Annotated in this window: 35 protein-coding genes and 1 pseudogene (1 of these 36 only partly in view); 2 read left to right on the forward strand and 34 right to left on the reverse strand. The window is 41.7% G+C overall.

The features are described 5' to 3' along the window. Positions 1–38 precede the first annotated feature (38 nt). The 8 genes from AC50Y3_RS22825 to AC50Y3_RS22860 form a co-directional block, all read right to left on the reverse strand. Positions 39–7,526 (reverse strand): immunoglobulin-like domain-containing protein, encoded by a 7,488-nt coding sequence (locus AC50Y3_RS22825; protein ID WP_494821029.1) that lies wholly within the window; start codon positions 7,524–7,526, stop codon positions 39–41. 610 nt (positions 7,527–8,136) lie between these two features. Then, complete coding sequence (locus AC50Y3_RS22830; RefSeq protein ID WP_494821030.1) at positions 8,137–11,055, reverse strand: DEAD/DEAH box helicase; 2,919 nt, start codon at positions 11,053–11,055, stop codon at positions 8,137–8,139. Positions 11,056–11,171: 116 nt separating this feature from the next. Then, entirely contained in the window at positions 11,172–11,579 is a 408-nt protein-coding gene (locus AC50Y3_RS22835; RefSeq protein ID WP_494821031.1) for a (deoxy)nucleoside triphosphate pyrophosphohydrolase, read from the reverse strand. A gap of 1,021 nt (positions 11,580–12,600) precedes the next feature. Beyond that, the gene (locus AC50Y3_RS22840; protein ID WP_494821032.1) at positions 12,601–12,852 is read right to left on the reverse strand and encodes a hypothetical protein; all 252 of its coding nucleotides are present in this window, start codon (positions 12,850–12,852) and stop codon (positions 12,601–12,603) included. A gap of 389 nt (positions 12,853–13,241) precedes the next feature. Then, positions 13,242–14,549 carry a hypothetical protein gene (locus tag AC50Y3_RS22845; RefSeq protein ID WP_494821033.1) on the reverse strand — a complete coding sequence of 436 codons (1,308 nt, stop codon included), beginning with the start codon at positions 14,547–14,549 and terminating at the stop codon, positions 13,242–13,244. Positions 14,550–14,846: 297 nt separating this feature from the next. Then, the gene (locus tag AC50Y3_RS22850) at positions 14,847–15,683 is read right to left on the reverse strand and encodes a hypothetical protein (protein WP_494821034.1); all 837 of its coding nucleotides are present in this window, start codon (positions 15,681–15,683) and stop codon (positions 14,847–14,849) included. Between the two features lie 216 nt (positions 15,684–15,899). Next, positions 15,900–16,235, reverse strand: a complete 336-nt coding sequence (locus AC50Y3_RS22855; RefSeq protein ID WP_494821035.1) for a hypothetical protein — start codon at positions 16,233–16,235, stop codon at positions 15,900–15,902. A gap of 22 nt (positions 16,236–16,257) precedes the next feature. Further along, positions 16,258–17,916 carry a DUF262 domain-containing protein gene (locus AC50Y3_RS22860; protein WP_494821036.1) on the reverse strand — a complete coding sequence of 553 codons (1,659 nt, stop codon included), beginning with the start codon at positions 17,914–17,916 and terminating at the stop codon, positions 16,258–16,260. 573 nt (positions 17,917–18,489) lie between these two features. Here AC50Y3_RS22860 and AC50Y3_RS22865 point away from each other — a divergent pair. After that, positions 18,490–19,644, forward strand: a complete 1,155-nt coding sequence (locus AC50Y3_RS22865) for a sigma-70 family RNA polymerase sigma factor (protein ID WP_494821037.1) — start codon at positions 18,490–18,492, stop codon at positions 19,642–19,644. Positions 19,645–19,749: 105 nt separating this feature from the next. Here AC50Y3_RS22865 and AC50Y3_RS22870 read toward each other — a convergent pair whose 3' ends face one another. From AC50Y3_RS22870 to AC50Y3_RS22965, 20 genes and pseudogenes are all read right to left on the reverse strand, one after another. Next, positions 19,750–23,025, reverse strand: coding sequence for a DEAD/DEAH box helicase (locus AC50Y3_RS22870; protein ID WP_494821038.1), 3,276 nt, complete (start codon positions 23,023–23,025; stop codon positions 19,750–19,752). Then, a complete protein-coding gene (locus AC50Y3_RS22875; protein WP_494821039.1) occupies positions 23,018–24,217 on the reverse strand; it encodes a sigma-70 family RNA polymerase sigma factor in 1,200 nt (399 codons plus the stop codon). Before AC50Y3_RS22875 ends, AC50Y3_RS22870 begins: the two co-directional genes overlap by 8 nt. Before the next feature lie 312 nt (positions 24,218–24,529). Further along, positions 24,530–26,974 carry a DEAD/DEAH box helicase family protein gene (locus AC50Y3_RS22880; protein WP_494821040.1) on the reverse strand — a complete coding sequence of 815 codons (2,445 nt, stop codon included), beginning with the start codon at positions 26,972–26,974 and terminating at the stop codon, positions 24,530–24,532. Next, complete coding sequence (locus AC50Y3_RS22885) at positions 26,967–27,293, reverse strand: pyrophosphohydrolase domain-containing protein (RefSeq protein WP_494821041.1); 327 nt, start codon at positions 27,291–27,293, stop codon at positions 26,967–26,969. Before AC50Y3_RS22885 ends, AC50Y3_RS22880 begins: the two co-directional genes overlap by 8 nt. Before the next feature lie 15 nt (positions 27,294–27,308). Further along, positions 27,309–27,743: a DUF6884 domain-containing protein gene (locus AC50Y3_RS22890; RefSeq protein ID WP_494821042.1), complete on the reverse strand. Its 435-nt coding sequence runs from the start codon at positions 27,741–27,743 to the stop codon at positions 27,309–27,311. Beyond that, the gene (locus AC50Y3_RS22895) at positions 27,740–28,372 is read right to left on the reverse strand and encodes a hypothetical protein (protein WP_494821043.1); all 633 of its coding nucleotides are present in this window, start codon (positions 28,370–28,372) and stop codon (positions 27,740–27,742) included. The genes AC50Y3_RS22890 and AC50Y3_RS22895 overlap by 4 nt, the downstream gene beginning before the upstream one ends. Next, positions 28,369–28,839 (reverse strand): GIY-YIG nuclease family protein, encoded by a 471-nt coding sequence (locus AC50Y3_RS22900; RefSeq protein ID WP_494821044.1) that lies wholly within the window; start codon positions 28,837–28,839, stop codon positions 28,369–28,371. Before AC50Y3_RS22900 ends, AC50Y3_RS22895 begins: the two co-directional genes overlap by 4 nt. 30 nt (positions 28,840–28,869) lie before the next feature. Further along, on the reverse strand, positions 28,870–29,259 hold the full coding sequence (mutT, locus tag AC50Y3_RS22905; protein WP_494821045.1) for an 8-oxo-dGTP diphosphatase MutT: 390 nt from the start codon (positions 29,257–29,259) through the stop codon (positions 28,870–28,872). Between the two features lie 13 nt (positions 29,260–29,272). Continuing rightward, complete coding sequence (locus AC50Y3_RS22910) at positions 29,273–32,422, reverse strand: DUF3427 domain-containing protein (RefSeq protein ID WP_494821046.1); 3,150 nt, start codon at positions 32,420–32,422, stop codon at positions 29,273–29,275. A gap of 223 nt (positions 32,423–32,645) precedes the next feature. After that, complete coding sequence (locus AC50Y3_RS22915) at positions 32,646–32,819, reverse strand: hypothetical protein (RefSeq protein WP_494821047.1); 174 nt, start codon at positions 32,817–32,819, stop codon at positions 32,646–32,648. A gap of 4 nt (positions 32,820–32,823) precedes the next feature. Beyond that, positions 32,824–33,342: a hypothetical protein gene (locus AC50Y3_RS22920; RefSeq protein WP_494821048.1), complete on the reverse strand. Its 519-nt coding sequence runs from the start codon at positions 33,340–33,342 to the stop codon at positions 32,824–32,826. 135 nt (positions 33,343–33,477) lie between these two features. Continuing rightward, complete coding sequence (lexA, locus tag AC50Y3_RS22925) at positions 33,478–35,910, reverse strand: transcriptional repressor LexA (RefSeq protein WP_494821049.1); 2,433 nt, start codon at positions 35,908–35,910, stop codon at positions 33,478–33,480. A gap of 413 nt (positions 35,911–36,323) precedes the next feature. After that, positions 36,324–37,388, reverse strand: coding sequence for a 5-methylcytosine-specific restriction endonuclease system specificity protein McrC (gene mcrC / locus AC50Y3_RS22930; protein ID WP_494821050.1), 1,065 nt, complete (start codon positions 37,386–37,388; stop codon positions 36,324–36,326). Continuing rightward, positions 37,381–39,786: an AAA family ATPase gene (locus tag AC50Y3_RS22935; RefSeq protein WP_494821051.1), complete on the reverse strand. Its 2,406-nt coding sequence runs from the start codon at positions 39,784–39,786 to the stop codon at positions 37,381–37,383. Before AC50Y3_RS22935 ends, mcrC begins: the two co-directional genes overlap by 8 nt. A gap of 159 nt (positions 39,787–39,945) precedes the next feature. Further along, positions 39,946–40,152, reverse strand: coding sequence for a hypothetical protein (locus AC50Y3_RS22940; protein ID WP_494821256.1), 207 nt, complete (start codon positions 40,150–40,152; stop codon positions 39,946–39,948). 68 nt (positions 40,153–40,220) lie between these two features. Beyond that, a pseudogene (locus AC50Y3_RS22945) lies at positions 40,221–40,469 on the reverse strand (HD domain-containing protein); the annotation flags it as partial. A 70-nt stretch (positions 40,470–40,539) separates the two neighbouring features. Continuing rightward, positions 40,540–43,758 (reverse strand): UvrD-helicase domain-containing protein, encoded by a 3,219-nt coding sequence (locus AC50Y3_RS22950; RefSeq protein ID WP_494821052.1) that lies wholly within the window; start codon positions 43,756–43,758, stop codon positions 40,540–40,542. Then, on the reverse strand, positions 43,751–46,642 hold the full coding sequence (locus AC50Y3_RS22955) for a PD-(D/E)XK nuclease family protein (protein WP_494821053.1): 2,892 nt from the start codon (positions 46,640–46,642) through the stop codon (positions 43,751–43,753). The genes AC50Y3_RS22950 and AC50Y3_RS22955 overlap by 8 nt, the downstream gene beginning before the upstream one ends. Positions 46,643–46,881: 239 nt before the next feature. Beyond that, positions 46,882–48,126, reverse strand: a complete 1,245-nt coding sequence (locus AC50Y3_RS22960) for a vWA domain-containing protein (RefSeq protein ID WP_494821054.1) — start codon at positions 48,124–48,126, stop codon at positions 46,882–46,884. 125 nt (positions 48,127–48,251) lie between these two features. Next, a complete protein-coding gene (locus AC50Y3_RS22965; RefSeq protein WP_494821055.1) occupies positions 48,252–49,205 on the reverse strand; it encodes a helix-turn-helix transcriptional regulator in 954 nt (317 codons plus the stop codon). A 467-nt stretch (positions 49,206–49,672) separates the two neighbouring features. Between AC50Y3_RS22965 and AC50Y3_RS22970 the strand changes: the two genes are divergently transcribed. Further along, a complete protein-coding gene (locus tag AC50Y3_RS22970) occupies positions 49,673–50,335 on the forward strand; it encodes a 3'-5' exonuclease (RefSeq protein WP_494821056.1) in 663 nt (220 codons plus the stop codon). Positions 50,336–50,394: 59 nt separating this feature from the next. Here AC50Y3_RS22970 and AC50Y3_RS22975 read toward each other — a convergent pair whose 3' ends face one another. The 6 genes from AC50Y3_RS22975 to AC50Y3_RS23000 all read right to left on the reverse strand — a co-directional run. Next, positions 50,395–51,696, reverse strand: a complete 1,302-nt coding sequence (locus AC50Y3_RS22975) for a DNA recombination protein RmuC (RefSeq protein WP_494821057.1) — start codon at positions 51,694–51,696, stop codon at positions 50,395–50,397. A gap of 20 nt (positions 51,697–51,716) precedes the next feature. After that, positions 51,717–52,064 (reverse strand): hypothetical protein, encoded by a 348-nt coding sequence (locus tag AC50Y3_RS22980; protein ID WP_494821058.1) that lies wholly within the window; start codon positions 52,062–52,064, stop codon positions 51,717–51,719. Between the two features lie 967 nt (positions 52,065–53,031). Next, complete coding sequence (locus tag AC50Y3_RS22985) at positions 53,032–53,520, reverse strand: hypothetical protein (protein WP_494821059.1); 489 nt, start codon at positions 53,518–53,520, stop codon at positions 53,032–53,034. 148 nt (positions 53,521–53,668) lie between these two features. After that, positions 53,669–56,299, reverse strand: a complete 2,631-nt coding sequence (locus AC50Y3_RS22990) for a DEAD/DEAH box helicase (protein WP_494821060.1) — start codon at positions 56,297–56,299, stop codon at positions 53,669–53,671. Continuing rightward, positions 56,271–57,515: an EH signature domain-containing protein gene (locus AC50Y3_RS22995; RefSeq protein WP_494821061.1), complete on the reverse strand. Its 1,245-nt coding sequence runs from the start codon at positions 57,513–57,515 to the stop codon at positions 56,271–56,273. Before AC50Y3_RS22995 ends, AC50Y3_RS22990 begins: the two co-directional genes overlap by 29 nt. A 17-nt stretch (positions 57,516–57,532) precedes the next feature. Beyond that, positions 57,533–57,671, reverse strand: partial view of an OmpA/MotB family protein gene (locus AC50Y3_RS23000; protein WP_494821062.1) — the end only. Its footprint extends 608 nt past the window's final position; only the last 139 of its 747 coding nucleotides appear in the window; its start codon lies beyond the right edge, outside the window — the gene reads right to left on this strand; it ends in the stop codon at positions 57,533–57,535.

Here is a 57,671-nt window from a genome sequence, read left to right on the forward strand (position 1 = left end):
AAATGCAGCCCCAACATGATGGGGCTGCTTCGTTTAAATCAAATCTGGTTCGGTTTTGGAGACACGATATAGATTTCTCGGATTTGCGTGTTTCCTTTTGTGTCCACATAGACTTTATATTGGCCTACTTCGTACGTCCCTTTCGCGTTGTTTTGGATAGAGAACGTTTTTTTGATATCAATAAACGAACCGTCGGAATACTTTTCTCTAACCGTGATAGTCAAGTTATTTTTATTACCGTTAAGTTTTTCTACGTAAGCCGTTGGTGTCGCGTCTATAACCGTGACAGGAGGCGCAAGTAACGCCATTAGCTCTGCTTTAACTTGACCGTCTGCCAGAATAGCGACAAAGTTGAGAGCTAAAGCGATATCGGCAGCAGATCCAGACTCGAGCGCCTTTGAAACGGCAGCCTCTGCTGATGTTTCAAGCATTTCATTGTATCCGCCTGCGCTTAACAGATATAAATTTGTAAATAAATCCGAACTCTTTAATTGCCCGCTTTCAACTTCAAATGTGCCTCTGGTGCTGTCAGATTCATTCGGGCCGTCAGATTCATTGAGCATTACCGATACCCCGATTCTTCCGTTCGCGAGTAGTGATGCAGGATTATTATGAACGGTATTAAACGGAATTTTGAGACTGTAAATCGTCTGTTTAGTTGCTTCATCTCTCGTAATCACTGCCACAATATCCGTGATTGGAGCAGTCGGTGCATTGGCGCCTGCAGGACGAGTCCAAGCCCATTTGATTACTTCGTTGTCATTGGTGAGCGTGAATCCCAATTCATTCCGCGTCGTACTGTTGGTTGCAGGATTGCGTAAATCAATGCCTAACTGCAAATTGTCCTCTCTCCATATATTTCCTCCAGACTGACTATTGAAGTGTACGTCATCTGTAACGACAATGTATGCATATAAATTGCTGTCATCCCATGCGAAATGCGATTCTACGCCAAGGTCTTGGGGACCATCCCACGTTCCCGCAGTTACATAATCTTTTGTGTTCATTACATATGCTGGAGTTGCGGCACTTCTGGCCGGATTTTCCGCGCCGGCGGAGCTTACCTTTTCAGCGTAAGCTGCGTCTAATTTTGCCGTATATTTGTATGTCTTTCCGTCTTCAAGTTGAAGCTCGAATGTGATCAGACCTGCAACATAATACGGTAAATCTACGGTTACGGATTCGCCTGCCGCAAGCGCGTTAAATGGGATTGGAGTGAAATCTTCAGCATAAGCCGCCGGGGAACCAATTGTCAGTGTCCCTGGTGCAGAGGTTTTTCCTCCGACATTATACTTAAAGTTAAATTGTTGCTCAGCTCCGTTACTGGTAAGGCTAAACACAAACGGTTCCGCCAATAGATCCGAGCCGTAAATGCCATATGGATTGTCGACTGGCGTGCTGTTTCTCAAACCGGATGCGTAATAGTTGTTGCTAAGTTCGATCGATGTGCCGCCCGTGCGCAGCATGGCATACACATTATTATTCTGACCGTTCTTAGACGGTTGGAAGTAAGAGGAGTATACATTCGCTTTTCCGCCGTAGACGTCTATACCCGGGTTGTTAGCTGGCAGCTGAGTAAAGTTTCCTTGCTGGATACGAACGATACCGTTATTGACTACCGCTCCCGCTACGCTTGGGCTTCCCCAGAACGCGCTGTTGTACAGAACAAGTTCAGCGTCGGGGTGAATTTTGGCGGTATTCGGTACATCGCCCATTCGGATATACGCTCTGTTTGGCTCCGTTGCGATGTTCGTATTCACCAATTCCGAGTTGATCGCGATGATTTGGGTGTGTTCGTCCGCGTCTTCCACATACAAGGAGTATGCGCATCCGTCCGAGCCATGACCGATCATCGTCAATTTTCCCGGGTATGCGAATTGGCCGTTCCCCAAGTCTCTCTTCAGGAAGTGGACGCCGTATACCGAACCATAAACGAAATTGTTAAAAATCGTCTCGTCTTCCACATCGGAGAATTTGAGCGCACTGAGGTATCTTTGTACGAATCCGTACACATCGCCTGAAGGTGCCGTATAGCCTTGACCTCCCGGAAGTCTCAAAGCGTAATGCGGATTGAGTTGCATATTTCTGATAAATCCGCCTTCCCCGCCTCCGCCGACCCAGATGCCTGCTCTTAAGAGCGTGCCGCCTAAATAATCGACATAGTGACCGTCGGTTTTATAGGAAGCAAGGTCAATGCCTTTATCCCCGATTGGAATCGTTAAATTGATTGCATATACGCCTGCGCCTTGCCCTTGTACCAAGAACGGAGTTTTTAGCGTTTGATTAGGATCGTCGAGGTTGACGCTGGTTAGATTCGCTTGCGTAATGTTAAGTCCTCTGAGACCTGCGTTTGCCTTAAGTTGAATGAGAGAGCTTCCATTTTCCCCTTGGGCACCGCCGGTGTAAGTCGTAAAGATCGCCGTACCGCCGCCTTGTGTATGGTGCTGTACGTCCCATGTTCCTCTGAGTTCAACACCTTCGGGAATGATTATAGGATTATCCAGTCTATATCTTCCACCTGGTAAATATACAGTGCCACCGCCTTGATTAGCTTTAATATAGTTAAGAGCATCTTGCAATTCTGCAGCTATATCCACGGTTGGTACGTTGCTTGTTAACGAGCGCGGCAAGTCAAGTCTGAGCACTGCGTTTGATGTCGGTCTAGGATGTACATCAATATCTGTTTTTACGTCCTTCGGAATCGGTTCAAACAGATAATCGACGTCATTTACGATTTGTACCGTGGTGTCATTACCGCCACCCTTAACGTCAAGTTTAAGGTTATCAATGTGAGCGGCAAGGTTAGCGCTCTCGATGTTAAGGTTATAACCGGAATTTACCGACTTAAAAGTTCCGAAGTTTGTTCCGAGATTTGCATGTTTGTCTGCTTGTTTGAAGTTGCTCTGACTGACTAATGCGTTGCCTCGATTGAGGAAGTTCAGCGCGAAATTGTCATATTCGTCGAACGTGCAATCCTCAAACGATATAACTCCGCCTCTGGCGTTGCTTACAATCGGACCTTTGAATGCAACTCCGTTGAACTGAACAGATGTGTTAAAACGTTCGTTAACATTTACTGCAGTGTCGCCGCCAAATTCCGAATTCGAGATCAGCAGACCGAAACCGTTAGCGTTGTCAATATAGATGCCCGTTTGACTGTCTTCGATCTTTAATCCGTAGAACTGCGCGTTCGGAGACTCGTCGCCGCCAGGTTCTCTTCCGATCCACATCCCCGTCTTATACCCGCTAACATGTAAACCAGACACATATTCCCAGTCGGAACGATGCATCATAAATCCGGTAGCGTTCGCTCTTGTGTACGCTTTCGCAGCCGAAAGAGTCGGAGCGCCGCTAAGCCCTGATTTCGCCCAATAGTTCGGGTCAATGTTAACGTTCTCGATCCGTCCGATATCTGTGCAGGTGTGAACCACGATGCCCTTGTAGAGAGCCGTCAACTTGCTGTTCAGAACATAATGCATTTCGCTCGGCAGCGAGATGAATCCTCCCCAAGCGTTGACAAGAGTAACGTTATCCAGCGTCACGCTGTTTCCGGTTCTTTGATAGAACGTCCACGGATACGGAATTCCATGAATGGTCTCGAATTCCCCTGTCTTCTGACCGTTCTCGTTCCTCTTCTCAACAACGGTTTCAGCAGTAATATCCTGCTCGGGATACCATACTGAGAGGTTAGTTACACCTGTGCCTTGTTCCATGTCTATAAATCTATCGGACACATTAGCTACTTTTTTACCGCCTGTCTGATTTTCTCTCTCGTCAGAGTCCACATACGTGTCATAATTGGCGGAATTTTTGCCGGCATATACCGCGAGAATGGTTCCGTCGATTTTACCATCGTAATTATCCTCATCGGGGTTATCCCATTCCCCGCGGAGCTGTACGCCTGCCCGCAATTTTAAAACTTGTTTATATTCATATGTTGTATTGCCGGTTGTGCTTTTTACGCTTATGGTGCCGGTAGATTCCGTACGGAACGCATAAGTTCCAGCCGGTATATAGACTACGCCGCCGCCGTCATTATAAGCCGCGTCAATCGCCGCTTGGAAAGCCTCTCTGTTGTCTGGATTAACGATGCCTTCATTTTGTGCCATCTCATCGGTTATTGCACCGAAAGCAAGTACGTTGAAGTCAGAGATCGCCCAATCTTTCGCATCGTGTACCTGAGTAATTGCCGTTCTCATATATTTTGCGTAATCATGTCTATTCGGAACTGTCAGTACGAATGCTTTAGTCCTGATTACAGGATCGGATACCGGGCCTCTTGTAACCGTCGCTGTAATCGTTACTACGCCGCCGTCGTCCGGACGGTTTGTCGGGATCATGCCTGCAGCGGTTATGAGGTTGGCAGCGGATGTCTCCCATGTAATATCCGTCATATTCTCACCCATTGACGGAAGAACTAAGTTCGTCGTCACATTAGCCTCAGAAGCGTTCACGCCTTTGATTGCATCCCATGTCAGCTTGTTCATCATATTATCTACTGCAGCCTCGTCGGTTCCGTCACCTGTTCCGCGAACGACGATAGTAAATGTTTTGACAACCATTGCCGCGCCTTTGCTTATGGTCGCCGTGAGGGTTACGGCTGCATTGGCTACTTGACGATCTACTGCACCAGTGTTGCTGTTTATAACCGTGTTATTCGTAGATGTCCACGCAATGTTCGTTCTCGCCGAACCCGTCGTAGTAAGAGTCAAACCTGTTTCAACCAGATCCTGTCTGGTGTTCGTGCCCTTGATCACGTCCCAAATCAGCGCGTCCGAAGCAAGTTGTACCGCTTCTGCATCCGTTGGCGGAATTTCGGTTATTCGTATACTCTGAATGATTGCTCCAGGTGTAGCGAAACGGAGGTGCGCGCCTTGATTCTGTGCACCTATCGCAAAATTGGCTCCGTTAAGCACAACTTTTGAAGTTACCCAAGTACTGCCGCTTCCTGTCGCCGGAATGCTCGCAGATCTATACGCATCGAATCCGGAGAAACTGCCAGGATATATCGTGTTGTAATGTAACGAAATACCGCCGGTTGCGCTCGGTCTCCAGTATGTGACCGTTAACTCAACCTTGTTTACTTGCGCAAGACGAGGGTCGTTTACAATGACGTACATAAAGTCGCCAACCTTCGCAGCGCCTACACCGCTTTGTGGTGCGACCACCACTGGGACACTGTCTCCGTCGAGGCTGATGCCTATGCCGTTGCCTTGTAGTTTGTTGCCGGATTGAACAAATGTGTTTGGATTGTTCAAGTCAATGAACACTTCAGCAAGCTCATTAGCCGTACTGGCCACTGTCAAATTAAAAGGTACATGAACAGGTGTTGCACTACCTTTGCTTATTGTCGCGGTAAGGGTTACTGCTTTGTCTGCGACAGGGTCGCGAGTTACCACGCCAGTTAAGGTATTTATGACACCTGCCGGTGCAGCCGACCACGCTATAGCCGTATCATTCATACCCGTTGTCGGCAGAGACAATCCGGTTCTTACTTCGGATTGAATCGCGTTCGCATTCCTGATCGTGTCCCATGTCAGATGATTTGCCGCGTTTGTTATGGCTTGCGTGTCGTCAAGATGCTCCACTTTCACTCTTGTATGCGTTCCTGCGAAAGGATATTGCGTACTTTGAGCCGTGCGTGCGAATGTATAATAGGTGTTGCCCGTTGGCTTTGTAAATGTGGCCGTATACACGCCTGTATTGAGCGTACCTGTCGTCCAATCGCCGACTGCTGGAGCGTTACCGGAGGTGTTGATCGTGAACTGCACAGCCTGACCGTTTGACGGCGCTGCTGCCGATAACGTAACGTTGCCGGATGTTTCAACAGCTGCGGCAATCGGTTTCGGCGAATCCACGGTATTCTGGAAACGCGGGTTCTTGATATAGATGTCGCCTTGGGGCACAGCAGACCATTGCATTTGCAATCTTCCTGCTTGTACCGTGTCCAAATTCACGGGATTGAAACCATTAGGAGAATTTGCTGCTGATAATTTCGCATATACCGTCATCCATTCATTGACATGTCCGCTTCTGATCTCGTTAACATTAAGGTTAAGACGCGAATTGGTGTCAACACTGTTACCGCCAGCCGCTATGGCAATCCAGTTATTCCCGTTAAGATTCAACAGGTCTGTATGCGTAACATACATATCAAATACAAAATATTGATCCGCATAACCTATTAAATTCTGATTGCCGCTGCTACTAATAAAGCGGGCATCCCAAATCCGTTCAGCGCCCGCGCCAATCCGCCCAGCTCCCAACTTGAACGCGTTGTTTCCATCCGGCGCAGTCGTGTTCGTCCCCTCATTGCTATTAGGAAAAAACGTCGCAGCTTGAGCATTTACCGCCGCCGGTACGGCTGTCACCGTCAAAGTAAAAGTTTGCGTAGCACTTGCAGCACCCTTGGTTATTGTCGCCATGAGTACTACGGTTTTGTCTACTTCTCTATTCAATAAACGATTTACACTTCCGGTGTTGCTTATTGCTGCATTGTCCGAAGACCATGCTACGTTAGTTGTTCCTATTGCCGTCGGAAAATTAAGTTGCGATTTGACATCGTTATTCGAAGTATTACTACCTTTAATCGTATCCCATGTCAGAGACGCCGCCGCTTCATTTACCAATGTTTGTTCGTTAATTGATGTTACGGTAATTCTTGAAGATGCTCCGGTGAAGTTGTAGTTGCTATCTGCTTTCGAGCGCGCGAATACATAGTAGGTGTCTGCTGAAGGTAATGTGTCAAATTGATACGTATAAACACCACCGTTATTCATTCCATCTACCCAACCGGATGCAGGAGCGTTTCCATTATCGCTTATTGCGAACTCCACAGTTTGCCCGCTAGCCGGTGCGTTCGCTGTTACTGTTTTTGCTGCTACGTCAAGCGCGGGGACCGTTGATTGTGATACCGGGACTCCTAACGTACTCTTCTGGAAACGCGGGTTTTTCATGAAAACACTGGTATTAGGGACACTCGTACCCCATTGCAGATGCATGGCCAGTCTATTTACTTGGTTTAGCCAGGCATCATCGAAAGCCCCGGCTACGGCACTTGACGACGATAACTTCGTATAGACTGTCGCCCATGTGCCCACTGCTGCAGCTGTAACCCCGCTTAAATTAAGCTGGAGACGAGAATTGGTGTTAAAGTCATTATTTTGATCGCTTACGATGACAAGCCAGTTATTTCCTTGCATATTTTTGAAGCCTTCATTAGGAACGTACATCTCGAATACGAAGTAGCCGTCTCTATAAGCTGATAGATCCGGATGTGACGTCACGCTCGGCGTGAAGAGGTTATCCCAAGGTCCCCCGTTCTTCGAGGTTCCGGTGTTTAAGCTCCATGCGGTCTGTCCGTCCGGTGCAATGGTTTCTGTGGCCGTATTCCCATCTGCGCCTGCATTAACAGTCAAAAGATTTACGGTATCTCCCCATGCCGCGCTGACTGTCGTAGGAATCGAAAACCAATTTAATAGCATCGCTGTCATAAGGAAATAGACTAATATACGTCTTTTTATCATTCTTAAACGTCCCTCCATATCTAACCTATTTATGAACGTATGGTATTGATGTAGGGTCCAGCAAGACCTTTACCCCCATCCCATCAGGATCCCGAGTTTCGCAAAGTGTGGTCTGACAACACTTTCTCACTTTTGTGTTCGCTTCGGCATCACCTCTCCTATTCTCCGTGTCTAATCTGGTATAAGTGCATCCGTCCACAATCGATCTGGTGTTAAGGTTTTCACGGGCAAAAAAATAACAGGATTCAAAAAGCGATAAGCGTACGTGCAAATAACGTAATCTTACTACTTTTTAAATCCTGTCATCATTTTTCAGAATGAACCTCTGCATATTGTGGACTAGTCTTATCATACGTCTGTTGCAATTGAGTTCCTATAAGGTAATCTTCTCCTTTACGAGGGCATTATTGTCTTGATGAGAACCGGACCTTTGTTAAGGAAGTGGGCACTTGATAAGCGTATTTTAGATGCGATGTTTGTAATGCATCTCGTCGAATCGGTCAGGAGATTCGTATAACAAAAGCCCAAGCGTTGAATACGCTTGGGCTACTGAGGATAGGTGAATGTGGGTTTAAAAACTATTCCTAATAAGCAATCAATCGACAATGCTTCACGAAGTAATTGAAGAACTAGTATTCCCAGTCTTCACATAATGATAAATTCTAGATTCCACTGGATTCTCCATAATCATATTCATAAAGACAACAGGCTCGTCTTTACCAGTCTTACTTTTCATTATGGTTTGCCCAACGCTAGCTGGAACAGGGGTTGCTCTACCAAAGTAATAATAGTCGCTGCCCCCTTCATCATCGTCCTTCTTCACAAAGATATGAACTTCTACTCCATTCTCCTTGGCATCGATTATTTTCTTTACCTCTTCAGAATGAATGGTACGATTCCTTCTTGTGAACCATTTCAAGACTTGTGGAGAAAGAAGCTCGTCCTCGTATTTTATGCCTGATTCGATGTCATCATCTTTGTGATACGTTACAAATATCGGACAGGTATTATGTTTGGTTTTATAACCATACATCGTAGAGCTTTCATCGCTACCCCAGTTCAGCAATTTACCAACATCTTTACGCGTGTATTTCTGATACAACGTTAGTAGTGAACTTCCATCGTAGTCGCTCGACTTCGCTTTAGCACATTCAAGAATATCGATTATCGATTCGTGGAAATAAGAGTTTTTACTCATTTTGTTTTTTATTTCCGCATTTAATATAAACTCTTTCCCATCAATTAATGTGCTAATCGGTTTGTTTCCGTACTTCTCACGCTGAGCCGTAACGAAGAAGGATAAGTCTAAAACACGTTCAACCGATGCAAGTGTTGCCTCATCCACTCGACAGTTCAATTGCTGTAACGCGTGCAGATAGTGCTCATACGAAACTGTCTCTTGTTGTAACAACAACTCCAATAACACGATCTCGTGCTTCCGTTTTCCAGGAAGAATTTCGGTTGAAAGCATGGCCAAAATCTTCTCTTCAAATACACTTAGTTCTGGAACCACTTCATTAATTCTTTTCAGAAATTTGTAGTACGAGTCATGAGAATCTAGTAGGACCAAAGGATCCAATGAGTTATTAGTAATAAAATCGTACAATTTCGGTGTACGACCAATTCGGTTTTTCAATTCAATATAGGCATCCCTTAGTTTCTTAAGCTCCGTCAAATTGCTGTTGTTAATTGATTTGTAAATTTGTTCCTTAGCCACTTCTTCAAAATTAATCGTAGAAATGCCATTAATGTAGCTAGTGTCCTTCATTTTTCTTCGTATGTTATCTTTATTCATTGATTTATCGCCGGATAAAGCGATAGGAATAAGGTAGTTGTTTTTGTAATTCCCTATAAAATCAATAATCGTAACAAACTCTTTAGTATCATGTTTCCTTAAACCTCTGCCCAACTGTTGTATAAAGATAATACTCGACTGTGTTTGTCTTAACATGACTACCTGATTGACGCTAGGAATATCTATACCTTCGTTGAAAATATCAACCGTAATAATATATTCAAGTGCTCCGTTTTCCAAAGCTTGAATTTGTAATTCCCTCTGATTAATATCATCCTCACCAGTTAAAGGGACTGTTCGATATCCTCTTGCATTCATCATTCCAGAAAGCATAATCGCTTCTTCTTTACGACTGCAGAATATTAATCCCTTTACTTTCTCCCCAGAGAAGCCATAATACTCGATCTTCTCAATCATATGATTTACTCGCTCATCCGTAACAAGCTTCCCTAATACCGTCGTATCATCAATAATTTGACCTTCATGCTCGAAATCCGTAACTCCAAAGTAATGAAACGGACAAAGCATTTCTTCTTCTAGAGCTTCCTGCAATCTAATCTCATAGGCAACATTGTAATCAAAAAGTTGATAAATGTTGAAATCATCGGATCGTTCAGGTGTTGCTGTCATTCCCATTAAGAATTTCGGTTTAAAATAATCAATCACTTTACGATAGGATGCTGCCCCAGCTTTATGTACTTCATCGATTAATATGTAATCAAAGCACTCTGGATCAAAATGTTTAAGCGCATCGGTCTTTGAGATGGTTTGAATGGTAGCAAAAACATACTTGGCTTGATCACACTTGCTATTACCCGATAGGATCCCATAATCCTTTTCATCTCCGCCAACTATGCTTATATAATCGGATTTCGACTTAAGCAATATCTGCTCTCTATGAGCGATAAATAACATTCGTTTCGGATTATATCTTCTTACATCGAAAGCAGATAGGTATGTTTTCCCTGTCCCGGTGGCTGAGATTATCAATGCCTTTTGTTTATTGGCTTGATGTATTTCATCTATTCTTTGCAAGGCGTAGTACTGCATTTTGTTTGGTTCAATAGAAGGAATAATCGTAGGGATTTTCTTGTCACTAAGAATTTCAACCGATAATTCTTCTATGATTTTCTTAGCTGAATATTGAATAAACGTCTTCTCGTAACTCATAATCCATTCTTCTGTTAGCACACTAGATTCGAGCCATACTTCCTCGTACTGATTGGTGATTTGGTGTATGATCTCCGCATCTGGATTCAGTGTTAGCTTAACACTCCACTCATAGTTCACTTTGAGTGCTTGGGCAGTTAAATTCGCGCTACCAATTATCAGTGATTGTTGCAGCTCATTAATGAATATATAACCTTTAGAATGGAAGCCTTTAAGGTCCGATAGACGAACCTCCATATTTTTAATTTTAAGTAGTTCTCTAAACACCTTCGGATGATTGAAATAAAGATAAGTAGATGTCAGTAGTCTACCTTTAATGCCTTTACGACTTAGATCCAGGAGCTGTGCCTTTAATGTCGCTAGGCCACTTTCAGTTACGAAGGCCACAATAAACATAAAGGATTGGCATTGCGACAATTCTTCTAAGACCGGTGTTAAAATACTTTCATTGTTTTTGGGATTATTAACCAATAATTTCGGAGGAGTCTTTAGTGATTGATCTGCGAACTGAGAGGGTTGGCTAATACTTAAAGATAATGCGTCTACTAGTATTGTGTTTGTCATTTGATTTTAGCCCACCCTAATTAATAACATTAATAGCAATTACTATTTTAGCATACAAAAAGGACCACCTACGCATTATTTGCTGGTAGTCCTTAAGTTGGTTTAAATTGTGCAATTTATAGTGATTCAATTTGATTCTGTTCGACGATTTTCTCTATTGCCGGAATATCTGCAGGTGCCCAGTCCAAGGCGCTCAATTGAGACACAGGCAACCACTGTATTGCCGCATGCTCTGTTAAAACAGGGGTACCATCAATAAGTTTGCAATAGAAAGTCGTTAGATGAACAAATCCGAAATCATACTCATATACCGTATGCTCAATCTGCTCTCCAATTTCAACCTGACAATGCATTTCTTCAAGTATTTCGCGATGAAGAGCAGCTTGTGGTGTTTCTCCCGCTTCAATTTTCCCGCCTGGGAATTCCCATTTTAACGGTAAGCTTGAATTCTCCCCTCTTTGCGCACAGAGAATCTTTCCTTCATTAACAATGACTGCTCCAACTACATGGATATTTTTTTTCATGACTTCCTCCATAAGTTCCAATAGGTTAACTTTATCATACTCGTCTTTATTAAGTTTGGACAAGTTTAATGTTTTACAATGCTCTAATTTGATTAAAAGATGAGAATTATGTATCTGTACTTATAAGAAGTCGGCTAGTATTTTTCGTTTTGCCTATAAATCAATTAATTGAAACTAAGAAATTGCTTGTAAAAGAAAAAACCGCTCGGAATCAGGCGAATGCCTGATTCCGAGCGGTTTACAGACATTATTTATTAGCAGAAATTAATTATTCTGCAATATCATTTTGACAAAAAATTCACAGATTTCACATGCACCGTATGCGGGTCAAAAAATGAGTATTTTAGAGACTGTTACAGCGGGCTGAAGCCTTGATTTTAGTGGATTTTTGGTGTTCGCATTTTGATTGTTTAGGCTCGTTTTGTTAGTTTAGGGTGAGGTTTTTCTCCAATTTTTCACCAGGTTTACACCAATAGTTACACCAGTTTTTCACCAATTTCTCAGAAGAAAATACATGCACCCAATTAAAAAATTATTGGGTGCATGTATATGTACTCAGTTAATTTTTGGTGGGTACATGGTGTTCGAATACATGTACTCAGAGAGGATACATATGTCGGTCGAAAGTAAATGTATAATTAAGGAGCGAACCTACAAAAAGCATTATGATCATTAGCAATTAAGATACAATTTCTCGTAATGTATTGCCACACCTTAAGGCTAAAAGGGCGGTAAGCAAATGTCTATGGCTATTCCTCTAGCAATGAATTCCTGTTTCATTACTATATAGAAATACAATATCGTTCGCTTCAATCGTATCTCACTATAACTCAATTCGCATTCAAACGAAACTAAATAACCAGTCGCCGTTTGAGTACCGACGACTGGCCGCTTAAACTTGAAGGGTATCTCAAAAACGGGGGACAGTCCCTTCATATATACCATTTTTTAATTGTTACATAACCATCTAGTAACGTGACTTCATTTTATATGTGTTAATTCATTGTTAAATAAAGTGAAATTATAACAACACCCAAATCCCGCTAGGCTCTGAAAAAATTGGATGCCTCATTTGTAATTTAGCTTTACTCTCATCACTATCATCAAACTTTTCATTCTTCAAATCTAATGATGCTTTAGGATTTCCATTAATGAATTGATTCGCTTCATGTATTGCCATAGTAAAGGTGTGTGATTTAATAATTTTCATGAAATCTGTATTTTGGGGTACAGCACTGTTATACAAATAAAAGTATTTTAGATCATCTGTCATAAAATTGACCCTCCCAAAGTTATAACTGTCTATAATAGCTATTAGATATATTTCCCATAAACCTAAGGTGTATTATACGATCTTTTTGCTTTAACTACAATATTTGGTCCCATTAGTTACAGCTACTTCACTCAATTTAGAAATTCATTTTTACTATATGCTTTTTTCCTTTTCCAACTACTCCAGAACTTTAAAACATTGAAATAATAATGTGATTAAAGCAATCCCTTTAATTCTGTGATTGGCGTCTTTAAGCTGCCATATTATGCATTTTCGTATAAAGCTTCTCTTTTATTTTTGATCAAATCTCTCCTACAAAAACTTTACATCGAGATATAAGAAACCCTGCTAACTATTCCGTTCGGCAGGGGCTCTTTACATGCACAACTTTATTCAGTCTCAAGATATTTGATATAGTATTCGCCCTCAACAGAAACAATTTCTGCCTTTCGACCAATCATATCAATATATTTATCTATAGCTGCAATCGATGAATCTATCAATTCCATGTTATTCATTTTGAGTTGGTATTTATCGCTTTTGACAATGTGAGCTTCTTTTTTCTTTTTTCTATTAGCGTCAAACCCAATATGGACTATTGATTCAAATTTTCTAGCAAATCCATAATTGCCAATTTTACTGTCAAGTACACCGCCAATGATTTCACTTACTATTGCTGACCCGATTTGTCTCTTGCTTGCTTTATTAAGAGAATTAGCTTCATCAAGATACTGTTTTTCCCATATTGTAGCTTTATCATATGTTTTTTTGTACTTGCTTACTATATCGCAAATCTCATTACGGAAAATACTCAGTTCTTCGACATTCATAACGTCATTTAAGTATATTTTCAGTATTTGAGCTGAATTATAGACAAAAACAGCATAATGATACTGCACCATGTAATTTTTTATCTCTGCTGTGTTTTTTGAAATCACAGCTTCCTTATCTGTGTCTATGTTTGAAGCCTTAGGCCTAGTTTTTTTTTCAATCAGATTTCTGTATAATTCAATACTATTTCTTGCAACCTTTCGTATATCCTCAATCTGAGTATTTGTTACACGAGTTCTTTCTGGATCTTTTTTTATAAATGGTATGTGTTCAATGATTTCGTATAATTCCAGACGTGCTGCTTCTAATTCACTTTGCTTAACTGCATCTAAGTATTGCTTGATTCCATCAATGCCATCTTTAATATCGGAAAATTTGGCGTTGACCTGAGCCATAAAATACTGTCCAGTTATAGCAGACAAAGCATTAAACGCATTTAAGGCAACCTGTGGAGCATTGGAAGCTGGTACAACCGCATCACTTTTTATAAATCTTGCCTGTCCTTTTACCTTATTCGTAACATTATCAAGGCCGCTTCCAAGGTACACGTCTGAACTTCCTTTTATTGTTGCTAAATGCATGGATGGGTCTAAAAGGCATTTATATGAGTTTTCCGTTGCAGCCTTAAAAGCCTGTTCAATTGCTCCTTTATTTATTTTATCTACAACAAGCTGTGGAGCGAATTGAAACAAAGGTTTCACATAGTGATTTTCCTCTAAGGACATTCTTCTATATCCCTGATTTTCTAATTCTGAAGGCGACAACTCATTAACGAAAAACTCAATACTATAAGAATCCTTCATATGCTCTTGAATCCTGCTCTGATCTATGTTCTGACTTAGCTCTGTATTTTTCTCGTTATCCATGAGTCATCCTCCTTATTTTTTGACAACAAACCCAATCGAAACTACTGTTTACAGGTGCTATTTATTTATTCATATATTGAATCAAGTTATTTCATAAACATGAGTGAAGGTATGCAACCTGCTTTTTAGGGTTGTTTCGAGGTCCTTAACCGTAACAGGTATACTACCGAATTTTAAGTGCACCAATTAGTACTGACCAAGTATCATAATACAACGGCACCTCTAAAAACGAATATATGTAAAAAACATCAGATTGAGCATATGAGAAGTTCCCAAAACGCCACTTCACCCTGAACTCTATAAAAACTCCAAATTAATATCACCAAGAGTTTTTATAAAATTGTCATAAAAAATAGTACGCTCTTGATTGTGAACTTTGAAATTGTCTAGTAGCTCATCCTTATTGGAGTTATTCTTGTAACCCTCAGGAAATACTTCATCTTTCGGAAATAAGGAACATGCTTTCTCTATTAATCCTGTTGATTCTAATTTTTTAGATGAAATAAAAATGTTTTGAGCGAAAAAGTCATCATTATCTAGAATAATCTTTCTATGCTCTATAATTTTACTCCGTATTAAATCCCTCTTGCTACTGTCATCTTCTGCCTCCAAAAGTGCATTAAGAGTATGAAAATATAACAAAATACAGTCAAATTGGTCTAACGATTTAATGATCTCTATACTCTTGATTACTTCATCAGTTTTTGTTTTATCAAAGTCTTTTGCATAATATATTGTTAAGAGACTAATCAGTTTACGGATCCATTCAGATTTAGCCTTGATTCCAGTATCAACAAGGTCTTCAAGGATATTATACTCTTCTGTATTAATATCAAATTCAGTAAACCTTTTTAAATGTACGATTTGTTGTTTGATCATTTGTTCATTAATTTCTTCAATAAATTTCGAAATTGACCGCATTTTACCGTTTAGATATCTTAGACGTTCCTGATCCTTTGAAGAACCTAATGCGAGAATTGAACCTGAATATAATGCGATTGCTAAATTTGCGGCACTTGTAGCACCCTGTGAAAGATTAGTTAATCCGAGGATGCCACCAACAGTCCCTGCTGCCAATAAATTATTAGATAAGTTTGTCGATAACATTTTTTTAAGTTTTCTAGGTAACTTCATCTTCTAACCCCATTCAATTACTTTTATTTCATGACTAATGATGTTTAACTGTTGAGGATCACGATTATGAACTATTGCTGTATCACCATTTTAATACCAACTAGTGATTGAGCAAGGCTGGCTCCTTGAAATATAAAGCATAAAGCATAAAGAAATGAACCGTTTCACAGTTCATACCCCTCGTTAGCTTAATTTAGGTTCAGTTCGCACAGTGAATTAATCAAGCTCAGAAAGTGAAATATATGCCACAGGATTTCCTGTACCAAATTTCTTTAACAATCGCTCTTCAACTCGTTGAAGTTTACTAACGAAGTCAGTACTTGCTTCAGTTCCTTCAAAATATAATCTCCCTTTATCCTCACCATCTTCAACCACTCTCCAAGTTGCAGGCTGAAAGGCGCATTCCACCTTACCACGATTGATACCTACAGCGTATTGCAATGTTTCAATGCGTTGTTTGCTCATTTTCCAATGTTTTCGTGTAGCTTCGTAATGATCCTTACCATCCTTGAGACCATTATGAATTTTGAATAATACGATTTCTTCCTTCATTTACGATATCTCCCTTTGGATATTACAGTTTCCAGATCACTGCTGCAATTCCAGCGATTTTATCAGTCCGTTCCTTAATAGCAGTAATATCCCATTTTGGGTAATCTGTAAGTTGTTTGGTCATTAGAATCGATGATTGCTCATAATTTTTCTTCTTTTCTTCAAATGGGTTATTCGATGCCGAGATGTTCAGATTTGAACCAAGCAAGGTTAAATTCCCAATTTTATTGACATGAACTTCATGTTGTGCAATATCTTCGCCCAAGTAAAGTTCCCAATCCCCATACTCTTTCTTGCTGCTTTTGGACCTGATCGTTTTCGGCATAATATGCTCGATATGAACCAGCGACCGATTTGCTATACTTTTTTCTTTGCTGAAATTCACATGATAATCCTCAATACGTTCTAATATGTATTTGCATTGATCATCTTGTCTAAAGTTCTTTGCTTTAAAGTTAGCAACGAAATCTGCATCCGATGGAATATAATCAGCTCTCGTCAATATACCTTTGACATATTCAACACACTCAGTGTCGACCGTGATGCTGAGCGCCAAGTGGTTGAAAATAGGATCCAGGTTGTTCGTGGACCAATTGCAAATGGCTCTTCTCAGTGCGAACGTTTCAATTAAGTTAAGTACGGAGACAAGCTGTTGCTCGTTTGCTTGATTTTTGAGTAATTTTAATAAAAGTGTATAGCTCGTTGCTGCCCCAATTGCGTTGATAGCTCGTAGCTTTTCATTAACGGATGAATACTTTGTAGTGGCTGTACAAATCTGATTATAGAAACCGGCATACTCTTTCAATTCATCAACTAGTTCGACTATAGAAACTGTTCTATCAACTAAGGATTTGTAACGATCATATAATTTGTTAAAGGAAAATACGCCTTCAGTTTTCGACAGTAATACTTGTCTAAAGAAGCGGAGATGATCTAGTTGCCCAACAAGCTCAACGATTTCATCCCAAGTCTCGACGATTTCATCAAGTTCATCTTCGTTAGTACGGGCAGCTTTACTTAAGATGTAGTTTTTAATCAAGTCCGCAGCTGATAGTGATAGTCCCCGGTCATTTAATGTTTCGAATAACCTAAAAGCATCTTTATGTGACATAACTTGAATCAGAACAACTTTCAAGGATCCAATAATTGACTTCGCTAGTTCGACCAAATCAGTTTGTTCGGAAATATGACCTTTAAAGAATAGATACGCTGAATACATATTTGAATTTGTCGCATCTTTAATCTTCCGATCAACAATAGCTGCGAAATCCTCCCTGTCCAGCTTACCAGGTATGAGTTTAGGTAAGTTTTTATTGAACATGGTTGAACAATGCAAATATCCATGGAGAGCCTCTCCAATCGATAACTCCTGTTCGCCCCCATGCAAAATTAAACTATCGCGCAAAGCAGCAATCAACAATGAGAGGGTTGTTAATCTTTGTTGACCATCAACCACTTCGAATTGATTTATCTCGATATTATGCTGAGGATTAATGACCACTACGGAGCCAAGGAAATGGTCCTCCCCAACCTCTATATTCTGAATGTCATTCCATAAATCCATCCATTGATCTTTGCCCCAAAGATATCTTCTCTGATACACAGGGACGATGAACTGCTCGTTCCCTACCGAAAATAATCGCATAACCGACATTTCATTTGCTTCAATGGTTTTCTTCAATGAAATAACCTCTCTCTAGTTCAATTGTAATAGCTTATAGGCTACTTTCATTCGACACAGTTTCCTAAAACCCTTCATATTTGGTAGTTCCATGCACATAGACTGCCGATCAGGGAATTAAGTTAACCTCAGCAGTGCAAAGTGTTTATTAAATTGTTCTCTTGTTCCAAATTGTTCTTGCTCGAGCATATCGTTAATATTTCGATATCGAGCCAGTAATCGACTTATTGCGTTTCATCTTTTGTATCACGATGTAATCCTGATTCTGTTTCACATACTCGCTGATATGCGCTTTATCCTAGAAATCCCCATTTGCCTTCGGTGGCGCCGTTTGGTTCAACACAGCTTCCTTCAGTAGCAGAGTAATTCATAATTGATTAATGATTCACAATGAAGTCCAAGTGACTCTTAATGAAGATGTTTAAAGTAACCGCCTTGAACTCTCATCCGGAACCTGTGACCTACTGCATTTACATCGGAAAGTCACAATTAGTATGTTAAGTTTGAGTAATGCTACATATTAATGGAATAAGACATTAACTTATAAATACGGAAGTGGGGGATCAACTACACATGTACCTTCCACCACAGGATGCCATTACGAAACTTCAACAGTTCGAGCTACATTTTCGAGACAGAGGAAATTTTCTTCTAGACGAAGCTCACATTTACTTAGAAAATCTATTTGAAACAACCATAGAAAAAGAAATAATAAGTGAATTTCTTATCTCGAATGGCTACTCATTTACTGAAGTACTTGTTGACAGAAGTGATGGGTATCTTGGAACTTTGCATACAGTGAAACAAGAAACTGAGACTGATCACGACGATATAGACGACTTATTAAATATTAAGCTAGTACTCCAACGTCCGGATGATCGACACTCTGCAGATCTTTCTTTTATTTCAAATATTTATCACTTAACAGACTATCATCAAAATGGAAATAGTGAATCATTATTTCTACTGGTCGAAAATAACATGAAGCTCGTCAAGAAACTTGCATTAAGATACAAAAATTATATGAGTCATAGCCTAAGTTTTGATGATTTAGTTTCCGAAGGAAAAATAGGACTCATAAAAGCAATAAAGAAGTTCGATCTCTCTGTGGGGGTCCAATTTTCAACATATGCTTCCTGGTGGATCCGTCAAAGTATCCTATTGGCAATAGTAAATACTGGTACACCAATTCGAATTCCTAAAAATGTAATAGCAGATATCATGAAATTAAAGAAATTAGAGCAAACTGAATATCTTACCTCTAACTCGAACTTAAACATCCACTCCATTTGTAACATCATGGGTATAAGCTACAAGAAATACGTTAAACTCAAGCAGACTGAACACCAGTTTATGAATTTAATTTATCTAAATTCCTTCATGTCAGAACAGGATAAAGAGGCTGAGATAATAGACCATATTAGAATAGACAAGTTTAACATCCTATCGACCTCTGGAGGGCTATATTCAGATCCAGCGTTAATCACAGAAAATAAAGATATCAAAGACAGACTAATGAAACTATTAGAAGTTCTCAATGAAAGAAATCGAGAAATAATAACTTATCGCTTTGGATTAAACGGTGATATAGTAATAAATCAATCAGAGCTAGCACAAACATTAAATATATCCCAATCATATTTATCTCGAATAGAAAGTAAATCATTAAATAAATTAAACAAAACATTAACTCCTCGAGAAGATTGGTTCTTAAATGAAAATTGTTAGATAAATAATTAAGCGAATCAGCTTATATTCCCATAAATAACTCGCTCAGAGAAAAGGGAGAGGTTGTACCTCTCCCTTTAATTCCATTTAAATATATACTCCCATTTAAACTCTTGTAGAAGCCAGTCGTCGAGTTACTTCTTCAGGTATTAAACCTAAAAAATAATCCTCAATAAGTTCCCAGAACTGCTCTGTGTCTACCTCGTTTTCAAACATAAATCTTAACATCTCCACGGACATATGATGCCTCATATGAACATTGTTGAGAATTACATTCCGATAGGTTCCCGCTTGACTGACAGTCCTTTCTAGTTGTGAACGAGAGTTGATCCTGATGTAGATTTCAGGGCATTCACCACCGTTAATCCGGTATAACAAGAGACCTAATGCTTCTATAAACCCAAGGTATAAGAATCGTTTCTCCTGATTTTGCCCAAAAACTTTTGATTCATAAATTTCAAACTCATTCGTGCTTACTTGCTTACATGGATTCTCTGTAAATAAATTCGCTGTTTCATGTATAATCCATTCCAGAAAGCCTGCAAATCCTGAATTCATAAAATGGTAGGCGTTTCTTGACTCATCGAATTTAATAAATCGAGTGTAAAAGTTGTTTGTCTTTTTCATGATTTTATCGAAAGCAATCATGGAGTTAACAAGAATGTCACCAAGCATTTCAGCTTGGTACTTAGAGGTGACCCCTGTAACTTTTAGCAAGTCTTTCGCAAGGTCTTCCGACTCAAAATATTCTCGGGATTTCACATAACGTCCCAAAATAGATCCAATCTGATCAACTTTCGTCCTCGCTTCTGACATGAAATCTTTCACAGTAGGTTGCTTTAGTGTCACAATAATTTGCATGACTGGAGTTACCTTCCCCTTGAATGGAAGTTTCACTTTGCCATCCGAACTGTTAAAGTGATATTTAAATTCTGGATAGGAAAGATTCGGGAAATTATCTTGCCAAATTCCTTTCATATCACACGAGAGTACTGTACGAGCAGATGAACTACTACCAAACTCACTTACGACACTAAAATACTTACTGTAAGCCGGAAACATCGTTGGCAATACTTCCGGTGCAGCCATCATATACTCCTTCGCGAATAAGCTCCGTGGGCGCGCAACAATAGGTGAATACTGTAACTTCGATAAGAAGTCCTTCTCGATAATAAGTAAAGCTGTCTTTATCTTATTATCAATATCATCCTGGGCACGCTGATTATTACTATCCTGAAATATATACCTGAACTCATCAGCACTTACCAACAGATTTCGGATATTTGAGCCTTTATTTTTATCTACTATCGATAAGATCTTGCGAATTACTTCGATGAGCTGGTTTTTTCTAATGGTTGATATTCCATGAAGCCTCTGCACGTGTACAAAATCTTTTGGTAAGAAATCAAAAAACGCATAGCCGGTAGGTAAATCACGTGCCGCACGGCCAATTTCTTGTACATAATCGCATACGTTCCCTGTAGGGGCATAGTGGTAAACGTATGAGATATCTGGTATATCAATTCCCATACCGAAAGCCTTCGTTGCTAACATCACAAGAGATTCATTTCGTTTATATTTTAAGTAATTCTCCTGTTTTTTTTCTTTTTCCATCGGTCCATAATATATAGTTAAATGCTGTCTAACTTGCTCGTTTCCATACAACTTAGCGAACTCTTGAAAGTCAAAGATTGATTTAACTGTCGGGAAGTACACGAGAGTCTTTTTTTGATGGCTAATAAATTTTTCGAGTCTACGGAGCAATATTGTATTTTTTTCAGTAAGATGTTCTTTAAATTTCTTTTCTTCGTCGAGCTTCTTCTTAATTCTGATCTCGAGATTGTCACGCTTAATATAGCCAAAGTAGCAAATAGGTGTAATCATATTAAGACTGTTTCGAGTTTCTTCATACATATCCTCAAGACCGCCATAAATAGCCGTAGCTGTAAATGTAGCAATCGGGAAATTCATAGATCGACCTAACTTATTAACCTGACGCATCTTTGATAAATATGTTCCGAGATACCAGTAATCTGACCTAAATGCTTTTCCCCACGTTGTAACGATGTGCGCTTCATCAATTACAAACAATCCAACTTTGCGCTCACCAATAAGTTGTGCGATATCAGATCGACTTAGGAGTGTTTCCGGTGAGATGTATAAAATAGATACACGGCCATCTTGTATTCGATCCCTAATCTCCATTCTTTCAACTGGTGTAATATCCGAGTTTATGGTTGCACTAATTTCAACGTTCCTTGTTAGCAATCCTTGGACTTGATCAGTCATCAAACCAATGAGTGGCGATATCACAATGGTCATCAATTTATATTTCTGAGCTAAATATATAGCGGGAATCTGAAACATAACTGATTTACCTGCTCCTGTAGGGGAGGTAACAAAGATATCTTTGTAATCTTCGTTGTTATTCGCCTTAACCGCTTGTTGAACGATATCATCTATAATCTGGCTTTGTGGTATTTCTAGTGTTGACTTATCATGTCCACGGCTATGAATATTGCGATACATCCGTAGACTTCTAAATCCCTTATGCCCCCAGTAAGTCTTCAAAATGTCAAGATATGCAGACTCTTCGAGCTGGGGCTTTAATACTGTCTCCTTCTGAGCGATAACCAATTGATATCGATCTGCGAGTACGTATTGAAGCGCTAGTAGTCGCTCATTGTATTTATGTGGTGCTACTATAAGTTCTCCAGAAAGCGCAACCATGATTTTACGATCCTTGATCTTCTCTTCTAATAGTGAGTCTTCTATAAGTAGAAAATCATCCTCACAGTCGGAGAGCTCTAAATGTATCAGCCCTGTTTCTCCAACAGTTTCCGTTTTCAACTCCGCTGCGACTGGATATAATACAACGGCTTCCTCTTCAAAATCAGCGTAAGTAACATAGTTATTACCACCAATCGTTTTTATATTTCCATAAAATCGGCTTAAAACGGTAATCTCTTCATTCCCGTTGTCGTCGATTTCAGGTTCTTCTGCGCCTACATTCGTTGCTAATTGCATTTCTGTACTAAATTTATATAAAGACGGATACGTCCGATCATACAGATTATTTCGAATGACGCGAACCGTAAAATACATTGGAAACAATTCGGATCCAACCGCGATCATCTCTTCACGTGTACACCACAACCATGCCCTTCCATTTGCCTGTTGAAAGAGTTGGGGAATTAATTCTGCTCTTCGAGCAGCAAGTGTTTCCAAGTATCCTCCAACGGGTTCATCAAACAATTTGTTTCCTTCAATAGGAGTAAAGAACGACTGTCGAAATCCCTGAAATACAAGTAACAATGGCCGAGGATTATCTTGTGATTGAAATTCTTCAATTAATTTATTTAAGTATTTCATATTAGCCATTTCCCCCATCCTCCGGAATCCATAATAATTTATCTTTATTTCGCATTCTTTGTAGCTTACCCATTGCTTTCTTTTCAATCTGCCGTATCCGTTCCCTAGTTAGACCAAACATTGCTCCAATCTCTTCGAGTGTATGACGATGTCCATCAGATAGACCGAATCTACTCTCAATGACAACCCGCTCTCTCTCCGTTAGAAGATCAAGAATATGCTTTATGTTCTCTTTTAACAAACTTTTCTCAATAACTGCAGCAGGATCCAAAAACTCATTAGGTAATGATGACAAAACTTCAAGGCGGTCATTTGGTATAAAGTCAAGTATTTCGGACTCACCATCCGCTTCACCTATATACTGATTTAAGGAAGTAAAGCCTAAAAAGCGATGTTCTACAAGTTTGGCATTGTGATAATGAGCAATTGGTATATCCAGAACCCTACAAACTGTATCCGGAGATACGCTCTCCTTTCCTTCCTCAAAACGTATAGCTCTTTCTGTCTTTTTTATTCGGCGTATTCTTTCAAGCATATGAACCGGCACTCGGACTGTCGTTCCTTTGTTACATATAGATCGAACAATTCGCTGAGCAATCCATGATGTTGCATAAGTAGACAATGTACCGCCATACGAAAAGTCATACCTCTCAATAGCATCAATTAGGCCAAATACTCCTTCTTGCACTAAGTCTTCATGAGTTAAATCATGATTCATGTAGTTTTTATATTTAGAGGCTATACTTTGGATCAAGTTCATGTTAGATAAAATTAATTCATTTAAAATAACCTTATTTTTATGCCGCTCGTACTCTTGAAGTAAGCGTTGATTTTGCGAATATGTAGCTCCTTTAACAATATCTTCTCTCGTGGTACCTACATTCTCATTAGGTACCAAAGGGATGTTTAGCAATTCATCAATATCATCCCAGTCATTCTTATCTAACTTTTTACTTTTGATACTAGATTGCTGCACACTGACGGTTGAGACAGTTTTTTCTGATTCCATTTGCAAATCTACTTCAATATATTTATATCGATTGGCTTTGAGGAAATCTAATGCTGAACCTGGTGATACCGTCTGCCCTAAAGCAGTTTCCATAGTACGCTGAACAAAAGATAACTTTATACGATTCTTTCGAGGATAAGCAATTAAAAACCATTGAAGACTTTCGGCCAAATTTTTCGCTGTTGTTGGCATTATACACACCTCGAATGTTCAGTTGTTACAGTAATTTTACTACTGAGCAAAGACATCATGATGTCAGGAAACATACGTTTGTATTAATTAAAACTGCTTTATGTAAAAGAAATCGGGTTCACCTTAGATCTTCATGAATTTGAAGCTGTCTATTTGGAAGTACATAGGCCGCCAGTCCTGAAAATCAATCATTCACTCCTAACGAATTCTTTATCAGGGATAAAAACCCTTTTTTCCTCCATATAATACAACCCTTATAATCAGGTAACTTCCGTAATAGTCACAAAAAAGGATCAGACACTTGGTAAATTGCTAATCTACCAAGTGTTTGATCCTTTGTTCCCTACGCTCAAAATGATAATGCAGCCGATACTCCGCAATTTGCTTCGTCCATTCATGGACTAGAGCCTTGTGTTTATTCTCTACTCGCAACTGGACTTCAAACCGCTCGCCCTCGAACGTAATCGTACCCTTAGAGCTACCGCTCCACTTCGTCATAGGCATCTTAGCAATGAGCTTACTCACTTTCTCTTCGTCATAGTCCCAGAGTCTGCGAGATTCCCCATCCGAGAAGTCGATTCGTTTCCGGTATTCCTTGCTAGTCAGGTAACTATGGAAAAAAGCTGCCACTTCAGACGGGCTAATAGGATCGAACCAATTATCCTGCCCCCGACCTAGCATGGCTAGGAGCAGCAGCATCTTGTAGCTTTTCTGCATATCAGTCCGCTCAGCCTCTTGAAACCACCATTCACAGCTTGCGAAGACTTCTTCCTCGAACTCATCCAGCTCTTCCGCCCAATGTAGAAACCCCAAGTAAGAAGAGAACTCTTGTCGATAAGCTTTACTATCCTCTCGGCCACTTAAATGTAGTTCAAGATAAGTAGGTCTTCTACCCAGATCCCGCTTCAGATCAAAATAAGCGCTACGCAGCTTCTCTCGGCGCGGCTGTCTCTTCCGAGCAAGCTCATCTAAAAGATTGATGACACCAGTCTCCAACTCGAGCATACAGCTTTCATGCACAATTGGAAGAATAGGTTGCCTTTTGCCACCCTTCTCCTCTTCACTTGTATCCTGGAAAAGACTCAGCTTCACATCTGCATTTCGGTAGTTACCGATCAGATCAATCACATGGCATGTCGACTTGGAGTCATGCAAGCGAAGTCCTCGGCCAATCTGCTGAGTAAACACCGTAAGTGACTCGGTAGGACGTACGAAGAGGAGCGTATCTGTAGCAGGAATATCCACACCTTCGTTGAACAAATCAACCGTAAAGATGACTTGTAACGCACCACTAGCCAACCGCTGAATTGCCTCATCCCGCGTCATTCCCTGGGTTCGGGAATGTAGACTTACAACTTCAATCCCTTGCCTACTAAAATAGTCTGCTAGAAAATCCGCCTGAATGATGGAAGAACAGAATGCAATCGTCCGTGTCTGTCGATGCTTGTCCCAGGCCGCGTAAATCTTAGCTGCAGTAGACTCCTGCAGTTGGACAGCTAGCAATTCTTCTTCATCATATCTGTTGCCCAGCCATGTAATTTGACTGTAGTCTGTATCATCATAAATTCCATAATACTTAAACGGGCTTAACCAGCCTCGTTTGATTGCTTCCAGGAAATTCACTCGATAGGCAACATTCCCATCACAGATCGCATAGACATCCTTCCCATCCATACGGTCCGGCGTAGCTGTAATACCCAATAGGAATTGAGGACGAAAATAATTCAGTAAAGCCTGGTAAGACTGAGCTGCCGCGTGATGGAACTCGTCAACGACGATTAAATCAAATGCATCTGGCGCGAACCGTTCGCGATGCTTTTTCATTCCTAGCGTATATATAGATGCAAAAATGGAAGACGAATCTGTTTCCTTCTCCGTCCCATTGTATAAGCCAACTGAACGTTCAAGCATAACATGTTGAAAAGTCCGAGCTGCTTGCGTTAATATTTCCTCTCGATGTGCTACAAACAACACACGATTGAATTGGCGTGCAAAGAAGCCGGCAAGATAGGTTTTGCCTAGGCCAGTCGCCATTACGACCATTGCCCGATCATAACCCTCTTCTCGTGTTTGGTCCAATGCCTGTAACGCATGCTCTTGTGCCTTACGCGGCTGTAATTGGTTCTCATCATTAGGCTTATCTTGTTGAGCTTGTTCCTCGAATGGTTTACTTGGAAGCATGGGCTCTGTTTCTTCCATCTCATTAATAGAACGAACAAGTTCCGGATACTTACGACGGTTCTCACGATACTCTTCTTCATAGATCGAGACCGTTATGTCATTCAGTGGTTCCGTATATTCATGGTTAAACTGATGCATAAACTTATCCAACGCCATCTGGAAAGTATAAGGCTCTAGCTCTGCGTTCACTGCCAGATTCCATTCAACTCCCATGCGGAATGCCGATTGCGACAAGTTCGATGAACCCACAATAAACAGCCCTTGCCCATTCTCATAATCGAACAAGTAGGCTTTCGGATGAAACGATGTTCCTCGACTGCGCCAGAGCCGGACTTCTATGCTTGGATGGATCTGCAGCAGAGCCCGTAATGCCTCTGGCTGAGTGACGAACAAGTAGTCCCCGGCCAGTAACTTCACTTCGGCTCCCCGCAGCGCTGCTTCCTTCAGATGCGGTGCAAGTAGTCTAACGCCGGACTCCATTACAAAAGAAGTAAGGATATAAATCCCCGAAGCCCGTTTAATTCCAGGAATCAATTCTTCCACTAAGTTTTCAGTAATTAGCTTAATGTCAGGCATCGAGAACCTCGATTAGGTAGATGCGATCTTGGAAGCCGCCTCTCTTCTCAGCTTTAACCTTGCGCACCTCCTCCAACTGTTCTGGTGTAAAGCCATGGGATACTGACAATGCATGGAGCAACTCCAGGACATCTGCCAGTTCTTCAAGTGCCTTTTCATCCGTCTTTGCAGTCAAGTACTCCTCTGTTTCTTCGTTCAACTTGGTTCGAAGTTCTGTCCGATACTCTTCTTCATCCAAGATACGTGTCGACATCGTTTTCCCGTTGTTGCTGATAATTTCCGGAATACGGTCCCGGACAAGTTTGTTGTAGATTGGCATATTATTTGCTCCTAGCTATATTTTCGAGTTCATCGCAATGTTATTTAGATGTTGCATCTGCTCGCCAATCCCTAATCCTCGTAAGGGAACATTACACTTCAAACCACTTGCTTCAAGTATTGGAATCAAAAACTGCCGATACTTCTCACCTGCGTAAATATCTATAGTAGAGGCACCTATTTCAATAATCTGTTCGGCAGTTTCTTTAGCCCAATTTTTTCTATGAAGTGAATTCATATTATTAAGAGTGACATCGTACGGTTTTATCATTTGATTCTTTTGAAGCAAGCCGTATTTGGCCGATAGCACATACCAATCGGAATATTGTTTAGTCTCAATGTATCGTACAATTTTTGAAAACAACTGAGATGGTGCGTACATTTCATTTGCTTCACAGGGAAAATCTTGTTTGACCTTGGTGCAGCTAATTAGTGCAATTTGCTTCATCATATACCATCCTTATTTAACAGAGCTTCCCTAAAATAAGCAGAAGCAATTGCAATCATCTCTTTCTCGACAGCAGGCAAAGAGCATGGCAGTCCAGATAGTCCCAACTGCCCTTCATACCACGGCGCAATATAGAAATATATCGGCTCTTTTAGAATAGGAGGATCATACGATTTAAAAAGCGCCTCTGCCCATCTTCGATACTTAGCTTGGGGTTTCTGATAGCCTTCGAAACCAAATAAAGCTTGACTCAAATCCCCAATATGATAAGCGAGTCCATCTCCCCAGCGGGCAAATTTATGCTCATTCTTACGGATATTTTTTATGTTAGCACTGATGTCGTGCTTAACTCCTTTTTTCTCAGCTTTCCCAATATATAGAGGAGTGAACTCACCAGGCTTACCTTTTCCCATCACATAGATAATACCTTCCCATCGCGAATTAGCTAGATTCGACTCAATGAGGTTTATGACTGCCTCTTCCATTAATTTAGAACGTTTCAAGATTTGACGAGGAGGTATATCTTTTGTAGGTTTTGTCTTAACTTGCACCTGTAAATTATCGTCAATTTCAAATAAAGGAGTTAATGAGTAACCGTTAAGCGTTAACATCCATGGTTCCAATTGGATCATCTTCGATTCCCTTCATGATTTAATAAAGTGTCTGGATATGCATCTGAGGCTAGACTTATTAGTTGATATTCCACAGCACCTATGGTGCATGGAAAACCAGGGATAGGTGCCGACTCAATCATGGTATCTAAGACAATCATTAAATCAACTCTGTGTCGCATGAGATTATCTTCGTTAATTAATTGTCTTTGCCATTTGTTATATAGCTTTTTTCCGCCGATTAAACCAGTCAGATGTGATTTCCAACGACTTACAGGTGAATTACTTCTACCAATATAGATTGGTATTGGGCCTTCATTCGTCCACATGCGGAGAATATAAATAGAATCAGTAAAGCTTATTCCTTCAAGCTTCTGTTCAATCGATTGTAAAATGGTAGTAATATTAATTTTATAATCACTAGTCGTGAATGGAATTAAGATCTGCTCATGAGCAGTAATCCATTTACTCAATAACTCTTTCTTCATTATGATCCTCCGACGAATAAAGCAGCTTTATTACCGCACAGGTAGTAACAACATTTCTACAAACTTCACATCTGCTGGAGCGAACACAAATTCATTGAGTTGATTAAGGTTAATCCACTTATAATCATCATGATCTACCAGCTTTATCTCGCCGCTCAAGAACTTTGCCTTATACGCGATTAGCCTAATATGCACCTCTCCATAGAAATGGTCATTTTCGCCAAAGAATTTATAAGGCTCGATATCAATATTCATTTCTTCCCGCAGTTCTCTTCGCAAGCATTCTTCCACTGTCTCGTTGACCTCAATCTTACCTCCAGGGAACTCCCACAAGCCCCCCTGTGACTTACCTTCTTTCCGTCTTGCAATGAGAAGTTCACCTTGCTCATTCTCAATAATAGCTGCTGCTACCTCTATCACAACGAATCACGTCCTATACTATGACCTTATTTGCTGCTGGGACAAGCGCCGGCGGCATGTCTTCCTTCAAGCGCCACACGAAGCTCATTGGTTTACTACCTTCATGCTTCACATACTCTGCTTCACCCAAAAACACGAATGGAGACGTGTAATTGCTATCTTCTTTATACTCGCGTACAAACAAAGCAATTCGACTGTCTCTTTGCCGATGATGAATATATCTTTGAGCCGTGTTCGTCTCTTCACTTATCCGGCTTTGTGTCTGCCAATGAAACAGGCGTTCATTAATTGCATAATCCTCATATAACGTGGACGGTGAGAAGTCTTTATCCGATTTGTTCAAAGTAATGAAGAAAATATCGGTTTTCTTATCTTCAAAATACTTCACGCCCTCACGGAACGCCGGTGCTTTCTCCGCATTCCAGAATCCAAATGCCGCTAGAATCTGATCCATGGAATATTTACAGTGGATATCCAACGGACAAGCATACGGGAGAGAGTTCTTCTTGTCCACGAAATCAATATGAGTATAAGTATACTTCATAATTTGTAGGATTTCGTCCCGGAACTCAGGACACGATACAGCCGACTGAATACCTTCCTCGATACCACCGAACCCTTGTTTAATAGGCTCCGTACGATAAAACGTGTAATATAACAGGTTGAGCATTAACAGCTCTTCTTCTGAACTCGGCTTTTGGCCATTCTCAAGGTACGCTATAACAAAGTTTAAAAGTCGACGCGAGTTCAGTCCCAGCAAGGCCGGTACTCGTTTGGTTAAGTAGTCGCCGTTATCAAACTCGAACGGATCGATTAACTCAGCCTCAGCCATAAGCCCATAGAACGTACGATTACCGGTACGGCCCCCATAGAATTCCTGCAGACTGAGACCATGATGGCGGACAAAATTCTCAAGGGTCAACTCGAGCCCCGTATCCCCTTCAAAATATTTCATTTTTCCAATTAAGCTTCTGCGATTTATAGTCGCTTGTTTCAGGCTCCTAAGGATATACTCCTTCGACTGCTTCTCAAGCTGTATGAAGCTGCCCCGAGGTAGCGTAGAGAATCCGTTCTCTACATAATGTTGAATCGAGTGCTTCGTCTTACCAATCAATGCCCTGAATTTATCTGCAAAATTGTACTCTTTGTGTGCCTGCCCAATAAAATCAAGGACAGTCAAGCATTCTTTGCCCTCCGCCAGTCGCAAACCTCGGCCTAACTGCTGTAGAAAAACAGTAAGACTTTCAGTTGGCCGAAGGAAGAGAATCGTATTAACCTCAGGAATGTCCACACCTTCATTGTAGAGATCCACCACAAAGATCATTCGAATCTCACCAGTAACCAGCTTATGCTTTGCTTGATTGCGATCTTGATCACTCGAGTCGCTATGTAGTGCAATAGACGGGATTCCCGACTCGTTAAACACCTTCGCCATATATTCCGCATGCTCTACACCAACGCAGAATCCGAGCCCTTTCACATCTTCCATAGCGGTGACATACTTTCTCATGCTGTTCAGGATTTGCGTCACTCGGATTTTGTTGTTTGAATACAGATTATCAAGCTCTTTCAAGTCGTAGCCTCGACGTGACCACTTCACTTGCGTCAAGTCAACACTATCCGTTACTCCAAAGTAATGGAACGGACATAGCAACTTACGATCGATAGCATCCGTTAATCGAATTTCAGCCGCAATTCTATGATCGAAGTAGCCCAGAACATCTTTGCCATCCATTCTTTCTGGCGTTGCAGTTAATCCAAGCAAGATTTGAGGCTTATAATGCGAGAGAAGCTCCTGGTAGGAAGGTGCCGCGGCATGGTGGAACTCGTCTACAATGATGAAATCATAAAAATCTTGTGTCGTCGTTTGAGCTAACATCAAAGAGTTGAAGCTTTGAATGCTTATAAATAGATGATCAATAGACTTCGCTCGTTCCCTGCCGACGTAAAGCTCACCAAAGTTCAGGTCCTTCATAATAAAACGGAACGTATCGCGGCTTTGCTTGAGGATCTCCTCGCGATGGGCGACAAAGAGAAGCTTGGCATTTGGGTTCTTTTGCGCAAAACGCTTATAATCAAAGGCTGAAATGACCGTTTTACCTACACCCGTTGCAGCCACCACGAGATTGTGATATTTACCATACAAGCTTCTTTGAGCCTCTAGCTTCTCTAGGACTTCTTTCTGATAATCGTAAGGCTGGATGTCAAATTTGAAATAGAACTCTTCTTGTTCCTGTAGCTTCTTCCGTCCTAGAGCTTCCTTCAATTGTAATTGGTGCTCTTCATTTTCGATTGTGAAGACCTTAAACTCACGGTCATTCCAGTAGCTCTCGAAGGTCGCTTCGATTTTCTTAAGGACATCGTAGGAGTCCTTCTCCGTAACCTTGATGTTCCACTCCAAGCCACTGGTTAAAGCAGGATTCGATAAATTCGAAGACCCTACATAGGCTGTTGTAAACCCAGAATCACGTTTAAACATATAAGCTTTAGCGTGTAATCGAGTACGATCGGTGTCATAGGATATTTTGATCTCTGTGTTCTTGAGTCGGCTTAGCTCTGCAACCGCCTTGTAGTCGGTCGCTTCCATATATGTAGTTGTAATAACACGAAGCTGCCCGCCATTCTCAGTGAACTGCTCCAACTGTTCCATAAGAATGCGAAGCCCGCTCCACTTAATAAAGGAGACCAGTAGATCAATTCGATCGGAGGTCACAATTTCATGCTGAAGCTCGCTCATCATATTCGGCTCGGAGTGCGCACCAGTGAACAAAGAGCTTTGAGACAGTGGTGTAGTCGGGCGAACCACCTTGTCATCTTTTATCCCTCGAATATGATTGAGCTTCGAGTACACGAAGGTAAGTATTTCACCTTGCTCGTCGAGCTTCCAGTTCTCTAGTTCTTCGTCGTTTAGATTGTATTTCAGAGTCGCTATGATTTCATTACAGGCTCGTACTTGTGCCAATACGGCTTCTTCATCCTCTGCCGATTCTCTAACCATCTTCAGAGCTCGGCGTGTTACTGCTGAAATATATGTTGAAAGAAGCTTCCTTGCTTCTTCTGGATCTAATGCTTCTATGCCAATCTGGAACAAGGAAGGGTCTAGTGCAGTAAGCTGATCTCTCGTTAGTTTATTGATCAATTGTTCGTATAGGCCTAGCTTCATGGTACACCTCACTTAATTCAAACTATTTATCATTTTCCAAATGAAATCGATCTATACCTAGTACGAGATTGTCGAATAATATCCTTGTTTATACTTTCTTTGTAGATACCACAATACTTACAGCCATCTATGTTATTGAATAGGCCCTTTAATAAAAGAGAAGCCATCCCATCGTCATCATTGATGACTTTAGGGATAGCCCCATCATAGGTAATTATACAATTTAGTTCATTCTTTTTATCTGTTCAATTAACTGGTCACGCTCGGTAACCAATTTCATCATTTGTTCAACTAACTGAGGATCATGTCCGAATGTATCCAGAGTATGTGCAATAGTTTCAAGTGCTTCATTAACTTGAACTAATTCCATCTTGAATTCATTAATAACATTGCTCATATGATCACATCTTTTCTATTAGCATGTTTATTGCGTCTTGCTGTTTGGAAATCTGCTCCTGTTGTTTAACCATGAGTTCAACATTGCGTTCAGTGAGTTCTTGGATTTTCCGGTTCATGATCTCAATAGTATGTTGCTGTTCCATTTGCACCTTTTCAAGTTTCCTAATGTATATCTCAAATGCACTAAGGAATGAACCATTGCAAGAGAGTTGCTCAAGAATTAGATCAATCTTGTCCATGAATCGCACATTATGTTCAATCCTTTGAGGTTCTGCTACAATTGTATGTTTACCCCTTGATGAATGAAACTTATGTATACTGGCTGCCATGTTCATCTCACGATTGGTTTCTAACTTACCTTCTTTTTCACCCGTTATCCACTGGAATTCAAGCATTGGGGTATACTTCTCATCATCCTCATCCACGAACCTGTCGAGTACCATAAACTTACCTGTTGCTGTCTCATGGATTGTCCCGTTTGCATACTTCTTGGTTACGCCCAAGCCTTTCCTGTTAGCCATGATAACCTCCTTGGAACTACGCACCCGAATTCTCCTCGGTCCATATCTTAGTTAAACTCTTAGTTCAAAATTTGCCCACATCGGACCCATATCACCGTCGCCAGTATGCCCCCTGCAGAGTCACAAGATACTCGTTCACTTCAAAACGCCAATTACTTTTCCATTAATCAAAACATCTTCACTTTTCATTTGGATCGGTTCATAGTTAGTGTTTTCAGAAATAAGTATTACGGAATCTCCCATCAGCATAAACCTCTTCATCGTTGCTTCCTGATCTATTATCGCAATGACAATATCACCATTGGATGCGGTGTTTTGCCTATGTACAATAACCCTATCTCCCTTATCAATACCAGCATTTATCATGCTATCACCTGTCACGATTAAGGCAAATGTATCTTTTTCTAAATGAATCCAATCCAACGGTAGAATTAGTTCGCTCTCGTACTGCTCATTAACTGAAATTGGAACTCCTGCAGCTACATTGCCAACGACCGGGATCTTAGCTTTTCGATCGTACTCGATATATAATCCATTCTCCACATCGCTCACTTCGACGTTTTCGATGTCATCTACATCCGTTGCGTAAATAAACTTTTTCCCATTCTTTAAATTCAAGTAGAACTTCTTATTCTTGGTTTCAGGAAGAAACTGCGGTTGGCAGGGAGGCAGATCGATTAGAACTTCTCCCTCTCGATTAAAGCATTTCACCTCCAACCCGTCTGTAGCTATTCCATAACGCACCTTGGGATCCGCATTGATATATGATTTCAATTGATTGCATGCATCGTCTATACCTGAACCGAATTGCTTGACCTCAGCAAAAATATAAGGTACTTTCTCCCCATTTATATAAATACTAGCTACAAGATCAATATACCCTTTCTTCGAGAATTGCTGCACAGGGTATTCTAGCTGAATCAGCTCTAGCGGATAACCATACGTTTGTTGAAGTTCTTTAAGCATCCATTGGCGTACTACTTCTTCTTTACTATTGATATCTACTATTTGTTCAGTTAATTGATAGTTTTGTATAGCAATTGACTGAAATGGCTTCAACTTACAATCCCGCTTTATTCTTAGATGGTCGAGACTGATTTCTTTAATAAACTTTGATGGCTTCCTCACCGATGACATGTAAAGAAGTTCATTCGCTCTCGTCATTCCAACATACAGAAGCTTTCGTTCCTCTGAGTCGAGTGTATCCTCATCGTCAACGTCATACAGCCGATCGTTTGGAATAACACCTTCATTCAAATCAATAAGAAATATTACTTTAAACTCCAAACCTTTGATCGAGTGCATCGAGACTAGCTTTATCTTGTCCGATTCAAAGTCAGGCTGGGTAAGGTTGATGATTTGGCAAGGAAGCCCCGCTCCCTCCAGTCTAACGCTAGCGCTTTCAATTAAACGGTTTTCTTTCGCAACAATACAAATATCTAAACATCTGTATTCATTCAATAGACTTTTAATCTCATCAACCAAATAGGTGAGCTGCTTCTCATACGTAGTAAAAAACCGATACAGTGGCGGATGGCCATGTTTATCTATTAAGGAAGGTTTAACAAAATCAACATTGCCTTTGATATTCGCATCATGCTCAATGAGGCCATATGCAGCAGTCGAAATTTCAGTTGTCGTTCTATAATTTTTTGTCAGAACTCTTGATTTCCCGCTCATATCGTACCCTATAGTCGTATAAGGACGCCCTTTTCCTAACCAGGACTGGGAGTAGATACTCTGCGTGTTATCAGCGACAAACATGATCGATGAATATTTTTTCTCCTGATAGATACATCTTAGAAATTCAAGCTGAACCTTTGTTAAATCCTGGCTCTCATCGATAATGATGTGCGTGTACTTCCCATGATTCATCTGCTGCGCCTCTTGAAGCGCAAGAATATTCATTTGTTTGAATGTTACAAGGTCCTCTTGCATGAGTAAATCGTTGTAGATTTCCATTAACTCAAAAATGACAGCACGTACCTCTGAGTTTTTCAGCAGCTTCTGCGGTGAGCCACTTCCGCCCGTTGCCCGTCCTATCCGATCAATGTTTTGATACGTTTCTACATCCGCAATATTGCATGCATTAATCCAGGTCACTTCATCCTTTAAAAAGCTGCTGTTCTTGGGAGAGAGAATTTTGCTGCCTGGATATTTATCTATCAGGAGATGAATAGCCTTCACCATATGTTGGTATTCAATTTCGCGCTTCGCTACCTGATAATCTTGTTTCTTGCGATCCAGATAGTATTTATAATATCGATGCATCAGACTATCGATTGTCGTGATCTCCACTTCACAGTTAGGTGTAAACCATAGCTGAGCCTGCTGTACCTGCTCGTCCTCAACAAACTTATCGTATTGGTATTTTATAAAGTTCAGCAGCGTTTTATTGTATGTAACCAGTAAGATTTTATCGTCTTCTTCATGGCAGTAATGGTTATGTAAAAAAGAGAGCCTCCGTATCGATACGGTCGTTTTACCCGAACCTGCAACGCCTTTAATCATCATATGCCCGCTCGGCTCCAGCTCGACAATTCGCCTTTGCTCCATATTGAGTTTCACTTCGGCTATCTCCCTTTCACCGTTATATTCATAGGACAGAGTACATTTTCCAAATCTATTCATGTACTTGTTATACTTTCTATTATAGCAGGAATAAAGATATATAAAATCTAGCATAAGTATTTTGTGACGTTTTTTGTCATTTTTTCTATTGGTAGAATCGTATTTATCAGGAGCACTACATGTCGTTGATCCCCTAACCTTCTAGTGCATTCGCCCAGAACTCTCTGTCAATTATGAATCTATGCTCTACCAGCAAGAAAACCGAGTGATTCAAGGAGCCCCCCCCTGATATTCACTCGGTCATTTAACTTTAAACTCCATTCAATTTACATAAAAAGTAAAAATAGATGTGCAGTTAAGACAACGACTATTGGGACCACATTGACCGGTATAGACTACTTGGCGAGGCTCTATGCCGAAGCAGAAGTTGTTAGTAACGATTCTGCTATTTTATTCAATTGTGCGGCAATGTTATTAAAATCAACATTCAAATCCAGCGTTTTTACACTAATTTTGTTTCCACTCATCATAAAATAACAGTCTGGAGTAATGGTTTCCTCCGTTTTAGCATAAAGCAACATACCTGCTACATTACCGGTATTCTCCGTATCCTGATTTTTAACATACGTAAATATCTGATACAGGTTATGGGAATGAAGTGTTCGACTATCATATTGTGACTGAACCTGCATAGTACGCGCATAATACTTGGTATCGATGATAAGAACTTTATCACCAAACCGCAGTGTAATATCTGTTTGCATAATCGGTAGAAAATCAATTACGCCTTCATCTAACTTCCACGCTACCTGGGAGGCTGCTGCCCGCAGATCTGGATGATGATAGCGGTAATACTCCAATACAAACTTCTCATATAGCTTGGACATATGCTGCTCATCCAGGAATGTAGCCATTTTGAACTTACCTTGCTCTGTAGCTAGCAATAGACCGTCTAGAACCAAATAGCAGATATTGAGCAGCATCTTATAGCTCTGGTTGTTTCGCTGATACCGTAGCATACTCCACTTGATGCGTGACGGCTCAATCGTATCTACACCATCGAAGAATAACAGCACTTTTTTCAATGCTGTCCTGCGTTTGATCCTAACGGTAGATTGCCGTAATAGGATGATAGCTGTCGTTTTAAGTATTTGATTGAACAAATTATTCTCCGAGAGTTCATCGAATTCACAGAAGAGCTTGTGTTTACGCTGCAGTTTGTTATGGATGGTCCCGCGGATTTCCAGCTTCCCGCACATCACTGACAGGTTATCGCATTCAGTCATATATTCTCGGTACAAACCCTGTTTCAACTGCTGAGCGATTCCCTTGGCAAGGATGGCTGCGAACAGGTCTTGAATATTCTCAAACTCTTCAGATGACAGTTTATCGTAATTTGACTGTTTCAAAGTTTGAAAAGCATAGGAGAGCATGTAATAAACATTCTTGATGAGGATTCCCTTATCGTTATTCATTAAAGACACCACGTAAATTGTTTTCCCAGCGCTGCAGCTTAGCTGGTTCATCGAACCAGTACTCGCTCAACATCGGAATAATATCATATTCAACAACTTCCATCATCCATTCATCCGTACATTTTTCCTGTCCACAGAAATAGCTATGACCGACGCAGAAGCCCTTTCCAAGAGAACCGTCAGAAGCAATTTCTTTATTCAGCACTTTGACTTGTTCAATTAGTGAATTGAATGTCTCATTGTCAAATGCCTCCTTATATGTCCTAAAGCCGTCCGAGTTCAATCCCGGTTCCATTTCAAAGAAACTGAATCGTCGACGAAGTGCATAATCAATCATGGCAAGGCTGCGGTCAGCAGTGTTCATCATCCCGATTATGTATAAGTTATTTGGAACAGTAAAAGGCATCCCATTATAAGCTAGCGTTGCCTTCGTGTTACGGTAATCTTTTTCGATTAGCATGAGAAGTTCGCCGAAGATTTTACTCATATTTCCGCGATTGATTTCATCAATGATAAAGAAAAACGATTTGCCCGGCATATTGGCCGCCTTCTGGCAGAAACGATAAAACACCCCGTTTTTCAATTCAAATCCTTCGCCCACGGGTTTGTATCCCATTATAAAATCCTCATAGGAATAGTTCTGATGGAACTGGATAAACTCGATACGGCTGTCATCCTTCTCTTTCATCATTGCATAAGCCAGCCGTCTTGCTGCAAAAGTCTTGCCCACGCCTGGAGCACCTTGTAAAATCAGATTCTGTTTATTTTTCAGCAATGATACAAGGGTATCGAAACGTTCGCCAGTCATATAGACCTTTTCCAAAAAAGCTTCTTTGGAGTATGTTTCGACGGTCTCTTTCTGAGTGACCGGATTGACCGGATTCTCCTCACGAATTAAGTCCGTGATAAATTCATATTCACCCATGGTCAGCTTAAAAAGACTGCCTTGCGGATTAGTGAAGTATTCCATAGATTCCAGCTCTGGACTGTTCTTTAGTGTCGCATAATCAATAGGTGTTTCTAGTCCCTCAACTTTTTCGAAATAGAAATTCTCGCCATCGTTTTCCCTTGTTACCTTTGCAATCGCCACAACTTGTTTTACCGGGTTGGATTCATATCCGATAATTAGGTCGCCAGCCTTCGCATCCAAAAAATTTTGGAAGATGCGTCGTTTATTGCCGTTATCATTGTAGAGGGTATAGCTCTGTGTTTCGCCAATCTCAATCTCGGAAAAGCTCCAGATATTCGGATTAGCGTTCAACCACCAGTACCCTTGTATATTCGCGCTTGGTGATTCAGTGGCATACAAGTTAATTTCCGACAAGTCAGCCCTCTCCAATGCTTCACTCAATTCATCTCGCAATTTCCAGATATAGATGCCGCTCGCGCTTTTTTCGGCATATTTTCCAATATATAAAATTGGCCACCACTTTGAGTTTTCTGTATCTGTTGTCATCACAGGACATCCAGTAGCGTCAGCAACTCTTTTTGCAAGAGAGGATGACCCCGAATTATAGAAATTTGCCGTCTCGCCATATTCGGTGGAAAGCTGTTTGCAAGTAGCCATCCCACCGAGGTCTTTAATCCGCTTCATAATTTGAAGACTATTCGTTGTGAACACGGTTTTATCCGCAAGTAGGGAAAGCCAAGTTTCTGTCGAAATATTGGGGCTATAATCATACGGGAACCATTCGACTGTTTCCTCTGAATTCTGTTTGGAATAAAACCGGCTGATATAGAATCCCACATCAATTGTCAATGTTTTCAAAGAATGGTCCGGATAGCAGCTGTCTGTTATCACAGAACGGAGTAAATCAACCAGTTCTTTATCCTCAGCTAATTGCTCGCAGATTTCATTATAAAGATTAAATCCACCCACCAGATTAGCAGAAGATGCACCTTTTTTCGGCACGAAAGCACTGCTCAGTTCCTTTGCAACAGCACGGCACTCTGAGTATTTATAAATATAGTACTTGTCGGGATAACGAAGCCACAAATACGTGCTGATGGAATTTGCATTCTGATAATGTTGTTTCCAGGAACCATCATCATATTTTGCCCGCATCATTTCCGAATCGGACTGAAATTTTTCCACTCGTTCTGCAAAATCCTTTGTTTCATCAAACAGATTGATAAACATGCCTCTGACTGCCTCGGGATCTGCAGCCGAAAAATTCTGAATCATACCTTTTGGAAAGTTGTTCATGGAAACGAGCAAGTTATAGGTTTTATCTGTTGCCTTGGTCAACATCTCAGTAAAATTAGAAGCTTTGATGTCCCAATTGTCTTGGAAATGCTTCACGGCTTCCCATTTATAACGTTCATCTTTCCACTGCTGAGATATAAAATCCCTTTTATAATGTACGAGGACAGCTTTCAACTTCTCTAAATTAATCAAGCTGTCACACCTCCTTAAGACTCATATTAACACCTGACTCATCAGGTTCGTTGGATCTTCAAACAAAATCTGCTTTCTTTTGATATTCGATAATTAAAATTATTTTAGAAGCTCAGTTTTCAATAATATGATTCTTATCAGGAACCGAAATATTCATACTCAGTCCCTAAAAACCCGTTCAACTTCAATTCGCAACTGATCGAGCAGCGGGAACGCCCCATCTGTGCCCAAGCTTACCACAACTCCGCGGTAATACCATTCCTGGCTCTCACGACCTCGCTTAAAGCGAGTCCATACTTCTTCTCCCATCGATTCAAGATTGCGCTGAATGGACAATAAATTATGCAGCTTATCTGCGCACGCCATCGACGAACCTCAAGCGAGGCTTGTTTCAGCTCATTCAGTGTATGTTGCTTACGTTCTTCCCAGCTCGCGCTCTTTTCTGGTTCGGAGCAACCTTGGACGATCTCCAGCACTCGTTTACCGAACTTTGTCTCCAGCTCCGCCCCGGTTACTTCCGTGTCCTCTAAGGTGTCGTGAAGAAGACCTGCAACCACTACCTCTTCTGAGCAACCCGAATGAATAAGAAGCATAGCCACCCCATATGGGTGGCTAATAGGGGATATCAGTTCCTTTTCGTTTTTGCATTTCATGGGCTTTGGCAGCGAACTCAATAGCTTCATTCACTAATCTCATCCAAACACATCCATTCGTATAAATTCATGTACTTCCCATAACGGAGAAGCGCCTTCTTCATACCTTCACATACTCATTCCCATGCAAAAACCACAATCCAACTTCCTTCACTCGCATCCCGAATGAACGCTCCAACTCTTGCGCGTATGCGCTTACCTGCGGTTTATAGAACTCCACAAACGGAGCCAGCTGCCCCTTTTCGTAGACATCCGTCTTGAAGTCTACTATGACCCAGCCGTCTTCCTCTTCGAACAGGTAGTCGATGACGCCTTTTAATATTGTTTCTGGCATTTGAGTACCATCGGCAGCAAATTCCATTGTTGTACGAAACGGAAGCTCATGAATTCGTCTCCGAGCAGCCAATCCTCTCTGCCAGATGGAATGCCGCTTCACATCTTCGAGCATCGTCCATACATCGGACATCAAAGTCTCCGCAAGTCCCTCTTCATCCGCAATCGTTTGAATGGACTGCTCAAGCTCTTCCGATGAGAGCCCCTCTCCTAAAAGCTCGATACTACGATGCACCGTACTGCCAAATGCCATACCTCTTCCTATCAGAGGCCGGGGAGGCTGTATACCGCTGCTCTTCGTAATCTCGGTTACAGATGCAATCCGATATGACGGTAACGCTAATTCAGCCCGCTTCTGACGACTTTTGCCTTCATCCGTAACGACATCATGTTTCATACTGTAGGTCTCCGGCACAATCACACCTACTTTTACATCCCCAAGCTCCTTAGCATCCTCAAGACTGCTTTCAAATCCGGCCCACGGGTCAATTGCTGGCTTATCTGGATATCTGCTTATTACGAGCAGTTGTTTAGCCCTTGTTGCTGCAACGTACAGCAGCCGTTCTTTCTCGGCATTCATGAATAGACGCTCTCGCTCCGCGAATTCGACCCAACCTGGAGGGTGCGCAATAACATCATTCTGATACCCTCTCTGGCGCGAAATACTGAAGTAACCCTGAACAACTTCACCCGTACGATCCACATGCTCCGATGCATCATGATCGGATTCCCCGCAGGGACATGCAAGGAAAACTACCGGCGCTTCCAGCCCTTTTGCTTTATGCAAATTCATAATCCGCACCGCATTACGCTGACCTGCGAATAAGTCCTCGCCTTCTACTGCTGCCTCAACCACATGAATTAAATACGCACAGAGTTCAGACCAGCTAGAAGCGGCCCTCTCCTCTATTTGCAGCAAGTACAGCAATTTAACTAGTGTACCCGATCGATTCGATCCACTGCTGCTCATAGCTGCAAGAGGAAGCAAACCAAGGTCCTCAATAATAAGCAGTAGCGCAGATAGTGCAGGCATCGTACGAACTTTCCGCCAATATACAGCGAGCTGTTCCAACGCTTCAAACACAGGCATAGTTGTATCGGAGACATCTGCACGATTCGGAAGGAAAGTATAGGTTAGCGGGTGGCCTTCCATTTTATAGTGATAGAGAGCATTGTCGCTTACGCCGAAGAAAATGCCCCGCAGTGAAGCAAGTAGGGCGATACGATCGTCAGGATCATTAAAGCACTTTGCTAGTACGGCTAATGCAGCGACTTCTTCATAGCGCGTAGAGCTCCCGGCCGTTTCAGCTGGTATGCCGTATTCCTCAAGCTTCTGGGCATATAAGTGTAGATACTTTCTTCGCTTGTGCAAGATTAGAAAGTCTCTCGGAACCGCACGCCTTGATACCACACTACCCGAAGGTCCTTGCTCTTGGATCATTAAGTTCCCCTTACAAGCCCACGCAATATAGCGAGTCACGATATCGGCATCAGCCGCAGCAATAGCTGCCTTACCTCCCGGTAGCTTCGGAATCGTAATCGTTTGAATGCCATGCTGCAGTTCAGGACGATTGGCTGGGTTAGCCCTCACAGTCTCCATCGTTACAAAAGCAGCTTGATACTCGGTCTCCTTGCGTGGGAACCGCGAGTTAAACTCATAGTTCACAAATTGACCGATGGCATGCACGGAGCGAAAGTTTGAACTTAGCTGCAGAACGGCACCACAAGCTGCAATTCGGCTTTTTACCGCATTGTAAGTTGAAATATCCGCTCTACGAAACCGGTAGATTGACTGCTTCGGATCACCAACGACAAACAAAGCACCTGGTTTCGGAGTCACCTTGCGCCAGTTGGATTCTGCCGGATTGTCACCTGTCAGTAGGAACATTAGCTCGGCTTGAATAGGATCCGTATCTTGGAATTCGTCCACGAATAGTCGCGTATAACGCTCGGCGAGGAAAACACGCACCTCTTCATGTTCACGAAGCAGCGAAGTCGTGCGCATCAACAAGTCCTGAAAATCCAATAAGCTGAGCTCATTTCGCCTTCGAGCGTAATATTGGACTGCTGGTAATACAAAGGAAATAAGATGCGGATACAGATATTCCCGCCAGGAACGAAGGAACGGAAATAGCACACTAATTTGCCAATCCCTGAAAGCCGTCTTAAAGTTCTTAGCCATATCCTTATCTGGCCAGCGATTCAATGTTGCCGCTATTTCACGCTCAAATAACAGCGCCAAATTAAGTACTCGCATATCATTATCTAATCCATGCATATCAATTAATCGTTTACCGTCCCGAATCATCTGCTGCAGCTTATCCCAGCCTTTGTCAGGTTTGAAGGTCGGTAAATATTTGAATGCCTCATGGATCATTGGTGGCAGGGACAATCGAATAAGGTCAAAATCCGGCCTTGAAACAAACTGCAGATCAATATGAACATCCGTATACTGAGAGACTCGGTTGTACACATGACGAAGATCCTCTACGGATACCTGCAGTGCTTCAAGCTCTAAGATGGCATTCGCACGACCTGTTTCATTTAACTGCTGCAGATACTCATCCCAGCATTGATTGCGTAATGCTTCCGCTTCTTGCTCCTCAATTCCCTGAAACATCGGATCAAGTTTTGCCTCAATAGGACGTTCGCGCAGCAGTCTGGCACAGAAGGAATGGATCGTACCGATATAACAGTGATCAATCGACTGCAAGGCTTGCCGAAGTCGGACAGCAGCAATTTCATCGCCAACAACCCCTAGCCGCTTCTCCAGCTCAAGTCGGAACCGACCCTTCAGCTCATCCGCCGCTTTATTTGTGAACGTTATTGCCGCAATCTGTTCCACAACAGACTTTCCCGTCTCAATCAAAGCAATCATACGGCCAACAAGCGAGGTTGTCTTACCGGAGCCTGCCCCTGCTTCAACCAAAAATGTAGTATCTAGATCCTGAACAATTCGATCACGCGCCTCCTGATCTCTATGCATAACGCGTCACCTCCTTCATTGAATGCAAAACTGTGTCATTGCACTCAATGTCCCATTTCTCCGCCGATTGTTCCGCATTACTGCCGCAAACCTCCGAGTATACACACCATGAGCACCGCTTAGAGTCAGTAATCGGTACGTATACACCTGACTCGATAGAATCTAGCATATTTGTTAATAAGTTCGCTAAGTCCGCTCGCCGGTTTTGGATACGGGACACTTCCTCTCCCTTTCCCCGTTCCGTCGGGAAGTAATAGGCAGATTCCGTAACTCTAGCATCCGGATCAATTCCGTTCTTCCTTAACCATTGCTCAACGGCTTCCGCGTACAGTGCATGCTGCAGTTGCGTTCCTTGAGTGAAGTATTCGAGCTCATCGTACTTGCTTGGTCGTCCTGTTTTGTAATCAAAGATTTTATATTCATGTGGGCGGACCTCATCAACCCGGTCCACGAAGCCTTTCAATCGGATAACGAGCCCATTTTCAAGCATGACTTGCAGAGGCTCTCCCCCTTCCGCCAGCTCTAATTCAAAATACTTCGGCTTTGTTCGTCTCGCCTGCTCCACCTTATAGAAGACGGCCACATCTAGCCGAATTGCATCCGCTTCTTTCTGAAAGATATGCGGGCTCGGAGGCGGAATCTTCACTTTAAAATCCTGAAGAGTCTGCTCTGTAATGGCAAACAAACGATCTCGATCATGACGAGGGAATCCATCATTAGTCAAAGAGACCGCTTCCTTCAGATAGAGATAAAAGATTTCATGCAGCAAGCTTCCACGGTCCGCTGCATCCAGCCATTGCGTACGATTGAATACAGCCGTATCTTTCTCTCGAACCTTCAATATTGACGAGTAGAAAAACTTCCTCGGGCACTCCGCATATCGCTCGAGCTGAGTAACACTCAAGAAGGTATCGGCGCTTCCACCTCTGTAACGGATTGCAAAAGTACTCGTATTAAGTAACCCATCATGCCCTGATAGCGCAGGATTCGCTACTTGCAGGGCAGCATGATGCGATTTCGCTGCGAAGGAATAAGACTTGAGCAACGTATCACGACCATCCTTTAATCTGTGCTCATCATCTGTCAGCCTTCTCAACCAGCGATCAGAACTATCTAAGGCAGGCGTTTTCTCTTGATCACTGACGGTTACATAACCAATCGGAGCACCAAGATAACCATTCATTGCCGAGAAATCCATATGGGGCTGGCTTGAAACTGCCCGACATACCTGAAGCAGTTCAAATGCTGCGTTCTCCATCTTCTGATCAACAGGATTATAGACACTGAAGCTTAGCGTCACAGATCCGCTGATTTTACCTAAACGTGCCTTTCTTGCCTGCACATTCTGACTCGCAAGCTGAGTCGAGGTCAGTAACCGACCTAGCTTTGTCCTTTCCTTATCGAGCAGAACCGGGTCCTGACTCGTCTGAACGGACCAAGCATCCTCATTCATTCCGACAATAAAGGAGTGGGACCGCCCGGATTCTCCACCATCTCGCAAAGATGAGATATAAAGATGCCCACTCTTAGGACCTGCGTTCCGTACACGAATGCCGGATACGATATCCTTCACGTAACGCACCGAAGACTCTTTACTTACCGATTGAGGAGTAACAACCGCCAGACGATCCTCTTGATCCTGTAAAACCGAGATCACCCATGCATCTTCCTCACTCGTCACCTTTGTACATCTCTTCAAGAATTGAACCAGCGCCCGGAGTACTTCTAACGGCCCCCATGTTTCTTCGCTCGGCAAATCATCGAAGAGGCTGCTAAAAATATCATTCAATAAACTGGCGGCCTCATCGCTGTCTTCTGCAGCAGCCATACTAAGCAATTCATAACGCTCTATGCCCCAGCCTATGCCGCTCTGCTCCAAAGTCCGAATAAGCGATTGAGTAGATATCATCGGTTCATCATCATGCCGGAACGAGATAAATCCATGCCGCAGCCCATTCAAGAGGTGATCTATGTTAAAGTTAGATGCCAACCATTCCAAATAGGCTTGCGCTGCCTTCCCCGCCTGAGTGAATGTAACAGGAACCCCTTGGGACATCGTACAAGGAATGTCTAAAGCTTGAGTTATCGTATATATCGCAGGCCCATAGTTCGGATAATCGGAGAGAACCACTTCAACTCGGTCGAATGGAATACTTTCACCGCTGATTCTTCGGAGTACTTCCCGAATTTCGGCCATTTTCCCCGCTGCTTGGAACATTCGCGGCTCCTGCCCGGTAAGAATGGACTCTGGAAACATTGCTGCATCTTTCAGAACATGAAGTATCGAGCCTGCTATACGAACCAACATTTCGCGCTCAACGAAAGAATACAATTCCTTGTCCCTGATAATAACAAGATCATCATTCTTTCTGCTCTTCTCCGGCAAACACGACAGCAACCCGGCAAAATCAGTAAGTCTCTTCTCGCTTAATCGTTCCTCGTAAGCCTTCAAGAGGTCCGTCATATACATGCCTTTTTGCACATTTTCAAACTTATCTATGGTTAGGTCGACTGACGTTAGTCCCGCTTCCCTCAGCTCCAAAACGGCATGATGGAAGCTATGCACGATGCCCGGCGTTAGCATCTCAAGCGGGACATATTGTGCATGCTGCTGTGCAATATCCATCATAACGTTGTTCACAAGCCAGAAGGTTTGTTCGTTACTAAGTAAAGTAAGACCACGTTTGGCCAACTCAGGTTTCGTATGTTTCAAGACAAACGATTTAATCGTTTCGACCTCAGTATTCATAATAGGGCCATATTCTCTGCATAACCGGTTCAACCACTGTTCACCTTGCTCATAACGATCCGCCATAACGATTTTTCTTCGGAAAGGATTTTCGTTGCACAATCGGTACAGTTCCATAATCCATGACTGACTCATTCGCCTTACACCGCCTTTAGTTGCAATCATTCATAAGTGTTCTTATCCTTCTAAAGGACTATCTACATAATTCGAGATTGTCGAACGATATCCTTGTTTTTACCTATTCTTCAAGATAAACCTAACCTATCAACGATTACAGACAAATAGCTGTCAGCGAATGTACGTTCCAATCACTCTAAACATGAAGAAGAGCATCTTCCAACTGATGGCTGATGCTCTAATTCGTCTGCTCAAACTTACAATCTACGCTTCATTTGACGGTACTTTTGATCATGCAGCTCTTTGCGCGTACGACTGGAATAGTTGAAGTCCTCCAGCTTGCTGTAGAGTTTCTCCGACTCCGTAGCCAAAATAGGTGCAGCGAGCTGCACAGACATTGCAAGCATCTGATCAGCCTGCTGCTTGAGCATCTGCTGGCCACCTTCCAGGTCCCCGCGATCCATACTCTCCATTGCTGCTTCTATTACCTTAGCCGTTTGCGTCAACTGGACTTGCTGCATCACATTTGGGTCACCAGGTTGGCTAAGCGAATGAATATCATTCGTAAACTCCGCGTTCACCTCGCAGCTGTATGTGCAAGCAACTGCTCCCTCTGTAACATCAATGTATTCCCAATCCATTAACAAAATAGGGTGTGTACCTTTCGTGTGAGGGGCTAAGGTTAATTCAACAAGAACGGTCTTAATTTCCTCATGATACAGATCACCGGCATGAATCGTATATTCTCCATATTGCTCCTCTAGCTTATAACCATAGATCCCCGTGATACGGGTCAAATTGCTTGTCTGCAGTGTTAGCTTCATATTTTGGGCGACAACCGAGAGTAAGCCTTGAAGCTCCTTCTCGAAGATGGCAGCAATATTGTCCGGCTTATCGATATAATAGAAGTTCCCACCGCCATGCTCTGCAATTGTCTCCATCAGCTCTTCATCAAAACCGTCCCCCACTCCCATTGCCGTAATACCTACTCCGGAAGAACGATATTCCGCCGCAATAGAAGCCAACTTATCCTTATCGGTAACGCCTCGATTTGCATGGCCATCCGACAAGAGGATAACTCGATTAACAATACCGTCCTTTGCATTTTTACGTACATACTGCGCACCTTGAAGCAGTCCCCCGCTTAGGTTTGTCGTTCCTCCGGGAGAAATCGCCTCGATCTTCTTCTTGAGCAGGTCTTTGTGAAGCACCTTTGCAGGAACGAAAACTGTGTTAACCTCATCATCGAATGCAACCAGACTTAGCGTATCGCCGCTCTCCATCTGATCAATAACGAATTGACATGCTTTCTTGCTATAGGCGAGTGGCTCTCCTTGCATGGATCCACTCCGGTCAAGGACGAGCGATAGATTTATAGGCGCCCGCTCCGATCTTTCCGGCATGCTGCCTTTGGCTTCAAGCAGAAGATACACTTTCTCAGCACCGCCGAGCGGCAGATATGGCTGGCTCCATGTGTAGCTGTATCGTACGGATTGTCTCAATTTGATTTCCTCCCTAGCTTCTTTATGAGTTGATTATGCAATTTCATAACGACAACTAGGCGTCAGCGAATATTTGTTCGACAAAAAAGAGAAGACCTCATAATCAGGCCTTCTCTATCCAATGATTATTTATTATATAACTTCACCCAATCATCCAGTTGTTTCTTGATTGATTCTCTTGCTGATTTAGGCTCAAGAATTTCCGCCTCAGGTCCATACTGCAGAATCCATCGCATGAATTCTTTCTCGTTATTGACGGTTACTTCGAATGTCATACTGCCGTCTTTATGGTCTTTCATGCGGGGATGCACGAATAGCTCTTCCTCTTTGATGTATCTGGCAACTACTGCACTGAACCGGACTTTAAATGTAATATTCTTGTCCCCTTGATCAATAGACCATGTGTTCTTTAGATGCTTCTTGATATTGAAATCGCCTTTATCGAAAGGATCAGAAGTTAGTTCAACCTGCTGAAATCTGCTAATGCGAAACGTTCGAATCCCCTGCTTCAAATGACAGTAGCCAATGAGATAAAATCTTTGGTCCCTCGGAACGAGGTAATATGGGTCAATCTTCCGCTCTGTAGTCTCATTCCGAGACTGGGTATGATATATCGTATGAATTGTACGTTGATCGAGTATTGCCTGAATAATAGGTTGAAGGAAATTAGGGCTTTCTTTACGATAAGCCGGAGTGCCCATTTGTATAATGCCAGTAATGTCTTCAATCAAGTTATTCTGCCGGGATTTTTCTTTCAGATGCGTTCCCATTACTTTATCGTAGGCCGTTTGAAATCCTGGGGGCAGCTTGTCATGATCCAATACGGATGGGAGCAGAGAAAATACTAGCGCTTCCTGCTCAGAAAAGTTAAGTGGGTATAAAAAAAATCTGCCCATAAAGCGGTACCCAGTACCTCTACCCTCATTTGTAACCGGAGCAATATGACTAAGGTCATCCAGGTCCCTATAAATGGTGCGAATATTCACATCACATTTAAGTGCTAGGTCAGCCGCAGAAATGCCTGGATTAGCTTGTATGGCGTTAATAATATTAAACAAACGAATGACTTTGTCGATCATGTGACCTCTCCTTAGTCCAAAAAAACTATGAGGATACCATTCGACAAAGATCGATAACTTCCTTCTTTTTCAAGAAATGATCCATTTATGGTCATTACGCTAAGCTGAAATTATTTCGTATCAGAGAGCTTGTCTTCCTTCTCCCCAGCCTTATTCCTCTGATGCTTTTCTAGCTCTGATTGAAACTTCAATAACTCCGGATTGTGCAGACCAAGTTGATTGATGACTGTTCTAATGTCCAGTTTAATCGGGTGCCTCTTATTACTTTCCATAGGATCCCTCCATCACACATATACTTGAACTATCCACATATTACTGGGTAAGCATGACAATAACTTGTCATGGAACGTGTGTTTGTGGAGCAATCATTTGTATATGCGACGGTTACAAACGTATGTTCCATGGCAGCTTACTGTCGTAACGTTAGGCTATTCTTATAGCAGCCTATCTGAATCGGAGGGAGTACCATGGATTACATCGTGTTCGACATGGAGTTTACCGTTCTGAAAGAAAAGCAGTACCTTGCTGATATTCTAGAAATCGGAGCGATTAGACTTACCGATTCCGATGGAATGCTGACTATGGTCGATCTGTTTCACACCTATGTTCGGCCGATTAGCATAGCTCCACTCACTAAGCTCACCAAAGAGTTTACGGGTATTACACAGCAGAATGTGGATACGGCCCCATATTTTCATGAGGCTGTTTCAACATTCCGTGAGTGGCTGGGTGTCAACACATACTATCTGTGTTCCTGGGGGCCAGATGACAAGCATCAGATCGTGAAACAGTGCAGAAGTCAGAGAATAGATCTTACGTGGTTTCAGAACTACAACGATATTCAGCTTCTATTCACTCGTTTGCAAGGAGACAATCATGGTCAGCGCTGGGGGCTCAAGAAGGCTCTTAATCATCTTGAAATCCCCTTCTTCGGCAAACAACATAACGCGTTGGATGACGCCTTCAATACAGCGAAGATATTTGCAAGGATGTTCGCACAGTTACAACTTGAGCAGAACAATGTAGCTGATGAGCCGCTTTTTGCTTCTAAGCTCGTCTATATAGAGAGTAACTATGATGGTTATTCACCGTTTAGTAAATTGGCGGGGTTGTTTGAGTCGGTTATGTAGTTTTGCTCACAGAAAAGACGCGAGGAGCAGTCCTCCTCGCGTTCTTCTATTAAGATCTTCTATTCTACACCGACTTCAATTAGAATTTTATTCGCATCTGCTGATGGCAGCTCTTGTACATCCCTCAACTTGCGTTCAATGGCTCTCGTACTTTTTGAGGCTGCATCGATCGTATTGCTTGCTTCTTGGAGTTTCTTTTGTGTTTTTTCAAGCACATCTCCAAACTTCCCAAACTCTGTTTTTACTGCACCAAGCAGCTGCCAAACTTCACTAGATCGTTTTTGGATTGCTAAGGTCTGGAATCCTAGATACAGGCTATTCAGGACAGCCGTTAGTGTTGTTGGCCCTGCTATAATAACGCGATATTCTCTCTGAATGGACTCCCAAAGTCCAGGCTTGCGCAGAACTTCCGCAAACAACCCCTCAATCGGCAGAAACATAATTGCAAAATCAGTTGTATATGGTGGGTCAATGTATTTCTCCTTGATTGACTTTGCTTCACCTTTAATCCGTGCCTCAAGAAGCTTCGCATGCTCGCTCGCTGCTTCGTTATTATTTTCATCAAGCGCTTCCAACAGTCGTTGATAATCTTCAATTGGGAATTTGGAGTCAATTGGTAGACGTATTATGGAATCCTCGCTATTCTTATCAGGTATCCTTATCGCAAATTCTACTCTGTTATTGCTACCTTTCTTGGTCACGGCATTTTTTTCATATTGCTCAGTCGTAAGAATTTGCTCTAATAAGTTCTCAAGCTGAATCTCACCTAAAGTCCCTCTAGTTTTCACATTGGTCAGTACTCTTCTGAGATCACCGACTCCATTTGCCAAGCTCTTCATTTCACCGAGGCCTGTATGTACAAGCTCTAGACGTTCACTAACGAGTTTGAAAGATTCTCCTAATCGTTGCTCCAATGTTGCATGTAATTTCTCGTCAACAGTTGCTCTCATCTGCTCAAGTTTCTTGTTATTATCCTCTTGAAGAAGAAGCAGTTTCTCTTCAACTGTGCTTCTTATACTCTCAAGTTTATTCTCATTCAACAAAGTTAAATCTGTAAGACGCTTGGAGAAGCTATCGAGTAGATTTTTCTGCTGAGATGACATTTCACTGATATTGGTTACTAGCGCCTGATTCATCGTTTTGAACGAATTGGCTATTTCCTCGCGATTCATTTTTGCGGTATTACCTGCTTCTAACCTTCCCTGTGAAGATTGATCCATCATAAACTTCTTCAGATCATCCCGAGTTCTCTCTAGTTCTAACCGCAATTCAGACGACGAATTATCTTTCTGTCTTCTTAGAAAAAGTACCGGTATAACGAGAAGTATGAGAATATTCAATATTAATATTGACGTTATCATCTACGATCACCTTCTCACGGCTATATTTTTTTAACCTGAAGAGTTTGAATCGTTTTATTTTCAAAGGTTCCCTCTAGAGCGGCATCCGATATAACCCCAAGCTTTAGCATACTAGATATTTTATTAGCATCAGCTTTCGTAATAAGTTTCCAAATTGCAGGTTCAGGTAGCGCTTCAAGTACTTTGGCTGTGTCGTACTCTCTTCTCTCTTGGTTAATAAGTCTTGCTTGATATTCACCTAAACTAACTACATCAGCCCCCTGTAAGGTGCAAGAAGAAATAATATCTTCCCTTAGCCCTTCCAATTCTTGTTCCATTTGTTTCTGTTTTTGCTTTAACTCATAGAATCGTTTAAGCTTTTCTTCCATACCAATCACTCCCTTTGCTTTTCATCTATTCATTCTATGAGTCCGGAATGAACCATATACCGGTGAGTTAATAACTGGGAAATAACAAAAAAAGAACTCCCTCTTTTAGGGGGCAGTTCTTTTAAGACGATCGAATATTCTGTACTACTCTTCAAAATAACCCTTTTTATTTGTTGGTGAATGTTTGAAAACACCATATTGATTAAACTGACTATTCGTATTTACGGCCTTCTGCTTCTGATTCTTTCGATAATTAGCTTGAACAGAATTATTAGCTTTTACAGAATTTTTTCTATGACCTGATTGTTCTATCGAAGAAGTCTTTGTCACAGTATTTAATACCCTTATTTCATATGGCTGGAAATTAGTCAGTAGTGAGTTATAATGACTTCTTCGAAGCATCCACTTACGGCAAGAAGTACATTGTAAGGCAGTGCATGGGACATAATTAGCGCTATTGCCTTTCGCAAACTTGAGTTCAATATTGCACTTAACCAGAATAACAGAACAGTTACTACAAGTATCGGCATGATCATGCAATATACTATCGATAAATTCGAGCCGTATAGCTTTCACAGAAGGTTTCTGTTGCACTTTAGGCAGCACGTTCTTTCTTTCTACCTGCTTATTTTCTTGGATCAACCAGCTATGATTTTTTCCATCGACTATTTTCTGAAATAAGGACAAGGTATATCCCTTATCACATGACTTACAATACCACACGTCTGTCACCAAATAAGAACTATGTCCCATTCTTTGGAGCGAAGTATATAAGACTTCCAGTTTACGTGCTACTAGATTGCAGTCGCATGTTCTACATTTCGTTATAGGCATCTGTACCAACTCGACACTTTGTAGCCTGAATATACTCATAACGTACACTGATCCTCTCGAGTGCAGTATGTTTTGAAATTCTATACTAGCCTATCTCCTAATGGTTACAGATACCTCACTCACTTCGAACTACTCACTTTTGTAAGATCTTCCCTCTAGTCTTTCTAACTTTCTCGGCCCATTCAAAAATAACGCCAGCTGCTGGCTGTAATCGAATACCGCTCCACTCTTGTTTATTGTTATGATGAGAATTTATATAGTTACGTTTAAGATATTGGGATGGTTTGATATTATGAAAGCTAAATTGTAAATTAAATAATGAAACATATGTAACCTCATGATTAAGATATACATCTACACCTTGGATCGCTTTAAGTATGACCTGCTCTATGCCACTAACTACATACTCCTTAAAAATATATCGTTTTGCGAACTCCCCTGTTTTATCCTTTTTCACATAAGCATTCATTAAATTCATACATGAGAAGAAGTAAAGCGCATCATATTTGTCATGAATTTGAATGAGAGCTCCCATGTAAGCTTTAATCGCTTGGTCTTCTGTAATTTCTGGGAAAGATGCTTCAGGAACATCGATTAGGTCCACTACTTCGTTCCCTGACATAATATCACTCCTTCAGCTATAACTGCTAATACGTTTAGAGTAACATTTCATTTTGACATATAGCTGTCAAGAACGAATGTTCCGGTCAAAAAAAAGAGTTGAGTGGATTAATCGTATATTCCCCCTCAACTCTATCGCATCTTGTTATTTAAAGTTTAATCGCACTTCCCAATAACCTATCTTCCAACATCTTCTTAATCTCATTCACGTCAAAAGGCACAATCACATTCTCCGCCATCTCACGTTTACTCTCCAGCAACTCATGCATGAGTTCTTCAACGGTACCTTGCGGGAAGTTCTGTGCATCACGAGTAATGATGTGATGCACATGGACATCCTTTTCTTGGCCAATTCGGTAAGCTCGGTCAGTAGCTTGGTTCTCAACCGCCGGATTCCACCAACGCGTATAGTGAATAACATGATTAGCGCTCGTAATCGTTAAACCTACTCCAGCCGCCTTCTGAGACAGCAGCATGACACCGAATCCCTTTGATAAGTTGAAGTCTCTTACAACCGATTGTCTATTCGGTGTATCGCCATCTATGATGGGCACGGATATTCCGTAGCGGTGCATAAGCACTCGCTTCACTATGCTGTGGATACGACGGAATTCAGTGAAAATAAGCGCTTTCTCATCTCGTTCCTTCACGCCATCCAAAATTTCAATTACCTTAGCAAGTTTGGGTACTTCATTCAGCTCAAGCGCCTCATAGTTCGGAATAATAGCCCCAGGATGGCCATACAACTGCCGAAGCTTAGTCAGCATATTGAGAATGGCAATTTGCCCGGTCTCCTTAGTTTGTAGCATGGCACGTGATATGGCACGTTGTACTGAAGAAGCATCGATATAGATCGGATCGTTCTCGATCTTTGAGGGTAAGCGATCCGCAAGAACCTGCTTCTTAGTTCGACGCAGATAGTGGGGTTCAATCATTCGGAGTAAACCATCATAGTCGGCATTTGTTCCAAAACGATTACGAAACTCCTTTAATGAATGCAGACAACCTGGTTGAACAAAATCCATAATAGCCCATAATTCATCCAAGCTGTTCTCTACCGGCGTTCCCGTCATCGCTAGCCGAAATTCGCCTTGCATAGCCCGAAGCGCGCGAGATCTTTGGCTTGTATGGGATTTTATATTTTGCGCTTCATCGCAAATAATGGCGCGGAAGTTAATTTTGCCGAATACTAATTGGTCTAATTTCAACGTATCATAACTCGTTAAAACGAGATCGTAACGACTAATTTGTTCATGTGAACGTAAGCGACCGCCTCCACGGTGGATATATACGCTTTGGGATAATGCAGGAGCAAACCTCTCGATCTCTACGATCCAGTTCTCGATCAATGCAATAGGCAACACAAGTAATGTTGGTTTTAATAGATCTCTATCTTGCTGTCGCAGCAAGATAGCAATAACTTGAATCGTTTTCCCAAGACCCATATCATCAGCCAAGAGCCCGCCACGACTTTGTTCATGTAGACGACATAACCATTGATAACCTTCCAGTTGATGCTGGAACAGATCAGCTTTCAGACCTACAGGAAGCGGATATAGAGATGGGTTATAATCATTCTTTACACTTACTGAATACTCTAGATTCTCTTCATTCTCCATAATGTCGAGTATATGACCTCTAGACGGGTCAGCTTCTTCCTCGACCATATCATCACCGAGCAGCTGCTTCCGCAAAGTGGGATCCAGATACACCCAGGATCCATCATGGACTATATACTGCTTATCTGGATTCTCTTCCATTAAAGTTCTTAGAGTAGACTCATCAAGCGGTATACTAGCTCCCGACTCGCTATCAAACCAACTTATTTTCCCGCCTCCCATTGGGCGCGGTTGAGCTTTTTGAATCGGTATTATTCCTCTTACCCTGTCAGAAAAAGCCTCCAAATCAATCATGTAGTCAAATTCCGGTAGAAGTGCCGATGGATTCTCGAGAAACATGGGCACTTCTTCGCCATGGATATGCCTCTTAGTGAGCAGTTTATTCAACTCTTCGCTCACTTTCGGGCTTCTAACGTAACGTTCACGCCGATCGCCTTTAGCGAAACTCTTTCTCGGATTAGGATCTTGAAGAGTTTCACTTTCAAAATCGTTCTCTCCCCGAGGTACAATTTCAATATGTTCCGGATTGTGTACCTTAACATCAATATCATACAGATCGATCACATGATATTGTTCTTTCTCTAAGAAAGAATCTGTTCGAACTCCCGCTTGCTGCGCTAAACCCTGACAGACAGCTACTTTCTGATAAGGGTCCTGGTAAGAAGTATCTTGAATAGCGCTTCTCAAACGATAGATATCTTCAGGAAGCAACAATAGCGCTTCCTTCGTTTCTACAATTGCACCAGCTACTTTTCCAATCCGATCAAGATTTCGCCCCTGATTATCCGCTAGATCAAGCCGTAGCTTTGCTTCTTGCGGCAATGACTCCAAGTTGAGCGTTCCCATAACTTCGGTAGGTTTGACAGGCAGCCCCAAAGTGCGAAGAATTTCTATTCCATCTTCATCATTAATCATCTTAAAATAAGTTTCAAAGGGCAGCAGACCTTCTTGAAGCACTTCTAAGTCAAATAGATCCTCCCAGGCTATATAACGCTCAAATCCTGAAGCCTTATATAACTTTTGGATCAATTCCTTATTAAATGGCAGCTGAAGTTCATCACTCTGCTTCCCGACTACTTCTTGGAATGATATCTTCACGCCAGCTTCCGTAATACCGAAGGTAGTTTTAAGTTCACTCAGCTTCCTTTTGAAGAAGGACATGTCGGTTTACCTCCCACTTTAAATTGCTACGCAACCAATGATCAAAATTGTGCTGCCAGCCTGCAAAGTGCCTTAGCCACCCGCCCTCTACAATAAGCTCCTTGTTCATTAATTCAGTGCGCTTTATGTCACCTGCAGAGTACCAAGGTTTTGATTTCATTTGCTCGCGACGAGCTAATAGTTGATCAATTCTATGCTGGAAGTGTTTATTGAATGTTGCATTGTCATACACATAAACGGCACCGCCCCCTAGGACTTCCATTATGACAACATCAGGGAAGTACATAAGAAGTGTTGTGTTCTTATCCAATGCCATTGCATTATTCAATCGCCCAATAAATTTCTCCCAATATTTATAACGTTCATGATTCGTGTCAACATCCTTAAAGAATTCTCTGAGCGTTTTTTGTAGTATCCATCGAGCAAACTTTTCTTTCTCAGCCTGCCCAACGTTTTCCCACAACAGGGGCTTAAGTCTGTACGTTCCCATTAAGTCGTAAATTAATTCTGCTAACTTTTCTACTTGATCCAGATTACAGTTCGTAATTAAGCTGTGGACCATATGCTGCTGTTCTTGGCTTGTAGCCTCATAGAGAATTGACAGGTAAAGTTGCTGCTCTTGAAGGAAAAAAGCAGCCTCTGCCTCTGTTATCGTTTCAAGAAATACGGAACGATAGAAGGAATGGTTTTCGCTGACACCATAAGTTGCAATCCGATCCTTGAATCGCCCTTTATCTGAGTTAGCTAGTTGCCCACTCAAATAATTGATAGGATTTAAATTATTTAAATACTCTCTCCATTGATCTCGTGATGACTCTTGGAATCTTCTTTCAATTCTATCAAGATGAGTTAAATAGGAATATTGGACAAGATTCCACATTGGATTGAGAATACCAATTTGATAGAAAGCTTCCAGCATAAGTCGGAACGAACGGTGGTTAGTTTCTATTTCTCCTCTTATTGTTTGTACTAATGCTGTTTCCCACTCGTTTGATAACTCGAACTGAAATAAAAAAGGTAATAAACCCTTCTTCCGCCGGTTAAGGTTAGCTGCCCATTGTTGAAAGGCCTTTTCATCCTCTGTCTCCCTGAGCAGAGTAAACTCAGCATATAACTCTTCAATACTATTCTGGTACTTAGAGAAGTCTATTGGCTTTACCTTTTCTGACCCACCGTAATTCCGTTCATATTCCACAACCCAAGCTTGCAACGTCATTGGGAGATACTCGAAATTCATTTCTGTTGCACCAACTTCTCAATGGCTTGGAACGCTTCTTCATCTTTTAGCCTGAACAGAAACTCCACCCTACGCGATTTTTCCGCGTCAATCTTCCCATCACTCTTCAGTATCGGTTCACTAAAGCTTCTACCA

The organism is Paenibacillus sp. J22R98 (assembly GCF_059383835.1).

Excerpts from the sequence above, each read along its gene's own strand:
- AC50Y3_RS22825 (WP_494821029.1), bottom strand. The coding sequence starts at position 7,526 with ATGATAAAAAGACGTATATTAGTCTATTTCCTTATGACAGCGATGCTA.
- AC50Y3_RS22830 (WP_494821030.1), bottom strand. The coding sequence starts at position 11,055 with ATGACAAACACAATACTAGTAGACGCATTATCTTTAAGTATTAGCCAA.
- AC50Y3_RS22835 (WP_494821031.1), bottom strand. The coding sequence starts at position 11,579 with ATGAAAAAAAATATCCATGTAGTTGGAGCAGTCATTGTTAATGAAGGA.
- AC50Y3_RS22840 (WP_494821032.1), bottom strand. The coding sequence starts at position 12,852 with ATGACAGATGATCTAAAATACTTTTATTTGTATAACAGTGCTGTACCC.
- AC50Y3_RS22845 (WP_494821033.1), bottom strand. The coding sequence starts at position 14,549 with ATGGATAACGAGAAAAATACAGAGCTAAGTCAGAACATAGATCAGAGC.
- AC50Y3_RS22850 (WP_494821034.1), bottom strand. The coding sequence starts at position 15,683 with ATGAAGTTACCTAGAAAACTTAAAAAAATGTTATCGACAAACTTATCT.
- AC50Y3_RS22855 (WP_494821035.1), bottom strand. The coding sequence starts at position 16,235 with ATGAAGGAAGAAATCGTATTATTCAAAATTCATAATGGTCTCAAGGAT.
- AC50Y3_RS22865 (WP_494821037.1), top strand. The coding sequence starts at position 18,490 with ATGTACCTTCCACCACAGGATGCCATTACGAAACTTCAACAGTTCGAG.
- AC50Y3_RS22870 (WP_494821038.1), bottom strand. The coding sequence starts at position 23,025 with ATGGCTAATATGAAATACTTAAATAAATTAATTGAAGAATTTCAATCA.
- AC50Y3_RS22875 (WP_494821039.1), bottom strand. The coding sequence starts at position 24,217 with ATGCCAACAACAGCGAAAAATTTGGCCGAAAGTCTTCAATGGTTTTTA.
- AC50Y3_RS22880 (WP_494821040.1), bottom strand. The coding sequence starts at position 26,974 with ATGCCTGACATTAAGCTAATTACTGAAAACTTAGTGGAAGAATTGATT.
- AC50Y3_RS22885 (WP_494821041.1), bottom strand. The coding sequence starts at position 27,293 with ATGCCAATCTACAACAAACTTGTCCGGGACCGTATTCCGGAAATTATC.
- AC50Y3_RS22890 (WP_494821042.1), bottom strand. The coding sequence starts at position 27,743 with ATGATGAAGCAAATTGCACTAATTAGCTGCACCAAGGTCAAACAAGAT.
- AC50Y3_RS22895 (WP_494821043.1), bottom strand. The coding sequence starts at position 28,372 with ATGATCCAATTGGAACCATGGATGTTAACGCTTAACGGTTACTCATTA.
- AC50Y3_RS22900 (WP_494821044.1), bottom strand. The coding sequence starts at position 28,839 with ATGAAGAAAGAGTTATTGAGTAAATGGATTACTGCTCATGAGCAGATC.
- AC50Y3_RS22910 (WP_494821046.1), bottom strand. The coding sequence starts at position 32,422 with ATGAAGCTAGGCCTATACGAACAATTGATCAATAAACTAACGAGAGAT.
- AC50Y3_RS22915 (WP_494821047.1), bottom strand. The coding sequence starts at position 32,819 with ATGAGCAATGTTATTAATGAATTCAAGATGGAATTAGTTCAAGTTAAT.
- AC50Y3_RS22920 (WP_494821048.1), bottom strand. The coding sequence starts at position 33,342 with ATGGCTAACAGGAAAGGCTTGGGCGTAACCAAGAAGTATGCAAACGGG.
- mcrC (WP_494821050.1), bottom strand. The coding sequence starts at position 37,388 with ATGAATAACGATAAGGGAATCCTCATCAAGAATGTTTATTACATGCTC.
- AC50Y3_RS22940 (WP_494821256.1), bottom strand. The coding sequence starts at position 40,152 with ATGGCGTGCGCAGATAAGCTGCATAATTTATTGTCCATTCAGCGCAAT.
- AC50Y3_RS22950 (WP_494821052.1), bottom strand. The coding sequence starts at position 43,758 with ATGCATAGAGATCAGGAGGCGCGTGATCGAATTGTTCAGGATCTAGAT.
- AC50Y3_RS22955 (WP_494821053.1), bottom strand. The coding sequence starts at position 46,642 with ATGAGTCAGTCATGGATTATGGAACTGTACCGATTGTGCAACGAAAAT.
- AC50Y3_RS22965 (WP_494821055.1), bottom strand. The coding sequence starts at position 49,205 with ATGATCGACAAAGTCATTCGTTTGTTTAATATTATTAACGCCATACAA.
- AC50Y3_RS22970 (WP_494821056.1), top strand. The coding sequence starts at position 49,673 with ATGGATTACATCGTGTTCGACATGGAGTTTACCGTTCTGAAAGAAAAG.
- AC50Y3_RS22975 (WP_494821057.1), bottom strand. The coding sequence starts at position 51,696 with ATGATAACGTCAATATTAATATTGAATATTCTCATACTTCTCGTTATA.
- AC50Y3_RS22980 (WP_494821058.1), bottom strand. The coding sequence starts at position 52,064 with ATGGAAGAAAAGCTTAAACGATTCTATGAGTTAAAGCAAAAACAGAAA.
- AC50Y3_RS22985 (WP_494821059.1), bottom strand. The coding sequence starts at position 53,520 with ATGTCAGGGAACGAAGTAGTGGACCTAATCGATGTTCCTGAAGCATCT.
- AC50Y3_RS22990 (WP_494821060.1), bottom strand. The coding sequence starts at position 56,299 with ATGTCCTTCTTCAAAAGGAAGCTGAGTGAACTTAAAACTACCTTCGGT.
- AC50Y3_RS22995 (WP_494821061.1), bottom strand. The coding sequence starts at position 57,515 with ATGACGTTGCAAGCTTGGGTTGTGGAATATGAACGGAATTACGGTGGG.